The organism is Bradyrhizobium sp. Arg816, assembly GCF_029989365.1.
In the GTDB taxonomy this organism is placed as follows: Bacteria; Pseudomonadota; Alphaproteobacteria; order Rhizobiales; family Xanthobacteraceae; genus Bradyrhizobium.
Genome location: NZ_JAPRAQ010000011.1, coordinates 229249 through 284287 on the forward strand (window position 1 = coordinate 229249; position 55039 = coordinate 284287).

At 62.4% G+C, this 55039-nt stretch carries 55 protein-coding genes and 2 pseudogenes (1 of these 57 cut by a window edge); 25 read left to right on the plus strand and 32 right to left on the minus strand.

The features are described from left to right. The 6 genes from OWC48_RS26455 to OWC48_RS26480 all read right to left on the minus strand — a co-directional run. Nucleotides 1-1049, minus strand: partial view of an acyltransferase family protein gene (locus tag OWC48_RS26455; protein ID WP_282522591.1) — the 5' portion only. The gene continues 967 nt to the left of window position 1, outside the view; only the first 1049 of its 2016 coding nucleotides appear in the window; its start codon is at nucleotides 1047-1049; its stop codon lies off the left edge, out of view. 549 nt (nucleotides 1050-1598) lie between these two features. Continuing rightward, nucleotides 1599-1907 carry a hypothetical protein gene (locus tag OWC48_RS26460; RefSeq protein WP_282522592.1) on the minus strand — a complete coding sequence of 103 codons (309 nt, stop codon included), beginning with the start codon at nucleotides 1905-1907 and terminating at the stop codon, nucleotides 1599-1601. Then, complete coding sequence (locus OWC48_RS26465; protein WP_282522593.1) at nucleotides 1904-3517, minus strand: AAA family ATPase; 1614 nt, start codon at nucleotides 3515-3517, stop codon at nucleotides 1904-1906. Before OWC48_RS26465 ends, OWC48_RS26460 begins: the two co-directional genes overlap by 4 nt. Beyond that, nucleotides 3517-3789: a hypothetical protein gene (locus OWC48_RS26470; protein WP_282522594.1), complete on the minus strand. Its 273-nt coding sequence runs from the start codon at nucleotides 3787-3789 to the stop codon at nucleotides 3517-3519. The genes OWC48_RS26465 and OWC48_RS26470 overlap by 1 nt, the downstream gene beginning before the upstream one ends. Before the next feature lie 277 nt (nucleotides 3790-4066). Next, nucleotides 4067-4324, minus strand: coding sequence for a hypothetical protein (locus OWC48_RS26475; protein WP_282522595.1), 258 nt, complete (start codon nucleotides 4322-4324; stop codon nucleotides 4067-4069). 123 nt (nucleotides 4325-4447) lie between these two features. Further along, nucleotides 4448-5395, minus strand: a complete 948-nt coding sequence (locus OWC48_RS26480) for a hypothetical protein (RefSeq protein ID WP_282522596.1) — start codon at nucleotides 5393-5395, stop codon at nucleotides 4448-4450. A 396-nt stretch (nucleotides 5396-5791) separates the two neighbouring features. Here OWC48_RS26480 and OWC48_RS47090 point away from each other — a divergent pair, with 396 nt between their 5' ends. Continuing rightward, nucleotides 5792-6688, plus strand: a complete 897-nt coding sequence (locus OWC48_RS47090) for a GDSL-type esterase/lipase family protein (RefSeq protein WP_282522597.1) — start codon at nucleotides 5792-5794, stop codon at nucleotides 6686-6688. Between the two features lie 28 nt (nucleotides 6689-6716). Here the strand turns inward: OWC48_RS47090 and OWC48_RS26490 are convergent, their stop codons facing one another. Then, a complete protein-coding gene (locus tag OWC48_RS26490; protein ID WP_282522598.1) occupies nucleotides 6717-7619 on the minus strand; it encodes a helix-turn-helix domain-containing protein in 903 nt (300 codons plus the stop codon). 252 nt (nucleotides 7620-7871) lie between these two features. Between OWC48_RS26490 and OWC48_RS26495 the strand changes: the two genes are divergently transcribed. Further along, nucleotides 7872-9230, plus strand: coding sequence for a hypothetical protein (locus OWC48_RS26495; protein WP_282522599.1), 1359 nt, complete (start codon nucleotides 7872-7874; stop codon nucleotides 9228-9230). A 272-nt stretch (nucleotides 9231-9502) separates the two neighbouring features. Then, entirely contained in the window at nucleotides 9503-10471 is a 969-nt protein-coding gene (locus OWC48_RS26500) for a hypothetical protein (protein WP_282522600.1), read from the plus strand. Here the strand turns inward: OWC48_RS26500 and OWC48_RS26505 are convergent. The 3 genes from OWC48_RS26505 to OWC48_RS26515 all read right to left on the minus strand — a co-directional run bounded on the left by OWC48_RS26505 (nucleotide 10468) and on the right by OWC48_RS26515 (nucleotide 12586). Continuing rightward, nucleotides 10468-10716, minus strand: a complete 249-nt coding sequence (locus OWC48_RS26505) for an HGGxSTG domain-containing protein (RefSeq protein ID WP_306664478.1) — start codon at nucleotides 10714-10716, stop codon at nucleotides 10468-10470. The genes OWC48_RS26500 and OWC48_RS26505 overlap by 4 nt on opposite strands. Beyond that, nucleotides 10628-11248: a hypothetical protein gene (locus OWC48_RS26510; protein WP_282522601.1), complete on the minus strand. Its 621-nt coding sequence runs from the start codon at nucleotides 11246-11248 to the stop codon at nucleotides 10628-10630. Before OWC48_RS26510 ends, OWC48_RS26505 begins: the two co-directional genes overlap by 89 nt. Nucleotides 11249-11314: 66 nt before the next feature. Continuing rightward, complete coding sequence (locus OWC48_RS26515) at nucleotides 11315-12586, minus strand: integrase arm-type DNA-binding domain-containing protein (RefSeq protein WP_282522602.1); 1272 nt, start codon at nucleotides 12584-12586, stop codon at nucleotides 11315-11317. 650 nt (nucleotides 12587-13236) lie between these two features. Between OWC48_RS26515 and OWC48_RS26520 the strand changes: the two genes are divergently transcribed. Beyond that, nucleotides 13237-14169, plus strand: a complete 933-nt coding sequence (locus OWC48_RS26520) for a ferritin-like protein (RefSeq protein WP_282522603.1) — start codon at nucleotides 13237-13239, stop codon at nucleotides 14167-14169. A gap of 25 nt (nucleotides 14170-14194) precedes the next feature. Here OWC48_RS26520 and OWC48_RS26525 read toward each other — a convergent pair whose 3' ends face one another. Beyond that, nucleotides 14195-14404 (minus strand): hypothetical protein, encoded by a 210-nt coding sequence (locus OWC48_RS26525; protein ID WP_014491045.1) that lies wholly within the window; start codon nucleotides 14402-14404, stop codon nucleotides 14195-14197. A 94-nt stretch (nucleotides 14405-14498) separates the two neighbouring features. Next, nucleotides 14499-14942: a TspO/MBR family protein gene (locus tag OWC48_RS26530; protein ID WP_282522604.1), complete on the minus strand. Its 444-nt coding sequence runs from the start codon at nucleotides 14940-14942 to the stop codon at nucleotides 14499-14501. 44 nt (nucleotides 14943-14986) lie between these two features. Here OWC48_RS26530 and dinB point away from each other — a divergent pair, with 44 nt between their 5' ends. Further along, complete coding sequence (dinB, locus tag OWC48_RS26535) at nucleotides 14987-16087, plus strand: DNA polymerase IV (RefSeq protein WP_282522605.1); 1101 nt, start codon at nucleotides 14987-14989, stop codon at nucleotides 16085-16087. A gap of 123 nt (nucleotides 16088-16210) precedes the next feature. Here the strand turns inward: dinB and OWC48_RS26540 are convergent, their stop codons facing one another. The 3 genes from OWC48_RS26540 to OWC48_RS26550 form a co-directional block, all read right to left on the minus strand. After that, complete coding sequence (locus OWC48_RS26540) at nucleotides 16211-16504, minus strand: hypothetical protein (protein ID WP_166066167.1); 294 nt, start codon at nucleotides 16502-16504, stop codon at nucleotides 16211-16213. A 205-nt stretch (nucleotides 16505-16709) separates the two neighbouring features. Beyond that, complete coding sequence (locus OWC48_RS26545; RefSeq protein WP_282522606.1) at nucleotides 16710-17003, minus strand: DUF1330 domain-containing protein; 294 nt, start codon at nucleotides 17001-17003, stop codon at nucleotides 16710-16712. 25 nt (nucleotides 17004-17028) lie between these two features. After that, nucleotides 17029-17718, minus strand: coding sequence for a DNA-3-methyladenine glycosylase I (locus OWC48_RS26550; protein ID WP_282522607.1), 690 nt, complete (start codon nucleotides 17716-17718; stop codon nucleotides 17029-17031). Nucleotides 17719-17927: 209 nt separating this feature from the next. On the opposite strand from OWC48_RS26550, the gene OWC48_RS26555 reads away from it, so the two are divergent. Further along, nucleotides 17928-18755 carry a metallophosphoesterase gene (locus OWC48_RS26555; protein WP_282522608.1) on the plus strand — a complete coding sequence of 276 codons (828 nt, stop codon included), beginning with the start codon at nucleotides 17928-17930 and terminating at the stop codon, nucleotides 18753-18755. Here OWC48_RS26555 and OWC48_RS26560 read toward each other — a convergent pair. The 5 genes from OWC48_RS26560 to OWC48_RS26580 all read right to left on the minus strand — a co-directional run bounded on the left by OWC48_RS26560 (nucleotide 18694) and on the right by OWC48_RS26580 (nucleotide 21663). Further along, nucleotides 18694-19182, minus strand: coding sequence for a Crp/Fnr family transcriptional regulator (locus OWC48_RS26560; RefSeq protein WP_282522609.1), 489 nt, complete (start codon nucleotides 19180-19182; stop codon nucleotides 18694-18696). The two genes, OWC48_RS26555 and OWC48_RS26560, sit on opposite strands and share 62 nt — an antisense overlap. Nucleotides 19183-19258: 76 nt before the next feature. Next, complete coding sequence (locus tag OWC48_RS26565) at nucleotides 19259-19828, minus strand: GNAT family N-acetyltransferase (RefSeq protein ID WP_282522610.1); 570 nt, start codon at nucleotides 19826-19828, stop codon at nucleotides 19259-19261. A gap of 87 nt (nucleotides 19829-19915) precedes the next feature. After that, entirely contained in the window at nucleotides 19916-20656 is a 741-nt protein-coding gene (locus OWC48_RS26570) for a di-trans,poly-cis-decaprenylcistransferase (RefSeq protein WP_282522611.1), read from the minus strand. Between the two features lie 28 nt (nucleotides 20657-20684). Next, nucleotides 20685-21059: a transcriptional regulator gene (locus OWC48_RS26575; protein ID WP_018644262.1), complete on the minus strand. Its 375-nt coding sequence runs from the start codon at nucleotides 21057-21059 to the stop codon at nucleotides 20685-20687. Beyond that, complete coding sequence (locus OWC48_RS26580; protein ID WP_282522612.1) at nucleotides 21046-21663, minus strand: hypothetical protein; 618 nt, start codon at nucleotides 21661-21663, stop codon at nucleotides 21046-21048. Before OWC48_RS26580 ends, OWC48_RS26575 begins: the two co-directional genes overlap by 14 nt. A 201-nt stretch (nucleotides 21664-21864) precedes the next feature. Here OWC48_RS26580 and OWC48_RS26585 point away from each other — a divergent pair, with 201 nt between their 5' ends. After that, complete coding sequence (locus OWC48_RS26585) at nucleotides 21865-23124, plus strand: S1C family serine protease (protein WP_282522613.1); 1260 nt, start codon at nucleotides 21865-21867, stop codon at nucleotides 23122-23124. A 219-nt stretch (nucleotides 23125-23343) separates the two neighbouring features. On the opposite strand, the gene OWC48_RS26590 is transcribed toward OWC48_RS26585, so the two are convergent. The 6 genes and pseudogenes from OWC48_RS26590 to OWC48_RS26615 all read right to left on the minus strand — a co-directional run bounded on the left by OWC48_RS26590 (nucleotide 23344) and on the right by OWC48_RS26615 (nucleotide 26782). Then, nucleotides 23344-24078 (minus strand): thioredoxin family protein, encoded by a 735-nt coding sequence (locus OWC48_RS26590; protein ID WP_282522614.1) that lies wholly within the window; start codon nucleotides 24076-24078, stop codon nucleotides 23344-23346. Nucleotides 24079-24094: 16 nt separating this feature from the next. Beyond that, nucleotides 24095-24427, minus strand: a pseudogene (locus tag OWC48_RS26595) (SRPBCC domain-containing protein); the annotation flags it as partial. Nucleotides 24428-24438: 11 nt separating this feature from the next. Next, nucleotides 24439-24903, minus strand: a complete 465-nt coding sequence (locus tag OWC48_RS26600; RefSeq protein ID WP_282522615.1) for a helix-turn-helix transcriptional regulator — start codon at nucleotides 24901-24903, stop codon at nucleotides 24439-24441. A 100-nt stretch (nucleotides 24904-25003) separates the two neighbouring features. Continuing rightward, nucleotides 25004-25267 carry a DUF3551 domain-containing protein gene (locus tag OWC48_RS26605; RefSeq protein WP_282522616.1) on the minus strand — a complete coding sequence of 88 codons (264 nt, stop codon included), beginning with the start codon at nucleotides 25265-25267 and terminating at the stop codon, nucleotides 25004-25006. Between the two features lie 112 nt (nucleotides 25268-25379). Beyond that, nucleotides 25380-25658, minus strand: a complete 279-nt coding sequence (locus OWC48_RS26610) for a DUF3551 domain-containing protein (RefSeq protein ID WP_282522617.1) — start codon at nucleotides 25656-25658, stop codon at nucleotides 25380-25382. Between the two features lie 149 nt (nucleotides 25659-25807). After that, entirely contained in the window at nucleotides 25808-26782 is a 975-nt protein-coding gene (locus OWC48_RS26615; protein ID WP_028151126.1) for a tripartite tricarboxylate transporter substrate binding protein, read from the minus strand. A 126-nt stretch (nucleotides 26783-26908) separates the two neighbouring features. Here OWC48_RS26615 and OWC48_RS26620 point away from each other — a divergent pair, with 126 nt between their 5' ends. Further along, nucleotides 26909-27319: a VOC family protein gene (locus OWC48_RS26620; RefSeq protein ID WP_282522618.1), complete on the plus strand. Its 411-nt coding sequence runs from the start codon at nucleotides 26909-26911 to the stop codon at nucleotides 27317-27319. A gap of 161 nt (nucleotides 27320-27480) precedes the next feature. Here OWC48_RS26620 and OWC48_RS26625 read toward each other — a convergent pair whose 3' ends face one another. From OWC48_RS26625 to OWC48_RS26635, 3 genes are all read right to left on the minus strand, one after another. Beyond that, on the minus strand, nucleotides 27481-28575 hold the full coding sequence (locus OWC48_RS26625; RefSeq protein WP_282522619.1) for an HD-GYP domain-containing protein: 1095 nt from the start codon (nucleotides 28573-28575) through the stop codon (nucleotides 27481-27483). 478 nt (nucleotides 28576-29053) lie between these two features. After that, complete coding sequence (locus OWC48_RS26630; protein ID WP_282522620.1) at nucleotides 29054-31336, minus strand: molybdopterin cofactor-binding domain-containing protein; 2283 nt, start codon at nucleotides 31334-31336, stop codon at nucleotides 29054-29056. Further along, nucleotides 31333-31824 carry a (2Fe-2S)-binding protein gene (locus tag OWC48_RS26635; protein ID WP_282522621.1) on the minus strand — a complete coding sequence of 164 codons (492 nt, stop codon included), beginning with the start codon at nucleotides 31822-31824 and terminating at the stop codon, nucleotides 31333-31335. Before OWC48_RS26635 ends, OWC48_RS26630 begins: the two co-directional genes overlap by 4 nt. 312 nt (nucleotides 31825-32136) lie before the next feature. Between OWC48_RS26635 and OWC48_RS26640 the strand changes: the two genes are divergently transcribed. The 4 genes from OWC48_RS26640 (at nucleotide 32137) to OWC48_RS26655 (ending at nucleotide 34690) form a co-directional block, all read left to right on the plus strand. After that, the gene (locus OWC48_RS26640) at nucleotides 32137-32901 is read left to right on the plus strand and encodes an alpha/beta fold hydrolase (protein ID WP_282522622.1); all 765 of its coding nucleotides are present in this window, start codon (nucleotides 32137-32139) and stop codon (nucleotides 32899-32901) included. Between the two features lie 24 nt (nucleotides 32902-32925). Continuing rightward, nucleotides 32926-33261 (plus strand): hypothetical protein, encoded by a 336-nt coding sequence (locus OWC48_RS26645; RefSeq protein ID WP_282522623.1) that lies wholly within the window; start codon nucleotides 32926-32928, stop codon nucleotides 33259-33261. Nucleotides 33262-33443: 182 nt separating this feature from the next. Beyond that, complete coding sequence (locus OWC48_RS26650) at nucleotides 33444-34118, plus strand: dienelactone hydrolase family protein (RefSeq protein WP_282522624.1); 675 nt, start codon at nucleotides 33444-33446, stop codon at nucleotides 34116-34118. A gap of 92 nt (nucleotides 34119-34210) precedes the next feature. Next, nucleotides 34211-34690, plus strand: coding sequence for a hypothetical protein (locus OWC48_RS26655; protein WP_282522625.1), 480 nt, complete (start codon nucleotides 34211-34213; stop codon nucleotides 34688-34690). A gap of 1 nt (nucleotide 34691) precedes the next feature. On the opposite strand, the gene OWC48_RS26660 is transcribed toward OWC48_RS26655, so the two are convergent. From OWC48_RS26660 to OWC48_RS26670, 3 genes are all read right to left on the minus strand, one after another. Further along, nucleotides 34692-35438: a polysaccharide biosynthesis/export family protein gene (locus OWC48_RS26660; protein ID WP_282522626.1), complete on the minus strand. Its 747-nt coding sequence runs from the start codon at nucleotides 35436-35438 to the stop codon at nucleotides 34692-34694. 251 nt (nucleotides 35439-35689) lie between these two features. Continuing rightward, nucleotides 35690-36346 (minus strand): peptide-methionine (S)-S-oxide reductase MsrA, encoded by a 657-nt coding sequence (gene msrA / locus OWC48_RS26665; RefSeq protein WP_248880578.1) that lies wholly within the window; start codon nucleotides 36344-36346, stop codon nucleotides 35690-35692. Between the two features lie 168 nt (nucleotides 36347-36514). Then, nucleotides 36515-36832 (minus strand): hypothetical protein, encoded by a 318-nt coding sequence (locus tag OWC48_RS26670; protein ID WP_282522627.1) that lies wholly within the window; start codon nucleotides 36830-36832, stop codon nucleotides 36515-36517. Between the two features lie 397 nt (nucleotides 36833-37229). Between OWC48_RS26670 and rpsT the strand changes: the two genes are divergently transcribed. The 13 genes and pseudogenes from rpsT (at nucleotide 37230) to murA (ending at nucleotide 54790) form a co-directional block, all read left to right on the plus strand. Further along, complete coding sequence (gene rpsT, locus OWC48_RS26675) at nucleotides 37230-37496, plus strand: 30S ribosomal protein S20 (protein ID WP_282522628.1); 267 nt, start codon at nucleotides 37230-37232, stop codon at nucleotides 37494-37496. 1245 nt (nucleotides 37497-38741) lie between these two features. After that, complete coding sequence (gene dnaA / locus OWC48_RS26680; protein ID WP_282522629.1) at nucleotides 38742-40154, plus strand: chromosomal replication initiator protein DnaA; 1413 nt, start codon at nucleotides 38742-38744, stop codon at nucleotides 40152-40154. A gap of 130 nt (nucleotides 40155-40284) precedes the next feature. Beyond that, nucleotides 40285-40431, plus strand: a complete 147-nt coding sequence (locus tag OWC48_RS26685) for a hypothetical protein (RefSeq protein WP_157791208.1) — start codon at nucleotides 40285-40287, stop codon at nucleotides 40429-40431. Between the two features lie 4 nt (nucleotides 40432-40435). Next, on the plus strand, nucleotides 40436-41554 hold the full coding sequence (dnaN, locus tag OWC48_RS26690) for a DNA polymerase III subunit beta (protein WP_282522630.1): 1119 nt from the start codon (nucleotides 40436-40438) through the stop codon (nucleotides 41552-41554). 163 nt (nucleotides 41555-41717) lie between these two features. Beyond that, entirely contained in the window at nucleotides 41718-42854 is a 1137-nt protein-coding gene (gene recF / locus OWC48_RS26695; RefSeq protein ID WP_282522648.1) for a DNA replication/repair protein RecF, read from the plus strand. A gap of 116 nt (nucleotides 42855-42970) precedes the next feature. After that, the gene (locus OWC48_RS26700) at nucleotides 42971-43714 is read left to right on the plus strand and encodes a hypothetical protein (RefSeq protein ID WP_282522631.1); all 744 of its coding nucleotides are present in this window, start codon (nucleotides 42971-42973) and stop codon (nucleotides 43712-43714) included. 106 nt (nucleotides 43715-43820) lie between these two features. Next, nucleotides 43821-45989, plus strand: coding sequence for a hypothetical protein (locus OWC48_RS26705; RefSeq protein WP_282522632.1), 2169 nt, complete (start codon nucleotides 43821-43823; stop codon nucleotides 45987-45989). A 143-nt stretch (nucleotides 45990-46132) separates the two neighbouring features. Next, nucleotides 46133-48673, plus strand: coding sequence for an arylsulfatase (locus OWC48_RS26710; protein ID WP_282522633.1), 2541 nt, complete (start codon nucleotides 46133-46135; stop codon nucleotides 48671-48673). 164 nt (nucleotides 48674-48837) lie between these two features. Then, nucleotides 48838-49023: pseudogene (locus OWC48_RS26715) on the plus strand (hypothetical protein); the annotation flags it as partial. 123 nt (nucleotides 49024-49146) lie between these two features. Further along, nucleotides 49147-49890, plus strand: a complete 744-nt coding sequence (locus OWC48_RS26720; protein WP_282522635.1) for a hypothetical protein — start codon at nucleotides 49147-49149, stop codon at nucleotides 49888-49890. A gap of 282 nt (nucleotides 49891-50172) precedes the next feature. Next, nucleotides 50173-52608, plus strand: a complete 2436-nt coding sequence (gene gyrB / locus OWC48_RS26725) for a DNA topoisomerase (ATP-hydrolyzing) subunit B (RefSeq protein WP_282522636.1) — start codon at nucleotides 50173-50175, stop codon at nucleotides 52606-52608. A gap of 147 nt (nucleotides 52609-52755) precedes the next feature. Then, a complete protein-coding gene (locus OWC48_RS26730; RefSeq protein ID WP_282522637.1) occupies nucleotides 52756-53223 on the plus strand; it encodes a hypothetical protein in 468 nt (155 codons plus the stop codon). A gap of 271 nt (nucleotides 53224-53494) precedes the next feature. After that, entirely contained in the window at nucleotides 53495-54790 is a 1296-nt protein-coding gene (gene murA / locus OWC48_RS26735) for a UDP-N-acetylglucosamine 1-carboxyvinyltransferase (RefSeq protein ID WP_014491005.1), read from the plus strand. Nucleotides 54791-55039 lie beyond the last annotated feature (249 nt).

The following is a 55039-nucleotide window of genomic DNA, read 5'->3' on the forward strand; positions in this document are numbered from 1 at the left end:
CGGTATGTGGCCCAAGCTAACAGCAAGCTCGTGATCACAATTCCGAAGGCCATAAGGGAGGTCGGGGGCTTCCCTCGGATAACATAAGAGAAGGCGATCAGTGGCCAGTGCCAGAGGTATAGGGGATAGCTGATAAGGCCTATGGACACTGCGACGCGGTTTGAAAGTATAAATTTGTTAACAACGGCATTTGATCCGGCTAGAATGATCGCTACCGAACCCACTACGGGCAGCAAAGCGAGCCAGCCGGGAAAGCGCATCTCCGATGCAAACAATCTCGCGGACATCAAAATGGCTGCTATGCCCGCCAATGAAATTACGTTCTTAAGGCCTGCCTTGAGATTGATGTCTGGGCGCCAAGCCAGTGCTGCACCGGCCAGCAGTTCCCAGAAGCGTGAGGCCGGCAGATAGAAATCGCTCGACGTGTCAGTGAGCGAGAGTGCGATATTGATCGCAAAGGAAGCCGCCAGCAGCCCAACTATCAATCGCCCGATCGCAGCCTTTAGTTTGAAGGCGACCCAAAGCACTGCTGGCCAAAGGATATAGAACTGCTCCTCGATGCCCAATGACCAAAGATGCAGTAGCGGTTTTGAAGTAGCAGCACTGTCAAAATATCCGCTCTCGCTCCAGAGTGCGAAGTTAGACAGGAAGCTGGCCCCGAAAAAGACTTGCCTGCCAAGTTGAGCAAGCTGCGATGGCATCAATACGACGAAGCCATATGCCAAGACGACGGCGAGGCAAACAGCGAGAGCGGGAAAGATGCGCCTGACGCGGCGCCCATAAAAGCTCGTTAAGGAGAATCGGTGATGCTCGATTTCGCTGAACAGGATCCTCGAGATCAGATATCCGGAGATGACGAAGAACACGTCTACGCCAACAAAGCCGCCAGGAAGCCACGCTTCATCAGGGAACGCGTGAAAGATCACCACCAAGAGCACAGCCACCGCCCGCAATCCGTCGATATCGGGGCGATAGTTGTGGACGATGGTGGTCGTGCTCGCTGGTGGAGCAATGTCGCGAAGCATCCCCCCAACCACGGTATGGATCATGCCGCTCATTCCACGCCAGGTAGATGGTAGCCTGTTCTTCCTTACGTATCTAATTGTTTCAAAATATGTCCGTCACCCGAAGCCAGCCCTATGCCTGACGAAGCTGAAGCTTTTTTAGCGGCACCTGGAATATTCCGCTCGGGAGAGGGAAACCGTGGTCGTGGGGCGCCTTGGCAAAATCGGACGTTCGCGGGTCGGATTAGCCTTTAGATCGGCGCTTCAGACTTCGGTCACCGCATGCCCTGTCTTTCTCGACATCTGGAGGACTTGGGCGCGAGCAGGCCGAAGCGCTCAAAGTACTGAGCCACTCGGGGACGCGAATAATCCCCGCTATGATATGCCGCGAGCGCAGGCGCGTCGCCATCCAGAAACATAGCCAGAGCGACCTGACTAACAACCCAAACGCCGCCACCGACCCGCCGGCCAAGTCCATGCTGAGGGCACCAGTTCCGGATCGTCGTCTCCGACTTCCCAGCCCTCTTGGCTGCCGTGGCCAGAGTGATCCCTTCCCTAGGATCGTAGGGCGTGAGCACCTTCAGATGAGCATCCTCAGACGCTTTCACGTGCGACCGTCCTGAGCAGCGTCGCCAAGGGGCCCGCCGAAGCGCCCGACCTTGCCAAGGCATGTTGGATTGTCTCGATCGGGCAGCCATGCTGCAGAGCCAAGGACGCGACGATTGCCGCGTCCTGAGCGTTGGTTTCGGCAGCGGTACCGACCTTCGTCCCGTTGATGAATACCTCCGCGATCCGGCCATCCTCGAACCGGCCGATGCCGCCGGTATAGGACTGACCGTCGCATTCGAACCGGAAGAGCCAATGAGCTCGACGGTCCTTCAGGCGGGTTCGAAAGCCCGTCATTGCGGACCTCCAACCTTTCCATGGGCGCCCAAATCATCCTTAGGCGCCCTTGTTTGGGAGGGGGCGCCCATGGGATTTTGGGGCGCCCATGGTGCATCGGACAGCTCCAATACGTAGCGGGAACCGGGACCAAAGCCGTCGCGGGTGGACTTGATGCCAAGCTCATTTCGGGCATCACGGAAGGCCTTGCTCTTGCTCAGCCGCTTGTCGTCCTCGAGGAGCGCCGCCGCTCGAGCTTGGCGTTCGACCTCCAAAACGTCCACCGGACCACCCGACAGGATGTCCTTCAGGAACTGCATGACATCCTCTTTGCTGCCGCCCGACTGGCCCTTTTTCGTCCCGCGGTTCTCGGAGGCGGTCAGCGCTTCGTCGATCGACTCGCTGACGTGGTCACCCTCGAACATGACGTTCGATGACATCACGTCGTCCCCGACCAGGCGCTGCTCGAGCCGGAAGGCCAGCCCCTTGCACTTCTTGCCGAGGTTATTCTTGGCCTGGAGTAAGAACCGACGCTCATCGTCTTCCGGATCTTCGATGACCGCAAAGGCCGCACGAGCTGCAGCCACGAAGGCGATGGACCCGGCGAACCGGTTCAAGGCACTCTGGTTGCCGCCACCTCCACCCTTGTTGAGGTGCGTCACGGCGACCACGGCGATGCGCAGACGGTTAGCCATGTCGGCCAATGGCTCCAGGACTTCGCGGGTTTCCACATTTCCATTGCCGTCGCTGCCGCCCATGTACGCCGAGATGGGATCGACGATGATCAGCCTGACCGTGCCGATTTTCCTCGCCATTTCTTCCAGGAGATCGACGTCCGTCTTCAGGCTGAACGTCTTCCGACCCGTTCCGTCCGGCTTCGTCGCAGCAGAGACGATGTGAACGCGCTCGCGGTCAGCTCCAGCGGCCATGAGCCTCGGGATGATGGTGTCTTGCACACCATCTTCCGCAGACATGAAGATGACGTCGCCCGGGAGCGTCGAGCCCTCGCCACACGGCCAGTGGCCACCGTTCGAGACGGTAGCCGACATGAACGCTGTCAGTTGGCTCTTGCCCAAACCGGGCGGACCACCCAACAGGACGAGCTTGCCCTCCGGGATACGGCCGGGCCAAACCCAGACCAACTTCTCCGGCTCGAGGTCACTGGCGCGATGCGCAATCAGTCGCCGCTTTGCTGGCTTCGAACCAGACGATGCTTGATCCGGCTTCCGCGTCGGGGCGACAGCTCGTTCCGCATACAGGCCGATCAGTTCTTCGATCTCACGTCCATCTCGACCGAAGTGCCCGTGAGCGACGGCGATTTCGGACAGACGGTCGACCATCACGTTTTTGGGCACCCACTGGCTCACCACGGCATCTGCCAGCGTTGCGGCCGCTTCCGTGAAGACGGCAAGCTTGGCATCCTGAGACGCCAATGCCACGCTGCGCTTAACCTCACGCAATATTTTCGCGGCTGTGGGCCCATACTGCCGCTCATCATGGGGGCATGCGTCAGCTGCTTCGTCTTGACGGCCTTCAGGGCGCTCCGGGGCCTGAGCGTTCGCGGACAGAGCGTCGGCGCGGCGCTGTAACTCCGCTGCTGTCAGTGGCGCGCGTGATTGATGAAAATTCATTACGCAGCCTCTGCAACAACGGTGATGAGCGTTTCGAGTCGATAGCGGCCATGCGTTCCCGGAAACGAGTCGCGGTGCGGTTCATACTCGGTGGTGATGGTCAGCCCAGCGCGGCGGAGCTTGAAGATATAATGCGACCAGCGCGGCGCCGGATGGTCGATCGTGGTCACCCCTCGGGATCCTGCCTCGATCAGGCGATGCAACGTCCATGCCTCGCGACCCGTGAAGGTTATCTGCGACCCGCTCGGCATACGGATGGTGATGTTGCTCATTGCTCCACCCCCGATCCGATGCCGGCGAGGCTTGCGATCAGATCAGCGACCGCGGGGTGAACGCGATACCGGCGTGCGACGTAGCTGCCGGCCCTCGTGCTGGGACGCACGACCACGATGCGCCAATTGAACAAGGGCAGATCGGAGACCGATTGTGATTTGGGGTGTCGTTTGCTACAGGTTTTCAAGTTCGAGACTTCTAGAGAGCCCGGTGCGCACGACCAGATCCGCCAAGATGAGGATCGTGCAGCCGGGTTTTCGTTTGAGGTGGTATGGGTTAGGCGACGCGGCGAACTTCAGATGTTGATCTGATCAGCGGGCCGATCTTTTTCTGGGCCCAGGCGTCCAGCCCCGAAACGGGGTACAGGGGGAAGCGCCCCGCAAGTCGAAAAGGCGGCCCTTCCGAACTGACGCAGGCAAGCTTTGCCAGCGTCTTGGGTGAACAGGGAACGTTGTAATTTTCGACGACGTACTTCGCCGCTTGCTCGCGTCGCAGATGACGCTCGCCAAGGGCCTCGCTTCTTTCTTCAGGCATCTGGACCTCACATTCGTCGCGGATCACTCTCCGCCGATGTGAGGTCATAGATCGCGACGCTGGGATAAGTCGCCCGATTGATGGGGAGATTTGCCGAGAGCCGCCGAGAGATATAAAGGCGCGTTATTCACTCGGCGCTTTTTTAGCCTCTTCCTCCCGGAATCGTCGCGCGAGGCGCTCGGCCTTACTATCGACCGTGCCGGCGCCGAAAGCGCGAACCGCCAATTGGCGAGCGGCTTCTTCCGCCGAGGCTGCTCTTCCTTCTGCAAGCAGCCGCTTCATTTCCAGGAGTAACGGCGCATCTAGCGAAGCATAGGATCCCTGCCCAGGCCTTCTGCCCCTAACCTTGGCTTGGTCCTCCGAGCGTATAGCTGAAGTTTGTGGTGGAGCATCTGCGGGGGCAGCGAGACCGTCATCTTGAGCAGCCGGCGTCACCTCCGCGAGCGGCCAAAGGGCCTTCACATCCAATCGCGAAAACCTAACGTCGCGATAGACTCGATCCGGACCGGCTAGCAACGCTTTCCCGGACAGCTCTTTCGCCCGACGTAGCCTCGGCCAAAGATAGTGGGGAATTTCTACGAGCTTGCCATCGAAGTCTCTTGCATTGGCGCACTCAAATCCTGAGGCTTGGATTTTTCCTTCCCCCGCCCCCAACCAGAGGCCGTCGATGGAAACTTCAGGAGCAATACCCTCGCTGCGAACTACCATCTCAAGCCCGTGCCATGACGAGGACCCCCACGGCGTGAGGCGCCACTCGCCTTTTTTCAGACGACGATCCAAGTCCGGATCATTTGGCGCAACCTCGCCATTTTCAAGATTTCTTAGCGCAAGCCTCCCTACCTCAGCCAGCGCGGCTGGGTCAGTGTAAAAACTCCAATCGGCACATTCCTCTCGAAAGTCATTCCATTGTTGGCGGACGTAACCGAGGTCGCCCCAGACAATCCACGCAATCGTCATTGTGATGGACCAATGCGAAAGCTTGTCAGGATCGTATCGCTCCTCCACGGGCCTAACCCGCCGCGCGCGAGCCTCTTCTCCCGAGGTCGGGGGAGCTTCATCTTCGAACAGCATTATTTGTCCCTCCGCAGAGACAGCCCGCAAATTGACGACGCGGCAGCTGGTGCGGAACAGCTTTTCGGGAGCTACCCTAAAAGCACAAAGGCGTGTGGTGCTGCGGGGCGCGTGTTGATGTTGGACTCGGTACGGTAGCTCACCGTTATATTTGCCGCGACCTCCCCGGCAGCGCAACTGCGGCGACAGGATCAAAGGTCTCGGCTTAACGAGCCGCTCGTATTAGAGCTGAAACCTCGCCCCTTCGATCGATTGAACTCGGCGCTGCTCTTCGACGGCTAAAAGACCCTGGCCGATGCAGCGGAAGTTGCTCTAAGTAGCTGCAATTGTCTCAAAGTCCCGTTGTTGCCCAATTTGGCGCCCGTCCCAGTCCTCTTGTCGCGTAGAAACCACGAGGTGGCGCACATCGCGAGGGGCACCGTGGGGTCAAGGGTTCTGGATGCGTTGACGGTTGCTGCATTGATTGTCATCCTCGGCACCTCCGCATGGACCATTCGCGAGGTAGGCAAGAACAACCGCGCCATTTATCAATTGAGCGAGCGCGGCCAAGCTTTCGAAGCGGCGAGACAGCTTGATGCGGCTCGAGCTAGCGAGCGCAGCCAAGCTTTCGAGACTGCGAGGAACGTTGATGTTGCGCGGGCTTTCGACGTGCTTAATGCCAAGGTAGATCGCCTAAAATCAACAACCATTAGTCACGAGCATAGCGACGTGAGGCGATTCATGATTGCGGGGCACCTTGCAAGGGCCGCTAATCCGATTGTCGTGCTAGGGGATAGCATCACAGAAGCCGCCGACTTGCCGGAAATGATCTGCGGTCACGTCGTAGTCAACGCTGGCATAGGGGGGGCGGGTGTAGATGATTTGTTAGCCGTTGCGCCATCGCTACTCGAAGGTAAAGCTCTCGCGCTTGTGGTGATAGCTATCGGCATCAATGACGCATTCGCTGCTGAAGGGCAAGAAACGCGGTTTAGCGCCTCATATGCCACCCTCTTGCAAAGCCTGGCTAGTGTTGCGCCAAAGCTTGCTGTCGCCAACATTCCGCCGGTTGCACCCAACGCGGCTCTTACAAAGGCGGCGCACCTGGACGCGGGGCTGATCGATCGTTTCAATCTCCTGTTGCCTGATCTTGCCAAGACGGCTCGTGCATCGTTCATTGACTTGCACGAGGCCGTTACAGCTAAGGGCCAGCCCGAAACGCTTGATGGCGTACACCTAGCTCCCAGCGCGTATGAGCTATGGGACGCGGCTATGCTCGCAGGCATCAATAAGGCACTGGATTGCACCGGCCGTTAGCTCGGAGTAGTCATCACAGTACCGCTTTTTAAGGGTCTTCAGGCCGCTTTGTGGAAAGCTGACGACGAAACGCGGATGGCGTAATACCGAGCAATCTCCTGAAAGCACGACCTAGTTGTAGGGGGCTTTTGAAGCCCACAGCCCTTGCCACCTGATCGATCGACAGGTCTTGTCGCGACAGCATTTCTTTCGCGCGCTCTACGCGGTGCGTTAGGATAAACTGATATGCGCTTGTTCCGGTCGCTTGCTTGAATGCCCTGGCGAAATGAAATCGACTGAGATCTACGAGAACTGATAGCTCGGACAAAGAAATATTCCGCGCAAAATTCGCATCGATATATTCGTCAACACGATGCATGGCTTTTGGGGAAAGGCCGCCTCGCGTCCGAGGCAATACAGCTCGGGCCCCCATCGCTGCTCTCAATTCATGCAATAACACCATGCCGAGGACTTCTGCGTAAGAAGCTTCTTCAATTGAAGATCGTTCTACGACAGCTTGAATTTTTAGGAGCGTGGCTCTCAGAGGTTCGTTTTCAAAATACAAAGCAGGGCGAAGTTCCGTTAAACGAAAATCGTTTGCCTCTTCGGCAGCGGGATTCAGATGAACCGCGACTACTAAAGACTGCCGTCTTTTAAACTTTACCCATCCTTCAGCCGAGCTTCCACCTGGTAAAAATGTAAGCGTGTTGCGTAAATCTTGGCGCGTGGAGCGAATTGAGCCATCAACTCTATCTTCGCCGTCCGATCGGATAATGTCATGGAAGGCAAGATATACAGCTCGACTTTTTACGCGGTACCCCAATTCTTTAGTGTCGGATACGCGATTTACTTCCGCGGTGTAACCGGGCCACGACTGGCATTTTTGAGCATCGGGACCATCACCAGAATGGTCCCGGGAATCCCAATGGATTCGCCCTGCACCTTTGTCCAACTGAGCCCCCCGACTCGTTTCTTCTTATCACGGAGTGTTTCGCTGATTTCGCGATCTGATCAAGATCAGATGTTGCTGCGTGATACTTCGATTGCTCTTTAGCATCGGAAACGGTGCTGTCCACTTGAGCGGAAATTGCCGTCAGTAGCGGCAATTGCCTCAAAACCTTTTCGTTCGCCAGATTGGCATTTCCTCAACGTTCCTTGTCGCGCTAGGTCGTGCCCTGAGGATTTCGGCAGAATATCAGGCAACATGGTTCGCGAGTCGGGCTCGACAGAGTGGAGGGAACAGCCGTTCGTATCTGGGCAATCCGGTACGATGGTGGATTTAGAAAAACCTTCTCCCGTTCGCCTCAAATTAGGTCCTAACATTATTCTGCTGCTCCACGCAGCGGCGTGCTGTGTCTCGCTTTGGCTCGCTTCAGAGATATACGGAAACTTCGATATCCGGTTCGATGAGCGACTGTTTTCGAACGGGGTGATAGCAGTCATATTCGTTGCTGCCGTGATACCGGTGTTCGCTTGCACTGAATTCAGCTTCGGATACTTCATCAGTTTCTATTTCTACACGGTCGTACTTGGCTTTGCCTGGCTGAGCCATTTCAGCGCTCTAGAGTACGACCATGATGATGCCAGAGTGTCGGCGCTGGCTTCTCTGATTGCCTTCATGCTGCCCGCAATGGCGCTCAGGCGGCCATTCAAGCAATATTATGTGCTCAGTCAAAAATCTCTGGGCCGCCTGTTGTCTGTAATCGTTGCGACTGCAATCTGCACGATCGTTTATTGCGCGACCTATGGTTTCGAATTCGTCGGCATCCGCGATATCTATAAATATCGCCAAACACTGCATTATCCGCCTGCTGTTAGTTACCTGATCGGAAATCTGACCGGAACGCTGATCCCATTCGCGTTTGCCTGCTTTTATCAGCGCAGGCAATGGTGGATGGTCGCGCTCATTCTTGTTGTCGCAGTCTCGTTCTTTCCGATCACCTTCAACAAGCAAACTCTGCTGACCCCGGCATGGCTGATTTTGGTCGCTGCTCTTAGTGCCTTACTAGAGGTTAGAACCGCAGTGGTTGCCTCCGTTCTAGTCCCTATGGCGGCCGGCGGACTGATGTACTTCTGGTTTGACGGAGACATCGTCACCACAATTTTCGGCACCATCAACTTCAGGATGATTGCCATCCCGTCCGTGGCGATGGATGTCTACAATCACTACTTCTCGAATCACCAGCCAACTTATTTTTGCCAACAGTGGATTGTGCAAAGCATCTTTGATTGTGGCTCTCACAGGCCGCTAGATGCCATATTTGCCGATGTATATCACCTCGGCAACTTCAATGCTTCGCTTCTGGCCACCGAAGGCATTGCCTCAGTTGGAACGTATCTGGCGCCACTCTCCACACTTCTATGCGGCTTCGTGGTTGCTGTCGGCAACATGGCCTCGGCTGGATTGCCGCACCGTTTCCTCCTATTATCCAGCGCGCTCGTGGCGCAGACCATTATCAATGTGCCGTTGTCGACCGAGATTTTATCGAACGGGATTGGTCTATTGTTTCTTCTTTGGTACGCGATGCCGCGCGGTTTTGCATCTGCGGACGCGGCGGGCTGATCTTTATCGTTGCCATGCTGATTCCAACCTGATCGATATCAGATCTTGCTGTGCTTTGCTTGGATTGCTTTTTTAGGAGCGCAAAGCGCGCGTCCGATGCAGCGGAACTTGCTGTCAGTAGCTCCAATTGTCTCAAAGTTCTCTTGTACTTCAATTTAGCGCCGCTCCACGGTGCTCTTGTCGCGTAGAAGCCGCAAAAAGGGAGACGCGAAATCGGTGCTCGCGTTCATGCTCCTGGACCTATTGTCGTTTTTCTCCCAGAAAGGTGAGCGATGTTAGCTGTCGAAATGTTACGGGCTTATCGTCGTTCATTTCTCATCGTCTTTTTAATCTGTTTAACGGCAGGCGTCTTCGCCATCAGTTTGATGGAGAAGAGCTTTCTCGTTAAATCATCGATAAGAATGGGCGCAGTGTTATCGGGCGACCAACGGGTCAACCTTCAACCGGCGGCGGACACAGCCAAATTAATTGTCGACCTATACCTTCCCTTCGCTCTCTCTGAACTTCAACAGGAAAAGGTGCCTCTACTGTCGCTACAGAGCGTCGCCAACTTGCGGGCCGATGGCGTTGGGGAACACGTTGTTTTGCATAACCAGGTCAAAGCGCCTTTGGCTACTGTTGCGGTAGCTCTGCACGAAAAAATTCTGCGGAGGGTGATTAACGACAGTGTAGAAGTTGCGGACCTTGCGCGCGGAGGGGCCCAACTACGTTTGGAGTCTGCAGAACGCGCCATTCTAGATTTGTCGCATCAAATCGAGAACCTGATTGCTCTGTCAAACAAAACGTTTGAACGTGAAGAGGCCGCGCTGGCCCAGCTAAAAGACCTCCAACAGGACTATTCTAGAAAGGTGAATGTACAAGGGGTTGGCGCCGGTGGCGCGGAACAGGCCACGAGAGAACTTGTCCAGCGCATAGGCAGCGAAGAAGCAACTAATCGCGATTTAACTCAAGAACGCGCTCGTATCGCCCGTGAAATCTTTGAACTAAGACGTGCGCGCGAAGACCAAATCAAAATTCAATTGGCTAGCCAACGGGAACTAAGCACAATCCGCGAGGCGCGAGTTGTAGAGAGACCAACTCTACTGCCAATACCCATTGGACCGAGCCGTCTTTCGTTTCTCCTAGCGGTAATCGTGATTTCTCTCTTGCTCGCTTTTGGAACGATTGTAACAAGGCAAAAAATCGCAAACTTCAGAGCAGCGCCGAAGGACGAAGCCTCTCTTCTGCTGAAAGCGGCTTAGCGCTCGTGGGTTATAGAAAGTAGCTTACGGCTCGCGCGGATAAGTTCAGCGAAATCTGCTCGACGCCGGATTGCCTCCGCCGAACAACGACCATGCTTAAATGCGTTCCGATTTCCCTTCGGCGCTCCAGGCGAGGGGCCACCATGCATCCGGCATCTACCGTTTGCCATCGCCGGCGACTGGCACGGCTTCCCGCTCCGAGTTCTCGCTCCACAACGTTTGGCCCGGCGCATATCCAAGAGCATGGGGTTGATTCTCCGATTTGGTCCGTACCCCACCCCCCTCGACGTTGCCGACGACGGCCTGCCCGCCGTTGTGGACGTGAACGTGTTCGACCGTGACCTTCTGTTGGCCCTTGCTGCGATGCCGGTTCAATGCTTCGAGCAACGTCGCATGTGTGCGGGACAGCTTGTTAGCCTGACCCAGGTTTTCTTTGCGGCCTTCAAGTGTCTGCTCGGCAATCATCGCCCGCCGATAACATTCCATCGCCGCATTGTGCGAGGCGAGAAGCTGCGCCGCCAGCATACCCTCGAATTCGTCATTCGGCGAAATCCCGGCAAGCAGGCTTAGCGATGCGACCTGCCGTTCGTGAATGCGTTCCGCCTCTGGATTGTGCCCGTGCCAAATGGGGGCGGCGGCTTGGCCTGCAATGGTGTTGTTCCAAGCATCAAAACTCGAGCCACCGATATATTTGAGCTTCGGATTTGAACTATCAAGCTTGTGAACCTTCGGCGGCGGCTCCTTAGCTGGACGTCGGATTGTTTTGGTTTTCGTCAATCGTGGTCCCTCCTGAGCAGCGGCGGCTCGCTCGCTACGGCGCTATTGGGTAGCCGCGCCGATAGGTTATGCGCTTTTGAACTGCAACACCTTCTGTGGCTTCTTTCCTGTCATGGCGTTGTCAATGTGACGGGCAACTCGATCGGCCGCCGCTAAGAGCGCCGAATCGATCTTGTGAATGTAGCCCATGGTCACGTTGCCCTTCTTGGAATGGCCAATGAGGGCCTTGATCGTTGGTATGGTGTAGCCGAGATCCTCGGCGGTGGAGCTGAAGGAATGCCGGAGGCCATGGTTGGTAATGCCAGGCACTTCCTTCGCTGACACTTTCTGGAGCCACCGAGTCAGGCCGGTGTGATGCTTGGCTTCGGTCGTGACAGCTGGAAACACGTATTTTGACTTTGACTTGGCCATTGCAGCCTTCAGGACGGCGATGACAGTTGGCCCAACAGGACGGATGCTCTTGCCTGTCTTGCTATCGCCAAGACGAAGAGCCATCCCGACCGGATCTACCTCGATCTTTAGGAGGCTTTCCAGCTCATCCAGGCGGCATCCCGTCATTGCAGATGTGCGGCTTGCGAGAACACGCTGCCAATGCTCGCCGTTTGCCTCGGCCATCGCGAGGCACTTTCCAAGACGACGATAGCCGGCGTCATCCAGCCGCCATTCCCGGGTCTGATCCTTCGGTCGCCTAATTCCCTTGATCGGATTGTCGGGCCGATAGCCTTCATCGACAGCGTAGCTGAAGATCCCACCCAGCAGCCCCATCGTCCGAGCGGCAGTCCCCTTGCCGCCCGTCACAATCGCCCGCCCTCGAGTTTTGGTCTTGACGTCGGCCGCGGACTTGCCGGCAATAATGTCGCGCTGAAGGCCCTTGGCATCGGTGGGGGTGAAGCCCTTTAAGGTCTTCTTGCCGACGAGCTTGATGATGTGGCGCTCGATGCGCCCCTTGTCGCTATACAGGGTGGTCTCGCTCTTCGTCTCGCCGCGGCGGGTGAGGATCAGACCGCGTTCGGCCTTGTCCAGGTATTCCCTGCAAAGCTCCTCCATCGTCATGGCGCCGCGGGCGAGCTTCTTGCTCTCAACGGGATCTGCGCCCCTAACGACGTCCACGAGGGCCAGCTTGGCGTCTCTGCGGGCTTCTTCTGGAGTCAGGACGCCATTGCGGCCCAAAGTAAGCCGTCGGCTACGCCCATTGGCATTCCGGTACTGGACAACGAAGGACTTGGCGCCGCTCTTCTTTACGCGCAGGCCGAACCCTCGGAGCTCGTCGTCCCAGAGGAAGACATCCTTCCCGGTGGTTTCCGCAGCATCGACGATGCGTTTGGTCAGCTTGGGCAATTTCCCCTCGGGTAAGCACCAGGTAAGCAGGTGCCGGAAAACGGGGGAAATTCGGAGCAACGACCGTAGCCCCCAAATCAGGCCGATCTCAGCCTATATCCGGGGGCCATCAATTCCAAGGGATTTCAGGTAAGCAGGGGAAATCTACCTACCTTTGCCCTCCGAAGGCAAAGGTCACACGTTCGAATCGTGTCGGGTGCGCCAGTCTCCTTACTCTTTACCGAGACCGTGTGCCGGACCGAGACTGTCGGCCGGCTTTTGACGCTGTGACGGTACCATCCATCAAATGTTGCGGCTCGCAATCTGGCCTTCGCAACGTCGCGCGCGCGTCCGGCTAAGCATGTCGAATGGAAAAGCGGTCACAAATCTCTGATCAACGGCGTAATTGATTGCACCCTTAAATTGTACTATTTTGTATGGGTTGCGGAAAATGAGCCTGATCGCGGCATGTTTCTGGTCGCGATCATCGAGGCAGGTCCGATTGTAGGCGCGATGTCGCAGACCGATATCCGGTTATTGTCGGACTGAATCACCCCAAGCGCTCGTCCCGCAAGCAATAAGCCAACACGGAACCTGCTTGACGACGTCGGTCCAGTGGCGGCGCCAGGAACAGGGCTTCGCAATCAACCGGGTCGGGAGGGGTGCTTCAGATGAAAACCATCGCCCAGTTCGTCGAGGATCGCATTACGACGCTTTCCGACCTGAAGGACGCACTCCAGACCGCGATGCAATTGGAGTTCTCCACCATCCCGCCTTATCTTTGCGCGCAATGGTCGATCAACAGCGACGCGGGCGGCGTCGGCGGTATGATTGAGGACATTGTGGTGCAAGAGATGTATCACTTTGCCTTGGCAGGCAACATGCTGACCGCGATCGGCGGCGTACCATCCATTGCCAATGCGGCCTTCATTCCGAGCTATCCGACCAATGTCCTGCCCGGAGGAATTCTGCAAAAATTGGCCGTTGATCTGAAGCCGCTTACGCCAGATCAAGTTCAGGTCTTCATGCAGATCGAGTATCCGGAATTTCCGCCGGTCGCGCTCGTCGCAAGAACGGGACCCGCGACGATCGGTGATTTCTACGATGCGATCGTCGAGGGTTTCACCACAGTCAATCCCGCGATCAATGCCAGCGCTTTCGCGGTCAATTCGGGGGAAGCAACGCCGATCAAGAGCATCGCCGATGCGCAGGCGGCGATCCAGCTGATCAAGGGCGAAGGTGAAGGTACGGAAGGCTCTCCTAACCAACCCCCAACCGGCAATGCAACATTCGCCCACTATTATGTCTTCAAGGAAATCTACACCGAGAAAACGCTGGTGCAGGATGCGGCTGGCCATTGGAGCTTTACGGGAGCACCGATCCCGTTTCCGACCTGGTTCGATTTTCAGCAATCGACCGTCACACCGAGTCCGTCGCTTGCGTTCAATCAGGCCCTGTCGCAGCTCTTGATCGGCCTTCAAACGTGCTGGACAAGCGGTGCAAGACCCAGCATCGGCGCCATGTTCACACTTCAGTCGCTTGGCACGGACCTCATCCAGCAGGGCATTCGTCCTGAGTTCCTATGGGCGCCTCCGTCGGCATGAACTCCGGATCTGCCGCCCGCCTCCCTCACGTCAGCATCGAGATGATCGACTGGATCTGATCGGAAGCGGACGTCACCAGGGCGTCATACGAGGTATGACCGTGCGCGGCAGCCTTCAAAATGCATTCGGCGACAGCGGCTTTCAGACCGAACACCGACTGATCGGCCGGTACGCTCGCCATCACGGTCTCGAGGGCCTGGCGCATGGTCTGAATGAGCTCGGAGCTGTATTGCATTGGCTGTCCTCCGCGCTCCGATATAGGAACGCGTGCCTAGGCTCGCCACTCACAAGCCTGAGATTGCTCTTTGATGAACCGTGGACAGATCGCCTCAATTCAAGCGCCAGATGGCCGCATTGAGCACGCCCGCAAAGGTGACCCAGGCTGCATAAGGCACGAACAGCGCGGCTGCCAGCCTGTCCCGTGACATCTCGAGACTGATGTAGGTCACGATCGCGACGAACAGGCAAATGAGGATGACGAGTGCGGCGCCGATCTGGTGCATCGTGAACATCACCGGGGACCAGATGAAATTGAGCGCCAGCTGCGCGGCCCAGACCTGCATCGCTCGACCCGACGGCTCACGGCGAAAAGTCCGCCAACCCGCAACCGCGATCATGATGTAAAGGATAGTCCACGCCACCGGGAACGCCCAGTTCGGCGGCACGAAACCCGGCTTGGCAAGGGCCGCATACCATTCTCCCGGAAGATTGGTCGCGCCGATCAACCAGCCGATGCCGACCACGGCGACGACGAAGACCAGTAGCTGAAGCATCCATCACCTCGCGCTTCTCCCTGCGCAATTGTATCATCTTATCCATGAGCGAATCCGACACCGTGACTGGCGAATCCCCGCCCGTCCGCAAGATCATCCATATCGACATGGATGCCTTCTATGCGTCCGTGGAGCAGCGCGACAATCCGGAGCTGCGCGGAAAGCCGGTAGCCGTCGGGGGCTCCGCGGAACGCGGCGTCGTTGCGGCCGCCAGCTACGAGGCCCGCAAGTTCGGCGTTCGCTCTGCGATGCCCTCGGTGACGGCGAAACGGCAATGTCCCGACCTGATCTTCGTCAGGCCGCGCTTCGAGGTCTACAAGGCGATCTCCCGGCAGATCCGCGACATTTTCGCCGAGCACACGCCCATCATCGAACCATTGTCGCTCGACGAGGCCTATCTCGACGTGACGGAGAATTTGCAAGGCATCCCGCTGGCGCGGGACGTCGCCTTGCTGATCCGTGAGAAGATCAAGGCCGAGACCGGCCTCAACGCTTCGGCGGGTATTTCCTACAACAAGTTTCTGGCAAAGCTCGCCTCCGATCATCGCAAGCCCAACGGTCAGTTCGTGATCTCGCCGGACATGGGGCCCGCCTTCGTCGAGACGCTGCCCGTCGGCAAATTCCATGGGATCGGTCCGGCGACCAGTGCGAAGATGAATGCGCTCGGCCTGTTCACCGGCCTCGACATCCGCAACCAGACGCTGGAATTCATGAACGCGAATTTCGGCAAGTCGGGCGCCTATTACTACTGGATCTCACGCGGCGTCGACGATCGACCGGTCCGGGCCAACCGCATTCGCAAGTCGATCGGCGCGGAGACGACGTTCTCGACCGACCTCGACGAATACGGCGCGCTGGCCGCCGAGCTCAAGCCGCTCGTCGACAAGGTCTGGCGCCATTGCGAGACGACCGGCAACCGCGGCCGCACCGTCACCCTGAAGATCAAATTCGCCGACTTCGAGATCATCACGCGCAGCAGGTCCGTTACAGCGCCGGTTGCGGGCCGGGACGATCTGGAGCGGCTGGCCTGCGGCCTGCTCGAAGCCGAGATGCCGCTGCCCAAGCGCGTCAGGCTCCTGGGGGTATCGCTGTCTGCCCTCCAGGACGGCGACGATGCGGAGCCGCAGCTGACTTTCGGTATTTGAACCAGACTGGAAAGCCCCGCCGCGAACGCGAGATCCTTGTCCGCGGCGCGGCTCCAAACCAGTCATGGAAGGTGGCGGGATTTTCAGACCCGCCACCGATGAAGGCCGATCCGCTCGGGCCGATCAATGCCTCACATGCTCGAACACGACGATCACGCCCGTCGGCTCCGGCTCGTGGGCCATCAGGCGCGTGAGGTCGGCATCGCTCCAGTCGGCGAGGCTGACGACTTCGCCGGTCTGGCGCTCGGCGCTGACCGACGGGGTCGGCTCGAGCACCTTCAGGCCCGTCTCGTCGACGAAGAAGGTGTGCTCGCCGAACATGCTGTTGAGCTGCGGCATGGCGGGATGCTCGTCGGGCAGCACCTGGGCGCCGAGTTGGTTGACGGTCTGCTTCACCTGTTCGGATGTGAGCTTCATGGGCTGCTCCGTTTCTGTCGTGCCGGGTTTCATTGAGATGAGCCAAAACGGGCGTTCCCTGCGCCTGTGTCGCCTGGCTCAAATTCCCGAACGGATGCTGCGCACGAATGTTCCGGAAAAATGTATTTCGTGATCGCGAGTTTCATCTGCCGCGCTCACGGCACGGGATCGCCACACGATGCACACGATCCGCCTGTCGATGGCGCTATTCGGCGGCTTCGACGATCCGGATGTCGCGGTCGGTGCCGTCGCCGAGCAGGTCATGAGCGGCCTTGTAGGCGGGACTTTCATACGCCGCCTTGGCGCGCTCGACGCTGTCGAACTCGATGAGAACGACGCGTTCCATCAGGCCGTGCTCGTAGGCCGCAACCGGCATCCCGCGCGCGAGCACGCGTCCACCGGCGGCCTCGATGGCCGGACGCGACAGCTTGGCGTAGGCCGCCATGGCGTCTGGGCTCTTGATCGCGCGATAAGTGGCAACCCAATAGGCTTTTGCCATTTCTGTTCTCCTGGTTTCCCGCGACTTAGTGCTCGCCTCGGTTCTCGCCAACCGAGAGCGCGCAGATGCGTGACAAGTATGTGTAGGGCAGACCGGTCTCCTCGGCCCAGGCGTTGAACTGTGCTTGCACCTTTGCGAGATCGCCCTTGGACTTCACCTCTTCGGCGATGTCGAGGCCGGCATCGCGCAGGCAGGCGACGACATCCTTGGAGGTGACAAAACCATCCCAGCCGACGAAGCGCAGCAGCATCTGCCCGGTGTTGCCGCCGAGCCGACTGCCGCGCTTGGTGAGGAGATCGAGCAGGCCGACCTCGTTGGATGGCGGCCATTTCGCCAGAAACTTGCCGAAGCTGCCGTGCTCTTTTGCGATCTCCTGGACGAAGCTGGCGTTGTCGCGCACCGACATGATCTTGGCGCCGTTGCGCACGATGCGCGCGTCGCGCAAGAGGGCCTCCCAATAGTCCTCCGGCTGGAAGGTGAGCTTGGCCGGCTGAAAATGCAGAAACGCCGCTTCAAATCCGTCCCATTTCGAATCGATCACGCTCCAGGCAAAGCCCGCGCAAAACACCCGCCTGGTCATCTCGGCGAGGATGCGATCGTCGCCGAGCTTGGCCAGCCCCTTCAGGTCGGGCTTTTCGGGCATCAGCCTGTCCAGCGCCTTGGGGCCGCCCTTGCGCTTCTCGGCGCGGGCACGAATGGTCTTGAAGGAGGTCATGCGGATACGGGCGTTTGAGGATGCGCCACGACATCAGAATTCGATGACACGGTCCAGCCCTGCGGTGCCCGGCCACCTGCGCACGCCAATGCGCCGCAGCATGCTGCCGGCCATTGGCCTGACGAGAAGAGGCAGCCATTCTGGTCTGCTTCTTGCTTTATAATGTTTTGGAATTCCCAGACATTTTCAAACCCGCCCACGGATTTTCAATGCGCTGCCTGGTCGTGGCCGATTTGCACTACTCGCTGCCGCAGCTCGACTGGCTGGTCAGCGCGGCGCCGCAGTTCGACCTCGTGATCTTCGCCGGCGATGCGCTCGACATCGGCTCGATGGTGGATTTTCGCGCGCAGATCGTGGTGGTGAAGAAGTACCTCGCGCTGCTCGCCGCACAGACCCGCGTGATCCTCTGCTCCGGCAATCACGACCTCGACGAGCGCAATATGGAGGGCGAAAAGATCTCGCGCTGGATCTCGGAGGTGCGGGAGCTCGGAATCAGTTGCGACGGCGACAGCCTCGCCATCGGCGACACGCTGTTCACGGTGTGCCCGTGGTGGGATGGCCCGCTGGTCAAGCAACGCATCGTCGCGCAGCTGCGCGCCGCCGCCGAAAACCGCCCGCAACGCTGGATCTGGGCCCATCATGCGCCGCCGGCGAATTCACCGACCAGCTGGGGCGGCAAGCGCTTCTTCGGCGACGTCGATCTGGTGCAGTGGATCATGCAGTATCAGCCGTCGATGGTGATCTCGGGCCATGTGCACCAGTCACCCTTCATCACCGACGGCTCGTGGTTCGACCGGCTCGGGCAGACCTGGGTGTTCAACGCCGGCCTGCAACCGGGCCGGCCGCCGACGCATATCGTGCTCGATCTCGCTGCGGACAAGGCGTTCTGGCTGGCAGCGGGCCAAGCGCAGTGGATCGACCTCGGCGCACCGCTGAAGCGGCCCGCAAACACCGTCGAGGAGCCACCGGACTGGCTCACATCCTTGGATCGGATTGCCGATCCGAGCCTGGCGAGACCTCGTGCGGCGGCAGGTTGATCATGCTCTGGAGCACCTCGCCGACCATGGCGAGATGCGTGCCGTGGCCGGCATATTGCCGCTTGAGATCGGCGAGATAGGTGTTGGCGACGTTGAGCCGCTGCGCCAGCGTGCGCGCGAGCAGCAGCGCGACCTCGGGCCGCTGGATGAGGAATGACGCCGCGTCCTCGAACTCATAGATGACGGAATCCGAGCTGGCCCGCACGGTCGCGGTATGCGGCAGCCCAAGCAGCACGGACATCTCGCCGAACACGGCGCCCGGCTCGGCGATGGTCGCGACCACCGTGTCGCTCTTGAGCACTTCGAGCTTGCCCTCGACGAGCACGTAGAGGTGGCCGCTGCTGGTGCCGCCCTCGGTGACGACCGACGTGCCAGCCTTGACCTGCCGCTCCGTTCCGCCGGTGCAATGATCCAGAACTGCGCGCATCGCCGAAGCTCCCATCGCTGGGGAAATCCAGCCGATACTAGAGCACGATCCGTGCCAGGCGGCAACGCGCGGACGGCTATCGCGACAAGCGCTTTGCGAGGTGAACCGACTGCCAGTCTCCGAGGTCGGTATCCCGGAAGCCCGCCTTCTTCGCCAGACCACGCATCTCGGCATTTGTCCGAGCAGTCTCGGCCGCGATCATCTCGTGGCCAAGATCGGTCGCACGCGTCTCCATCGCCGTCATCATCTGCAAGCCGAGGCCCAGGCGCTGGAACCCATCGGCGACCGAGATGGCAAACTCGCCATGCCGTGCAGTCGCATCATAGGCGTAGTTCGCTTCGCCGATGATGGTGTGCAGCCCTTCCTGCCTGACTTCGGCGAGCAGGGTGAAATGACCGGGACGGCCCGTCTTCGCCACGCATTCGGCCGCGACCAGAGCGAAGTCGGTACGCGCGCCCATGAAGCGCTTGTTGCGCGACGTCGTGGACAGTCCGGTGAAATAGACCGACAGGTTCTCGACATCGGATACGCCGGCGGCCTGATGCAGACCAAGCCCTTCGCTTCGGCCAGTTTTACCGGCTCGACGACGGCTCCCGGAAACAGCTGTGACATGCGTGATGCTCTCGGCTGGTTGCGTGGACCGCACACCTAACCGAGACCGCGCATCCGCGGCTTGGACACCGCTGCCAATCATGCGGCTGAAAACGAACAGCCCGTTGGCCTGTGCCGTGCATCACACACGGGAGAGTGACGGCACCTCCTCCGGCATGATCGCCTGGAGGCCGCCGAAGCGGCGCTCGCGGCCGTGGAACGACGCCAGCGCCGCGGAGAGATCGCTCGCGTCGAATTCGGGCCACATCCGCTCGGTGAAGTGCAACTCGGCATAGGCACCTTCCCAGAGCAGGAAGTCCGACAGCCGCTTCTCGCCGGAGGTGCGGATGATGAGATCGACGTCGCGTAGGCCGGCCTCGCCGGTGACGAGCTGCGAGAAGGCTTCACGGGTGAGGCTCGTCAGTGCCGCCGCCTTCGCTGCGGCATTGAGGATGGCGTCGCGCGCGGAATAGTCGACCGCGATGCGCAGGTGAAGCGCGCTGCCGTGCGCGGTGGAGTCTTCCGCGCGCGCGATCGCATTGGCGATGCCGTCGGGCAGACGGTCGCGGCGGCCGATCACGGTGAGGCGCACGCCGTTCCTGGCGAGGCTCTGCACCTCGTTGGCGAGATAGAAGCGCAGCAACGTCATCAGCGCGGCGACTTCGGTTTTCGGCCTGCGCCAATTGTCGGTGGAGAAGGCGTAGAGCGTCAGCGTCCCGATGCCCTGCTTGGGCGCGGCCTCGACGATGCGACGGATCGCCTCGACGCCGGCTTCGTGGCCGCGCACGCGCGACAAGCCGCGGCGTGTCGCCCACCGGCCGTTGCCGTCCATGATGATGCCGACGTGAAGCTTCTCGCTGCGCGAGGTCATGTCGCTTTGCATTGCAAAGTCTCCGGTCAAAAAAGGGGGATCAGGTCGAGATGATACCGAGACGGCCAAGCGGCGGCGCCTCGCGGCCAGCGGCCTTGGCGGCGTCGCGTACCAGCCGCTCGAGCACGGCGAGATAGTCGAGGAAGCGGCGGCGGCCGGCCTTGGTCAGGCGGCAGGTGGTGTGCGGGCGGTTGCCCTCATAGCCCTTGGTCACCTCGACGAGGCCGGCCTCCTGGAGCACGGCGAGATGCCGGCTGAGATTGCCGTCGGTGAGACCGCAGAGCTGCTTGAGATCGGCGAACGCCAGGCCCTTCGGATGCGCCATCAGCGAAGTCAGAAGCCCGAGCCTCGCCTTCTCGTGGATGACGCGGTCGAGCCCTTCATAGGAAAAGGGTGCGCTGTCAGTCTTCGACATCATGGTCTCCGGACGCGAAATACAGAATGCCCGCCATCACCGACTGCCCGATCACGAAGGGCAGCCCCATGGTCCATGGCGACAGCGTGTGGGTTTGGCTCGCCAGGACCAGCACCGCGAAGCCCGACACGAAATACCAGGCGCCGGCGAGCGCGACGGTGCGCGGCAGCGAACGAACCGAGGCGAAGATGCCGAGCGAGACCAGGATCTGCCACAGGCCGGGCAGCAGCCACAGCGTCTCGCTCGCGAATTTCCACATCACCACCGCGAGCAATACGCCGGCGACACCCGCGGGCAGGAACTGTTCGACCGCCTGGTGGATCATGGCATCGGCCAGGCCCGAGTGATGGCGGCGCGAGCGCGCGCGCATCTCGATGCCGATCATCAGGCCGGAGAGCACCGCAGCCATGAACCAGCCGAAGAAGAAGCCGAGCGGCTCGCTGGTGGGATCGCCGAGCAGCCAGAATTGGAGGATTGCGGTGAGAAGCGCGACGGCGCCCGTCGCAGCGATCGTCGCCGGACCATAGCCGCGGAACGCCGTGCCCGCCGCGATCTGGTTGCGGATCGCCACGATGTCGGCCAGTGCCTTGTCAAGATCGCGCATTGGCAACGCCAAAACCCCGCTCCGCCCAATTGTCCGGGACGGCCCGCCCCGTCACTTTGTATCGCAAAGTATATCGCACCGCAAAGTAAAGGCAAGCCCGGAAGTCGCCGCGAGGAGGTCCTGCCCGGACAAACAACTGTCGATTGCACTGCGTATTCTCCCGCGGATAGGATGGATCGAAGAGCGTCATCGGGGGATGGTATGTGGCTTAAGTCGTTTGTCGTTGCATCGCTTTTGCAGGCGAGTGTCGTCGGAGCAGCTCATGCGGCGGGGCCGTTCGGCACGATCCACGTCGGCAACTGGAACGGCGGCGCCTATTCCAATGATTCGACCGGCGCATTCTCACACTGCGCTGCAAGCACACCTTACGCCAACGGCGTCACTTTGCTCGTTGGCCAGGATGCAAACAATTCGTGGTTGCTCGGCTTCGCCAATCCGGCATTTCGCTTCAAGAAGGGCGAGAACCTGGCGATCGACGTCACCTTCGACGGCCAGGCCGAGGCGAGACTCTTCGGAACGGCGCTTTCGGAGGTCATGGTCTCGGCAATTCTGCCCACCAGCGTCGCTCGCGCTCTCCAGAAGGCGAGCCTGATGGTGGCGGTGGCGAGAGGCACGCCCTTTCAGTTCAGCCTGACATCAACTGCGCCTTTGGTGGCCGCGGTTACCAATTGTGTGACCAGAGTCAAAGCCGACGGCCTGGACAAGGCCGGCGATTTTACAAAGATTGCCGCCAAGCCGCAGGCCGCGCCGGACAAGCAGGCATCACCGCCGGCCGGCGGCAAAGCGGCAAGAACCAACAGCGGCACCGGCTTTGTCGTGAGCGCCAGCGGACACATCGTCACCAACAACCACGTGATCAATGGCTGCGTCGGCGATATCAAGGGCAACCTCCCCGGCGAGGCAACGATGGTGCTGCGCGTCGTGTCGAACGATGCCAACAACGATCTCGCCTTGTTGCAGGCGCCATCGACCACGACGTTCAGGGACTTTGCACGTATCCGCGACCGCTCGATCCGCTCCGGCGATTCCGTCGTCGCGATCGGCTTTCCTTATCATGGGATGCTGACCTCCGACTTTACCGTGACAACCGGTATCGTGAGCTCGCTCAGCGGCATGCGCAACGACAGTCGTTTCCTGCAAATCAGCGCGCCCGTGCAGCCCGGCAACAGCGGGGGTCCGCTGTTCGACACCACCGGGCAGATCGTGGGCGTGGTCACCGGAAAGGTCGACGCGCTCCGTATCGCCGTGGCCACCGGCAACATTCCCGAAAACATCAACTTCGCCATCAAGACCGGTGCGCTGCGCGACTTCCTCGACAATTCCGTGGTGCCCTACCAGACCGCCGAGCCCAAGGGTGAGATCAAGGGTGAGCTCAAGACCACCGACATCGCCGGCAACGCGCGGCCGTACACGATGCTGATCTCGTGCAACGGCACGGAGCAGGCCGACGCGAAGCGGTAGACTGCGACCGACGGCACACCGCCGCGCCAACCACCGCGGTCATTCCCCGCGACCCGGCTACGCCAAGGCTTCGCCGGGGTTGAGGTCCAGGGGCGCCGAAGCTCTAGCGTAGGCGGCAAGCGGGGAATCCAGTACGCCGCGGCCTCTCGATTCAGGCACTCCCGTCTCGGGGTACTGGATCGCCCGGTCAAGCCGGGCGATGACACCGTCAATGACAACTCACCCGTGGCAGCACGCCCCCTTCGCCTGCGGCTCGTACTGGTCGCGCAGGCGGACCCAGTCCATCGGATAGGGCAGGCCGTCCTCGTGACGACCGAGCGGGGTGAGGTCGAGATATTGATAGGCCGCGTTCATCATGTCGAGACCGCGCGCGAAGCATGAATAGGTATGGAAGATCTCGCCGGCCTCGTTGCGGTAGAACACGCTGATACCGGGCAGCTCCGGACCGTAGAACGGCGTGGTGCCGAAATTGTATTTCGGCACGCCCTTGTCGATCTGCTCGCGCGTGAACGAGACCTCGTAGTCGTGGTTGAAGTCGTTGCTCCCTGACGAGACCCAGTCGAAGGTCCAGCCCATCCGCTTCTTGAAGGCCTCGAGCTTGGCGCTAGGTGCGAGCGAGATCGCAACCGTGGAGGTGTCGCGCGCGGCGAGGTGCGGCACCATGCGATCGAGACCGTCGGCCCAGAACGAGCAGCTCTTGCACGCGGCCTCCCAGTCGGGTGCGAACATCACATGCTGCACCACGAGCTGCGGGCGGCCCCCGAAGAGATCGCCGAGCGTCACCTTGCCGTTCGATCCGTCGAACACATAGTTCTTGTCGACCTTCACCCAGGGCAGCGCGCGGCGCTGCTCGGCGAGGCGTTCGCGGGCCTGGCTGAGCTCCTTCTCATGCGCCAGGTGGGCCTTGCGGGCGGCGATCCATTGCTCGCGCGAGACGATCTGATGTTGCTGCACGGTATCCTCCATGGTGTCAGGCGACGAAGGCGTCGAGCTTGTCGAGGGACGCGCTCCAGCCGCGCTGGTGATTGTCGCGTGCGGTCTCGTCGAAGAACTGGGCGTGATGGAAGATCATCAGCGTGCCGGCGCTATCCGGCTTCAGCGTGATCGTCACCAGCGATTCGCGCTCCGGCGTCGAATGCCAGGCCCAGGTGAATACCAGCCGCTCGTTCGGCACGACCTCGCGATAGATGCCGCCGGCCTCGAAATATTCGCCGTCGTCACCGGTGAAGCTGATGCGGTAGCGGCCGCCGGTACGGACATCGAGCTCGGCGTCCAGCGTCGCCGGCTTCATGTTCGGCGGCCCGAACCACTGGACTAGCTGCGCGGCTTGCGTCCAGGCGGCGTAGACTTTTTCCGGCCTTGCGCGGAGCCGGCGCGTGAGCGTGAGGCTGGGACGCTCGCTTGGATATTCGGCTGTGCGGGGATCGGCGTTGACGGCTGCGTTGGCCATGTCTTGTCCTCCACGAAGGCGGCGAGGCGATCGAACTTCTCGGACCAGAATTGCGCGTAGCGATTGAGCCAGTTCATCGCCTGCTCCATCGGCTGTGCGGTGAGCCGGCAGGACACCGTGCGTCCGGTCTTCTCCCGCACGATCAGGCCCGCATCCGTGAGCACGTCGAGATGCTTCATGATCGCCGGCAGCGAGACCGGAAACGGCGCGGCCAGCTCGCTCACCGACAGGCCGTCCCGCTCGCCGAGCCGCGCGAGAAGGGCACGCCGCGTCGGATCGGACAGCGCCGCAAAGGTCCGGTCGAGCGTCTCGTCTCTATACTTAACCATTTGGTTTAGTATAGACGTGAACGAGAAGGCGTCAAGCAGGAACCCGCGCGTCCGGATCTGCACGACTGCGTGATCAGGCAGTGCTTAGTGTGAGGCGCGACTAGTATGGCGGAACGCGCCGAGCGCGTAGTGACGGCTGAAGCGGCGGCCGTGCGACCATGTAGGCAGGATTTTGTGCGCAATAGCCCTTGCGGCCCGACGCGCTCAGCAGACACTGCTCGCGGGTCTGATAGGAACAGTCGCCGGGATAGCCGTATTCCGAGTTCTGAATGCACCACGCGTAATCATAGTCCGCGCGCGCCGGGCTCCCGCCAGCGAGCCACACAAGGACTATGGTGCCCAGCACAAATTGCGCCTTGCACATGATCGATCTCCCATGTTCGCCGCGCGACATGCGACCTCACAGAGGGAAAGGCTTGCGGAGCCGGTTTATTCCGGAGCGGTCGCGCAAAAATACGCGGCTGCGCAATGCGCGGCTAGTACGGTGCAATGGGACGCGCGCGACGGTGCGGCCGAGGTTGCGGCTGCGGCGCCTGACCATAGGCCACCATTGGATTGGGCCCGCAGTACAGCAAGCGGCCGGAGACGCTGGCCTGGCATTGTTCATAGGTGCTGTAGGCACATTCGCCGGGATAGTCATACTCGCCGCCCTGGGCGCACCAGGGATAGTCGCGGGCCGCCGCGGGCGTGATGGTGACGAAGCCGGCAAGGACCGTCGCGCCCAGCGTCAGCAGCGCCAATTGCGTCTTGCGCATGTTCCAGACTCCTCTCTTCACAGCGCGAGATACGCGCCATGTATCATCAGGTTTCGCCGCGCCATTTTATTCCGGATCAACGGAACGAAGTACGCAAGAAAAAAACCCTGCCAGGCGGCAGGGCTCCAATCTCAGGGATCACAAGATCGCTACTCGACCTTCAGGCCGGCGAACTCGACGACCTTCTTCCACTTCTCGGTCTCGGCCTTGATCTCCTCGCCGAACGCCTCCGGCGTCTGCACCCGCGGCTCGCCGCCGAGTTCGACCAGGCGCTTGGTCATGTCAGGCTCCTTCATGAGCGTATTGATCTCATTGTTGAGCTTGGCGATGATCTCCTTGGGCGTGTTCTTCGGCGCGCCCATGCCGAACAGCGCGCTGGCCTCGTAGTCCTTCACGGTCTCGGCGATCGCCTGCACGTCGGGCAGCTGCGGCGAGCGCTCCGTGGTGGTGACGCCGATCGCGCGAAGCGAGCCGGAGCGGATGTGCTGGATGATCGAGGGCATGTTGTCGAAGATCACCTGCACCTGGCCGCCGAGCATGTCGGTGATCGCCGGCGCCGCGCCGCGATAGGGCACGTGCTGCATCTTGCAGCCGGTCATCGCCATGAACATCTCGCCGGATAGATGCACCGAGGTGCCGTTGCCGGACGAAGCCATGTTCACCTTGCCCGGATTGGCCTTCACGTATTCGATGAATTCGGCGACGTTCTTGGCCGGAACGTCCTTGTTGACGGTCATCACGTTCGGCACCCGCTGGAACGAGGCGACCGGCGCGATGTCGCGCACGAAGTTGAATTTGAGGTTGGCGTAGAGCGAAGCGTTGATGAAGTTGGCCGGATTGACCAGCTGCAGCGTGTAGCCGTCGGGCTCGGCATTGACGACCGATTCGGTGCCGATATTGTTGCCGGCGCCCGGCTTGTTCTCGATCACGAATTGCTGGCCGAGCCGCTCCGACAGCCGCTGACCGATCAGCCGCGCCAGGATGTCGGTGGCGCCGCCCGGCGGATAGCCGACCACCCATTTCACGGGCCGGGCCGGATAGTCGGCGGCAAGGGCCTTCGACAGCGGGGTGGCTGCAAGCGGACTGGCTGCCAGCAGGCCCAGCGCGGTACGGCGAGTGATCATCTCAAGGGTTCTCCCAACGTGTTGTTCTTGAAAGCCAGATGGCTTCAAAGTGGCGTCGACGCGGTTGTAACAAAGCTTGCCGCAGGCGCAAAGTGCGCCCGGCGCATCACGACGAAAGGATAAGGCATGCCGGTCAAGGTCGAAGCCCTCGATCATCTCGTCATCAACGTCGCCGACGTCGCAGTGACCTCCGAGTGGTACCGCAAGATTCTCGGCATGGAAGTCATGGTGTTCGACCCCGGCGGCGGCAAAGCGCCGCGGACTTCGTTGCAATTCGGTAACCAGAAGATCAACGTCCGGCCGCGCGATGCCGACAAGGTGGAGTGGTTCACCGCGGACCATCAGACCGCCGGCAGCGAGGATCTGTGCTTCCTCACCTCTGCCGCGCCCGACGAGGTGGTGGCGCATTTGAAGGCACATGGCGTCGCGATCGAGGAAGGCCCGGTTCCCAAGCAGGGCGCCCGCGGCACGCTGCGCTCGGTCTATTGCCGGGATCCCGATGGCAGCCTGATCGAGATTTCGTCGTACGAGGATTGAGGCTCTCCGGCGCCAACCGATGGCGGGAGGACGCGATCATCCCAAAGCAGCCGCCATCAAGATGCTGGCCTGCACGGGAGAATTCATGCCACTTCAACAAACCGAAGATGGTGGGCACGGCGCGCGAAGGGCGCGCCTTTGCCCACCCTACGGCATCTCGCTCAAAACGATCCCAGCGCCACCGGGCGGAACGCCTGCAGCAGTTGCTGATCCAGCTTGCCGCCCATGCCTTCCATCATCGTGAAGGCGCGCGAGTGGGTGAAGGGCATGCGGTAGGCGCGCTTCTCCACCAGTGCGGCGTAGATGTCGACGATCGTCGTGACCCGCACGATGTCGCTGATCTGGTTCGACGACAGGCCGTTCGGATAGCCAGAGCCGTCGAGGAATTCGTGGTGATGCAGCACGACGTCGAGCATCTCCGGCGGGAAGCCGCCCTGCTCCGCGAGCGCGTCATAGCCGCGGCGCGGATGCTGGCGCACCTCGGCCATCTCCTCGTCGGTGAGCTTGCCCGGCTTGTCGAGCAGCGCGGAAGGAACGAAGGCCTTGCCGACATCGTGCAACAGCGCGGCGCGGGTCAGGCGACGCTGGTCGTCCTCGCGCATGCCGAGATGCTGCGCGAAGGCAACGGCGAAGCCGGTGACGAACAGGCAGTGGCGGTAGCTGCCGACATGATGGCAGCCGACGGTGGTGAGCCATTCGCGCAGCGAGGAGTGCTTGATCGCCTTCAGGATCTTGCTCTCGGCGGCGATGACGTCGTCGAAGGTCAGGGGCACGCCGAGCGGCAGCTTCTCGAACATCTTCGCCAGCACCGCATGCGCCGCCTCGACGCCGCGGTTGAGCGTCTTGCCGCGATCGGTTGCGTCATAGGTGGCGGTGTCGGGGAACGCGGCGCGGATGCGTTGCAGGATGTCCTCGGGCCGGAGCGGCCGTGAGATCGTGTCGGTGGCGCCCAGCGCCCAGGCCTGCATGGTGCCGTGATGCAGGGCATCGGCGAGCACGAACAGCCGCGGCATCGTGCGATAGGCGTCGCCGCGCAGCTTGTTGCGGACCCGCTGCACGCTCTCGGGCGAACGCAGATTGATGTCGACCACGAGACCGGACAGATCGCGCGACGGCTGCTCGGGAATGTCCTGCGTCGTCACCGTCGAAACGTCGCCCACGGCCTTCAGGATGCTGGCAAGCTCGGTGCTCTCGTCGCTCCGGTCGGAAGCGAGCAAGAGCCGGCGTTTGGCGGCGGATTTGGCTGGCGCGTTCATGGCTTCCCCAGAGCACGGGAGTTTATTTGGCGTCAGCCTAAGCCGGATCAGGTTCTCCGGCCCTTAAGAGGCGTGCTCAATGGAACCCTGCGGAATTGCGCGCAATTTTAGGGATTTTGGGTTCCGGCACGATTCCAATCGCAAACAGCGAAAACAACCCCATGCACAGTAGACGGGGCCTTGATGGGAAAGGAGAATTTGGGGCGCTCTCGCCCACTCTCCGCTGTCGTCGCCCGGCTTGCCGTCTTCGCTAAAAGCTACGCCGGCCCAACACCGAGAGCCCGGCAAAGCCATTGGCGGAGCCGGGACCGGGCGACCCAGTACGCCGAGGCGGCGCGGCCGGAGCCGAGAGGCCGCGGCGTACTGGATGCCCCGCTTTCGCGGGGCATGACAGCGAGATTGTGGAGACGCCTACCAAAACAAATCCGCCGGAAGTTGCCTTCCGGCGGATCAGCTTACTTGGCAATTACGCCTCGCCTTACGCCTTCATGCCCGCCTTCACGGCCTCGGCCGTGATCGGCAGGGCCCGAATGCGGGCGCCTGAGGCGTTGAAGATGGCGTTGCCGATTGCCGGGGCGATGACCGTCACCGCGGGCTCGCCGACGCCGGTGGCTTTTTCGCCATTGGCGATCACGGCGATCGCGACCTCGGGCATCTGGCTCATGCGCAAGGGCGTGTAGCTGTCGAAGTTGGTCTGTTCGATGCCACCGTCCTTGAGCGTCGCCTTCTCATACATCGCCAGCGACAGTCCCCACAGCGCCGCACCCTCGACCTGGGCACGGATGTTGTCGGGATGCACCTGCGTGCCGACGTCGGTTGCGACCGTGAGCTTCTTCACGGTCACCTCGCCCGACGGCGCCACCGCGACATGGGCGACGCACGCCGTCCAGCTCGCGGTCGCGCGTTCCTGCGAGGAGACGCAGGCCACGCCCATGCCCTCGCCTTTCGGCAATTGCTTGGTGCCGTAGCCGGACAGCCCCATCGCGGCGAGCAGCGTGTTGCGCAGCCGCTGCGCGCCGCCGTCGTTCTTGCCCTTGCCGTCGAGCAGCGCGATGCGGAATTGCGCCGGATCCTTGCCGGTCGCAGCCGCGATCTCGTCGATCATGCTTTCGACCGCCCAGAAGGTCCAGCCGGGCGCCACCGAGCGAAGCTGCCCGGACGGCGTCGCATTGTGAGCGAGCTCGTTCTTGATCGCGCGCACATAATGGTTGGGCACGGTGTAGAAGAAGTCGGCCCCGTTCACCGTGAAGGAATCGAGCGGGCCCTTCTTGTCGACCGAGGGCGTCAGGAAGTCGGGGATGCCCCAGCGCGCGGTCGGCCAGGCCGAGACGACGTCGTGGCTGAGCGCGACGAGCTTGCCGTCGCCATCCACGCCGGCCTTGACCTTCTGGTAGGTGAGCGGACGCGAGAAATCCATCGTCATGTCGTTCTCGCGCGTGTAGATCACCTTCACCGGCTTGCCGATGGCCTTCGCCGCCTGCACCGCCGGCACCATCATGTCGGCATCGAGCCTGCGGCCAAAACCGCCGCCGAGCCACATCTGGTGCATCACCACGAACTTCGGATCGATCCCGGCGGCGCCTGCCGCAATCGCGCCGGAGCGCGTCGCGAACTGGTTGCCGGAATAGATGTGCAGTATGTCGCCCTTGAACTCCGCGGTAGCGTTCATCGGCTCCATCGGCGCGTGGATGTTGATACTGGTGGTGTACTCCGCCTCCAGCACTTTTGCGGCCGAACCGAACGCCGCGTTGGGATCGCCGTCCTTGACGAAGAACTGGCCGGAATCCTCGAGCTTCTGAAGCCGCTTGGCTTCGTCGAGCAGCGACTCGCTCGAGACCTTCGCGTTCGGACCGCCGTCATAGGCGATCTTCAGCGCCGCGGCCGCCTTCTTGGCATTGGCATAGGTGCTGGCGACCGCGACGACCCAGCCGGTTGTCGTGCCGGTCTTGTCGTCGAGGGTGACGGCCTTGATGAAGCCCGGCACCTTCTTCGCAGCCGAGTCGTCGACCGACTTCACCGTGGCGCCGAAGCGCACCGGCGGCGTCACCACCGCGCCATAGACCATGCCCGGCAGCATCACGTCGATGCCGTACTTGGCCGTGCCATTGGTCTTGGAGGGGATGTCGAGCTGCGGCACCGACACGCCGATCATGGTGTATTGGTCCGGCGTCTTCAGCTTGATCGCCTTCAGCTCGTCCGGCGTGAAGGTCTTGGTCGCCTTGCCGCTCTTCACGACGTCGGCGAACGACATCTGCTTCTTCGACTTCGGATGCGAGATCACGGAATCGCGCACCACGAGCTCCGACGCCGGCACGCCCATCGCGGCCGCCGCGCCTTCCGTCAATGCCGTCCGTCCGGCTGCGCCGGCCCGGCTCATCGCGTCGAAGTTCATCATGGTCGACCAGCTACCGCCGGTGATCTGCGCACCCAGCACGGGGTCGTTGAACTTCGGATCGTTGGAGGCGAGCGCGACGCGCATGTCGCTCCACTTCGCGCCCAATTCCTCGCAGACGATCTGGGCCATGGTGGAGGCGATGTGCTGGCCCATGTCGGCCTTGCCGCAGGTCACGGTGACCAGGCCATCGGGTGCGATCGCGTACCAGACGCTCGGCTCGAAGTTTGAAGGCGCAGCAAGCGCCTCACCGATGCCGGGCACGCCGGCATAGCCGAGCACGAGGCCGGTCGCTGCCGTGCCGACCAGGAAGGAGCGGCGGCTGAGATCGGCCGTCTCGGCTGTGATGGTGTTCACGTGCTTATTCATGTGGGCCTCCGTTCGTTGCCGGAGACGGATGCGGTGCGCATCTCGGTAGCGGCGCGCATGATCGCCTTCTGGATCCGCGAATAGGTCATGCAACGGCAGAGATTGCCGTCCATATGCGCCACGACCTCCTCCTTGGTCGGATTGGCATTCTTGCCCAGCAGCGAGGCCGCCTGCATGATCTGCCCGGACTGGCAGTAGCCGCATTGCGGCACCTGCTCGGCGATCCACGCCTTCTGCAGCGGATGATCGCCCTTGGCGGAGAGGCCTTCGATGGTGGTGATCTTCTTGCCGGCGACATCGCCGACCATGGTCTGGCACGAGCGCACGGCTTCGCCGTTGACGTGCACGGTACAGGCACCGCACAGCCCGGCACCGCAGCCGAACTTGGTGCCGGTCATCTGCAATTGCTCGCGGATCGCCCAGAGGAGCGGCGTGTCGTTCGCCGCATCCACGGACAGACTCCGCCCGTTGATGGTGAGAGTTGGCATAGGCGTCTTCCCCTGCCGGTGCATGAAGCCGCTTACGGCGGCAACTTGAACAGTGGACGCCCACCGGACTGGCGCCCACCTTGATCGCGAGAATGATCGGGTTCGCAGCCAGAGGCAAATGCAATTTGGAATCGATCGAAACTATCGCGGCACTCGCTCGTTGTGCGCTGCGACAGCGGCGTTGATGCAGCGACTGGACGCAACAGACAGCGCGTCGCACACGCGTGCCATCGCGTTCAGACAGTTTCTTCCAGGTAACCCGTCGGGCTAGGATCGACGCGAAAACAACAAACAGTATAAAGAGGGGGAGACATGCCAAGGATCGATCGGGACGGCGTCGGGATCTACTACGAAGTTCATGGCGAGGGTCCGCCGCTGTTGCTCACCCACGGCTATTCCTCGACCTCGGCGATGTGGCATGGCCAGGTCGACGCGCTCGCGAAGGACCACAAGCTCATCCTGTGGGACATGCGCGGCCACGGCCAGTCCGACTATCCCGACGATCCCCATGCCTATGGCGAAGCGCTCACCGTCGGAGACATGGCCGCGATCCTCGATGCGGTCGGCGCCGAGCGCGCCATCATCGGCGGGCTCTCGCTTGGGGGCTACATGTCGCTCGCGTTCTATCGCGCTTACCCGCAACGCGCCCGTGCCCTGCTGATCATCGACACCGGCCCCGGCTTCAAGAAGGACGACGCGCGCGAGGCCTGGAATGCGCGGGCGCTTGCGACCGCCGACAAGCTCGACCATGAAGGTCTCGACATGCTGAAGTCGGCGACACGCGAGCGCGCCACCGCGAGCCATCGCAACGCCAGGGGATTGGCGCTCGCCGCACGCGGCATGCTGACCCAGCGCGACGCCCGCGTGATCGAGCTGCTCCCCGACATCAAGGTGCCCTGCCTGATCGTGGTGGGTGCCGACGACGCGCCGTTCCTCGCCGCGTCCGACTACATGGCCGCAAAGATCCCCGGCGCACAAAAGGTCGTGATTCCCGCCGCCGGTCACGCCGTCAACATCGATCAGCCCAAGGCTTTTATTGACGCGGTGATGCCTTTCCTGAAGAACTTGCCGGGATAGGACGGTCGGACAGGGACACTGGCAATGAAGCAAGCGATACTGGCTGCGAGCGCGGTGCTGCTATCGATGTCTGCGCAGGCCGAGCCGTTCGGCGGCACGCCGCCGCGCCGGCCCTTCGTTGCGACCTTGTCGAACAACACGCCGCTCGCCTTCGGCATGGATGCCGGGCAGACCGCGCGGGCACTGGGGCAGCCGCTGCAATATGTGCGCGGGCGGCCCGGCAACGAGATCTATCTCGCGCTTCGCAACCTCGGCGGCAGCGGACTGATCCCCTACCGCCACCGCCTGTTCCTGCAGTTCCGTCACGGACGGCTGGCGGGATGGAAGGAAGACTACGGCGAGAACTGGATGTGGGAGTGAGTGCGGCCGCACAACCGCTTCCCCTCATCCTGAGGAGCTTGCAAAGCAAGCGTCTCGAAGGATGAAGGCCCCGCTGATGCGTCACGGGCCTCTATCCTTCGAGACGCGCTCGGTTGGAGCGCTCCTCAGGATGAGGGCAGAGAGCTGAAATTTCGGATCGACAACCAAGAAGGACAACCCGCGTGGGACAAGACATCAAGCTGACGGCTTCCGACAATTTCCAGCTCGGCGCCTATCGCGCTGATCCCTCAGGCGCCCCGAAGGGCGCGGTGGTGGTGATCCAGGAGATCTTCGGGGTCAATCACCACATCCGTTCGGTCTGCGACCGCCTCGCCAAGGAAGGCTATGTCGCGATCGCGCCGTCGATCTTCGACCGGACCTCGCCGAACTTCCAGTCGGGCTATACGCCCGATGAGATCGCCGAGGCGCGCAAGTTCGTCGCCAGTCCCGACTGGGACGCGATGCTGCGCGACACCCAGGCCGCGATCGACGCGGTGAAGAGCGTCGGGCCGGTCGGCATCATCGGCTTTTGCCTGGGCGGCAGCGTCGCCTTTGTCGCGGCGACGCGGCTGTCGGGCCTGAAGGCCGCGATTGGCTATTACGGCGGCGCCGTGGTGCGCTTCGCCGACGAGAAACCGAAGGCGCCGACGCAACTGCATTTCGGCGAGAAGGATGCCGGCATTCCCCTGACCGACGTCGAGACCGTCAAGGTGAAGCGGCCGGATGTGGAGGTCTTCATCTATCCAGGCGCCCAGCACGGCTTCCATTGCGACGAGCGGCCGAGCTACGACAAGGCGAGCTCGGATGTCGCCTGGCCGCGCAGCCTGGCGTTTTTCGCGAAGCATCTGACGAAGTAGCGCGCGCCAATCAAAGCAGGAATCGGGTGGCTGCATCACGGCACCCGGCGATAGAGCTGGCCGATCAAGCCAACGCACGCCGGGAGATCGCCATGCAGCAAGCCATCACGCACCTCGTCATCCGCAATCCGTTCGGAACCATGGACGTCCCGGGCCCGGACGATTCTGAAGTCATGGACTACGCCGCGACCGCCACGCTGGCGGGCGATGCGGCCGACATCAACGCGGCGGCATGGACATCCATTGCCGCCCTCTCCGATCCGCTCGAAGGCATCTGGGCTAGCCGCTGGAATGGCGGCGCCGATCCGACCATCGCGGGCGATACGCCGGACAGATGGAAAGACGGGTGCGCGGAAATCCGCGCCACGGGGAGCCGGATCTATCTGCGTTTCGACTGGGACCATGGCCGTCGCCACGGCCTGATCGATGCTGCGCGCGAGGGCGCGCGTCTGGTCGGAAAGTACATCAACCTGACCACGCCTGCGATCACGCGGCCATGGGTCGGGCTCGTGGTCGATGGCGCGCGCATCGACGGATGCTTTCCGAACGGACGGCTGGATTTCAGGCGGTGAGCTAGAACCAGCGCTCGCCGACGAACACGGTGTCGCCGGGGCTCAAGGGGGTGCCGAGCGGGACGATGGCGCGCATCGCGCCGCCGGCTTCGGTGTGCGTGACGGTGACCACGTCGCGCTTGGCGCGGGGCGAGAAGCCGCCGGCGATCGCGACCGCGCTTTCGACGGTCATGTTCGGCACATAGGGATATTGGCCGGGCGCGGTGACTTCGCCGAGGATGAAGAACGGGCGGTAGGCTTCGATCTCGACCGCGACCGAGGGCTCGCGGATGTAACCGTTGCGCAGGCGCGCGGCGATTTCACCGGCGAGACCCGCCGGGGTGCGGCCGCGGGCCGGCACCCCGCCGATCAGCGGCATGGTGATCGAACCGCCGGCATCGATGGCGTAGCTGTTGGTGAGGCCTTCCTGGCCGTAGACCACGACGCGCAGCCTGTCGCCGGCATCGAGATGATAGGAGGAGTCGTAGCGCACCGGCGCCGCCATCGGCGCGGCGTAGCCGACCGGCATGGGCGCAGGCGACGCGGCAAAGGAATTGCGCAACGCGCCGATGGCGCCGCCACCGTCGGCGACGACGACCGGCTGCGGTGCGCCATAGGGCTGGCCATAGGCCATGGAGTCGAGATCGGCACGTGGCTGCATGACCGCGACGGGACCGGCGGTCTGCATGCAGCCGCCGAGGGCAAGCGCGGCGGACGCTGCCAAGGAGGCTGTCAGGATCGACCATCGAAACGCGCGTGCAACCGGCACCGGACCTATCCCTCGAAACGAGACGGCTCCAGTGATGCACCGGTTATGGTTAACAAAGCGTTGAGGGGGGTAGGACGGTCGCACCCTCCCCTGGAGGGGGAGGGTCGATCGCGCGAAGCGCGAGCGGGGTGGGGAGATCTCTCCGCTCGGGCAGTGTGGACGTGGAGAGACCTTCACCCCACCCCGTCTCACATTTTCGCTGCGCTCAATGTGAGCCGACCCTCCCCCTCCAGGGGAGGGTAAGCACTAGCTTACGCGCTCACACCCACGCCGATCGGGCAGGACACGCCGGTGCCACCGAGGCCGCAATAGCCGGCGGGGTTCTTCGCCAGATATTGCTGATGGTAGTCCTCGGCGAAATAGAACGCGCCGGCAGGCGCGATCTCGGTGGTGATGGCACCGAGACCTTTTGCAGCAAGCGCCTTCTGATAGAGCGCCTTCGATTCATCGGCCGCTTTCTTCTGCGCATCTGAATAAGTGTAGATCGCGCTTCGGTACTGCGTGCCGACGTCGTTGCCCTGGCGCATGCCCTGCGTCGGGTTGTGGCTCTCCCAGAACGTCTTCAGGAGCTTCTCGTAAGAGATCTTCTTCGGATCGAACACGACCAGCACCACTTCGGTGTGGCCGGTGCGCCCCGAACAGGTCTCTTCATAGGTCGGGTTCGGCGTGTGGCCGCCGGCATAGCCGACAGCGGTCGCGTAAACACCGTCGCCGAGCTCCCAGAATTTGCGCTCGGCGCCCCAGAAGCATCCGAGCCCGAACACGGCCTGCTCGAGGCCCGCGGGATAAGGCGGCTGCAACTTCGCGCCGTTGACGAAATGGGTGGTCGCGGTGGGAATGGCTTGCGCACGGCCCGGCAGCGCTTCCGTGGCGCTCGGCAGTGCGGTGGTCTTGCGCATGAACAGCATGATTGGCTCTCCGAGACGAGCTGTCCGTCGCTTGAGCCAATGCAACAAGCCAAGGGCTCAGGCGGCGTGCTCGCGATCAAGGTGGGAATATAGGTATCTACGCAGGAGGGGGCAGCCCTGTTACGGCTGCCGTCAACGCGAGGTTCAGTCTCGGCGGGAATTGAAAGATCAATCCCGGGAATATCCGATCAAGGGTTTCCGCGGGCGGAACAGGATCATCAGCAGGATGCCCACAATGCCGAGCACGGCGAAAACCGGCTGATCCAGCACCAGGCGGATCACCGAGGTCCAGAGCCAGGGCGCCTTGGCCTCGACCCAGGTCCGGAACGCGGTCTGGCTGGCCTGGTTGATGTCGTTCCAGAACTGGCCGAACCGGGTGAACCGCAGGGTCTGGTCGGCCACCCAGCGGGCGCCGTCATAGACCATGAAGATGAACCCGCCGGCCAGCAGCAACAGCCCAATCAGTCGGAAAAAGCCGCGGATCATGCCTCACCTATATGGTCGTCCGACCGGACGACCTCTGCAATGCCGCCAGCCAATAGCCGGGCGACGGGAGAAATTCAACCTCATCAGGGCGTTACGGCGCGCGCTGGAGCTCCCAGGGCCTGTTTTCCAGCCCCGGAAAGCGTTGACGGTGCCGCAGACCCCCTCTATAAGGGCGCCAACTGGCGGTGGGCGCAATCCTGCCGCCGCTGTTCTTTGAGCAGTTGCAGGCTCCCTGAGCTTAAAGGCTTGGAGCCTCAGAGACGACCGCAAGGCCGTCGCTCATGTTCCGGGAACAGCCCAGCAACCGAACACCCTAAATCCGAGCGTCGATTAAGCGGTCAAGCAGCCGGCGCTACCCGACCAAGACGCGACCGGTACCGCAAAGGATATTGAGACCATGGCCAATACCACTTCCGCCAAGAAAGCGACGCGCAAGATCGCCCGCCGCACCGCCGTCAACAAGTCGCGCCGCACCCAGATGCGCGGTGCCGTGCGTACCGTCGAAGAAGCCATCGCGACCGGCGATCGCGCCGCCGCGCTGAAGGCGATGGCGAACGCCGAGCCCGCGCTGATGCAGGCCGCGCAGCGCAACATCGTTCACAAGAACAACGCGAGCCGCAAAGTCTCCCGGCTCACCGCGCAGATCGCCAAGCTCGCGAAGTAAGTTCGTCGAGTCATCCGATCGACTGATCGGAGCGGCATCGCGCTCGTCAATCAGCCCGGCTTCCGCCGGGCTCTTTGTTGCCTGTCACAATTCGCGCTCGCGGTCGTTGGGCGACGACGCTTCCGTTGGAAGAGTAGCGACGCCTTCGCTATGCTGCGCCCGTAATTTTACCAGCCGATGTTTTTGCAACAGCGGAAACTTTCACTGCGCTGCGAAAAACCCCTGCGGGGCGGGCTTAAGTTGAATCCGCGCGTGCGAGCGTTCTGCACACCGTAGTTTTCCCGGAACAGGTTGCGCGTGGAGTTACCCTGCGAAACGAGACTCAAAAAGCGGTGTCTCAATAATCACTTATCGACATAGCGCCGACAAGCATTTGGAAAAATTGCCCGCAAGGCGTGCGCGTGACGCTTTTGTAAAAAATTTTTGGCGGTGACGGAGATTTGTCACATGACGCGCGGCGCCTTCGAATCTGTGCACGGATTCAAACTCTTGCTCGCAAGCCTGTGCACAACTCCCGCGCGGCGTTAACGCTGGTCAAGTTTTTAGTCGCCTCAAGTGTGAATCAATTTCGTTGCGAGTCTTTCCGCATAGTGTATTCCTTAAGTCGTCCGCAGCGCCCACGATCTAAAGACCAGCGCGGTTTTAGAAACGGGGCGAGCGTGCAAATCGGCGGCGGTGTGCACGTTGGCGACGCTTCAACAAGCGATTGTCGGTTTAAAACCCATAGCAATATGGGAACGGTAGCTCTTTGTCTGAATGTCTCCAAGCGGGATCTTCGATCCCGCTCGCGCCAGACGCAAACGAGAGATGTCATGAAACTACCGCGACACACGTGATGGCGTAGCCGAGCGGACGAACAGTGCAGACGGGCAGGACATCGGCGACTTCAGTCGCAGTTGTCTTCAGGACACGCAGGACCTTGCCGTGAGCAATCACGGCAGGACGGGGAGGGTATCATGTCTTACGGACTCAACGCGGTATTGAAACAAGTCGCCTATTCCAACGATGCCGGTTTAGATCAGCCCAATCTCCAGCCTCCCGCGTGTGACGGAGCGCCGAGTACGCGCTGACCTCGCGACCCCTCCATCTCTGACATCGCCAGTCCGACCCGCGGCGTTCGCGCCGAACGGCGGAGCTGTGTCCGACGATGGAATCGCTTGAGGTCGTGCCCTTTGAGGGATCCTGGCAGGACCCCTTCATGGCATTCACAACGCAACTTTATCTCTCAATAGAAGTTTTTTGACGATGAACACATCGGAACAGGATCGCTGGTCACGCGTGAAGAGCCGACTGCGCTCGAACGTAGGCGAAGACGTCTATACGAGCTGGTTCGCCCGCATGGATCTGGAAGGCGTGCAGGAGGAGAGCGTGCGGCTCTCGGTGCCGACCCGCTTCCTGAAGAGCTGGATTCAGGCGCATTATGCCGAGCGCGTGCTGTCGTGCTGGCAGGCCGAGGCGCCGGAAGTTCATCGCATCGATCTCACCGTTCGCTCCGCGGTGCGCCCGGTCGTGCAGCAGAAGGAAGCGCCTGCGCCGGTCGAAACACGCCGCGTACCCGCACCGGAACTGCGCTCGACCGCGACTGCGCCGGTCTCCGCAAACCACGACGCGCTCGGTGGCTCGCCGCTCGATCCGCGCCTGACCTTTGCAAGCTTCGTCGTCGGCCGCTCCAACACGCTGGCGCATGCGGCGGCTCGTCAGGTCGCCGAAGGGCGTCGCGGCGATCCCGTCATGTTCAACCCGCTCTACATCCATGCGGGCGTTGGCCTCGGCAAGACGCATCTGCTCCAGGCCGTGACCTGGGCCGGCAATTCCGGCAACGAGCGCAAGGTGCTGTATCTCACGGCCGAAAAATTCATGTACGGCTTCGTCGCTGCGCTGAAGACGCAGACGGCGCTCGCCTTCAAGGAAGCGCTGCGCGGCATCGACGTGCTCGTGATCGACGACCTCCAGTTCCTGCAGGGCAAGTCGACCCAGGCCGAGTTCTGTCACACGCTGAACGCGCTGATCGATGCCGGCCGCCAGGTCGTGATCGCGGCCGACCGTCCGCCGTCGGACCTCGAAAGCCTCGATGATCGCGTGCGCTCGCGCCTCGCCGGCGGTCTCGTGGTCGAGATGGGCTCGCTCGGCGAAGAGCTGCGGCATGGCATCCTGAAGTCGCGCGTCGCGGCGGCCCGCGCCCATCACGCCACCTTCGACGTGCCGGAGGAGGTGCTGCTCTATCTGGCGCGCACCATCACCCATAACGGCCGCGACCTCGAAGGCGCGATCAACCGGCTTCTCGCGCACTCGAAGCTGAACAACCAGCCGGTGACGCTGGAGATGGCCGAGCGCGAGGTGCGCGATCTGGTCCGGCCGCAGGAGCCGAAGCGGATCAAGATCGAGGACATCCAGCGCGTGGTGGCGCGGCAGTATAATGTCAGCCGCTCCGACCTCCTGTCCTCGCGCCGCACCGCCAACGTGGTCCGTCCGCGCCAGGTGGCGATGTATCTCGCCAAGACGCTGACCCTGCGCTCGCTGCCCGAGATCGGCCGCCGCTTCGGCGGGCGCGACCACACCACGGTGCTGCACGCCGTGCGCAAGATCGAGGCGCTGGTCAACAAGGACACGGCGCTGTCCGAGGAAGTCGAGTCGCTGAAGCGCCAGCTTCAGGAATAAACGCCTAAGGCTCCTGCCATTCTCCCGCCGCCCCGGCCCATGCCTGGGCGGCGGCGTTCGTTTGCCGGGACGGCCGCCCTCCTTTTGCGCTGTAAATCGTGGGGAACCACCCCCCAATCCCTTGAAACGGATGGCTTTCCGCGCCACCTTGCGCGACCCTGACGGCTTTGGTCATATCGGCTGGATGATCCGGCTTTTCGGGGTCTTCGATGCCGTGGCGCGCGTCCCGCCGCCCGGCTTTTCCAACGTTGTGTTTCCTTGGGGATCGGGCGAGTAGTGCAATGAAGGTTACGGTCGAACGCGCGCAACTCCTGAAATCGCTGGGTCATGTCCACCGCGTGGTCGAGCGCCGCAACACCATTCCGATCCTCGGCAACGTGCTGGTGCGCGCCGAGAACGGGAAATTGTCGCTGAAGGCGACCGACCTCGACCTCGAGGTGACGGAGACGCTCCCGGCCGAAACCGCGACCGCGGGCTCCACCACCGTGCCGGCGCACATGTTCTACGACATCGTGCGCAAGCTGCCTGATGGCTCGCAGATCGTGCTGGAGGCCGACGGCGACCGCGCCGTGCTGGCGATCCGCGCCGGCCGCTCGCGCTTCACGCTGCAGACCCTGCCGGAGAATGATTTCCCGGATCTCGCCGCCGGCGACATGTCGCATTCGTTCTCGCTCGCCGCCAAGGACGTCAAGCGGCTGATCGACCGCACCCAGTTCGCGATCTCGACCGAAGAGACGCGCTATTACCTCAACGGCATCTATCTGCACGCCGCGGGCACGGCCACGGCCGCCACCCTGCGCGGCGTAGCCACCGACGGCCACCGGCTCGCCCAGCTCGACCTGGTCCAGCCCAAGGGCGCCGACGGCATGCCCGGCGTGATCGTGCCGCGGAAAACCGTCGGCGAGGTGCAGCGCCTGATCGAGGACAACGAGGCCGAAGTCACGATCGAGCTGTCGCAGGCAAAGATCCGCTTCACCATCGGCAATGTGGTGCTGACCTCGAAGCTGATCGACGGCACCTTCCCCGACTATGGCCGCGTGATCCCGCAGGGCAACGACAAGGAACTCGTCGTCGACAAGAAGGATTTCGAGAACGCGGTCGACCGCGTCTCCACCATCTCCAGTGAGCGCGGCCGCGCCGTGAAGCTCTCGCTGTCGCCGGGCAAGCTGGTGCTATCGGTCACCAACCCGGATTCCGGCAGCGCGACCGAAGAGCTCGAAGTCGAATACGCCTCCGACGCCCTCGATATCGGCTTCAACTCGCGCTACCTCCTCGACATCGCCGCCCAGATCGAAGGCGACGTCGCCACGCTGAAGCTCGCCGACCCCGGCTCGCCGACGCTGGTGCAGGACAAGGACGACAAGAGCGCGCTCTACGTGCTGATGCCGATGCGGGTGTGAGGGCTACCGGCACTCCCTCGTATCGACTACATCCGTCATGGCCGGGCGTAGCCGTCCGAAGGACGGCGTCGCTTTGCTCGCCTATGTCCCGGCCATCCACGTCTTTGGAGCCAAGAACGTGGATGCCCGGCGCAAGGCCGGGCATGACGAAAAGCGGATTTCCATGACCCCCTCCCGCATTCAACGCCTGACGCTGACGCATTTTCGCAATTACCGGGCGGCGGGGCTCGAGACGGCGGCTGACATGGTGGCGCTGGTCGGGCCGAACGGGGCCGGCAAGACCAATTGCATCGAGGCGATCTCGTTCCTGTCGCCGGGCCGCGGCTTGCGGCGCGCGACGCTGGAAGATGTCGCCGACAACCAGGGCGACGGCTCCTGGGCCGTGTCCGCGCAGGTCGAGGGCGCGCTGGGGCTCGCCACGCTCGGCACCGGCATCGACGCGCCGCGCGCGGACGCCGCAGTCAGCCGGCGCTGCCGCATCGACCGCGAGCCGGTGAATTCGGCCACCGCCTTCGGCGACCACATCCGCATGGTATGGCTGACGCCGGCGATGGACGGGCTGTTCATGGGCGCGGCCTCCGAACGGCGGCGCTTCTTCGACCGCCTGGTGCTGGCGATCGACAGCGAGCATTCGAGCCGCATCTCCGCGCTCGAACGCTCCCTGCGCTCGCGCAACCGCCTGCTCGAGACGCGCAATTACGACGACCATTGGTGTGATGCGATCGAGCGCGAGACCGCGGAGCTTGCGGTCGCGGTCGCCGCAACGCGCGGCCAGACCGCAGCGCGGCTCACCGGCATGCTCAACGCCCGCGCGCAGGAATCCGCGTTTCCGTCCGCGCAAATCGCACTGGACGGCTGGATGGAGAACGCGCTGCTCCAGGAGACCGCGACGTCAGTCGAGGACCGCTACCGCCAGATCCTGCGCGACAACCGCCCGCGCGACGCCATCGCCGGCCGCACCACCGACGGCCCGCACCTCACCGATCTCCAGGTGATCTATGCGCCGAAGAGCATGCCGGCGCGCGATGCCTCGACCGGCGAGCAGAAGGCGCTGCTGATTGGCCTCGTGCTGGCGCATGCGAGCCTGGTCGCCGAGATGACCGGCATCGTACCGCTGCTGCTGCTCGACGAGGTCGTAGCCCATCTCGATCCGAACCGGCGCGCGGCGCTGTTCGAGGAGCTGCGCAAGCTCGGCGCACAGGTGTGGCTGACCGGCGCCGATCCCGCCGCCTTCTCCGAGATCGGCGCTGGAGGCGAGGTCTTTGACGTCGAGAGCGGACGTGTCTCCGCCCGGCGATAGACCCCGCCGTTGAACCCGACCGTTTCCCTTCGCGACTAGCTTTTTGAGGCCGCGGCGATGCGCGTCGCAGCCTCAGCCATCGCGCAATGACACGCGCGACTTCCCTGGAGAATGAGATGCGGACGGTAAGGACCGGGGCGCGAGTCCCGGCTCGATGGCTGGCGTTTGCGTGCGGCCTCCTCTTGCTCGCGGTCTGCATGCTCGCGGCAAGCGCCAGCGCCTGGGTGCCGCATCTGTCGCCGCTGTTCGCGTCGGGGCTCACGCCGGACCCCGCTGCCAAGCTGCCCGCGCCGACCCGTTACAGCTACCGAGGAACGCACACCACCGTCGTCAAGGGCGTTGAAACGCCGCTCCGTACCAGGCTGGAGGCCACCGTGCCCGCCGAGCTCGGCGACGTCCTCGCCTTCTACCGCACCGAGCTCAGCAAGCTCGGCTGGCAGGAGCAGCGCGATGGCGCGGTGGTCTCCGCCGATCACGTCAAGCTCGCCTTCGCCTCCCCGCTCGGACCCGGCATGCTGGCGCTCGACCGCAAGGACGCCGGCACCGCAGTCAATCTCGTGCAGAAGAATGCATCTGTCGCGGCCAATGCGAACGTGATGCCCGAGCCCGGCCAGGCGAAGCTGGTGTTCTCCAATATCAGCGAAACGGAAGCCACGCTCACGATCAACGACCGGACCATCAAGCACGCCGCCGGCGCCTACGCGGTTTCGCTGGATCTGCAGCCCGGCAGATATTCCTACGAGGTGAGCGTCCCGGGTCATCCGGCCACGACGAACATCCTCAACTTCGCTGCCGGCGATACCTGGGAGCTTACGGTCGGGCGTGACGGAGAGGCATGGTCGCCGCTCCTGCTGTATTGAACCTCCCGGGTTTCTGCCGCGACTTCTGGTCTGAGGCCGCGCCGACGGTGTCGCAGCCCGCAAATGCGCGCGCCCGAGCCGCGCGCGATATCCTGGAGACGTGACGATGTCGATGACCCCGCGCGGGATGCAAGTCCCGGCACGCTGGCGGCTGCTTGCCTGCGGCCTTGTCCTGATGGCGAGTTGCTCGATCGCGGCCGCTGCTGACGGGGGTATCGTCGACGTCTACGCGTTGCCGAGGCTCGAGGGCGTGGTGGAAGACATGTCCCGCCCCAATTCCGACCGCGTCGAATATCGCATGCCGACGCCGGAAGCGGTGACAACGCCGGCGGTGAAGAAGCTCCTCGGCGCCGACGGCTGGGTACCCTACGTGCGGCCGCTGGAAGAGAAGAGCTCCACGCTGAATTTCAAGAAGGGACGGCAGGGCCTTTCGGTCTACCTCACGCAAGCTCTCGGCCGGCCCGACCAATCCGTGGTCCATTACGCGACCGACCGGATCTACGGCAACGTGCCGTTTCCTGATGGCGCGAGCGACATCATGTTTGACGGGACGAGGCCCTATCTCGGCTGCGTCGCGCCTGAAACGCTCGATGCGACGTCGGATTTCTTTGGCCGAGAGATGGCGGCGATCGGCTGGCAGAAACTCACGCCGGAAACCGCCGCGCGCTGGACAACCAGCCTGGATGAAATCCTGCCCGACGGCCTGCGTGCCTTCTACGCGCACCCTGACAGCAAGGAAGGCGGCTTCTACCAGCAGAAGCCGGTCATGCTGACGCTGACGCGCCGCGACGACGGCCGCACCAATGTGGACATCCGCGTCGCGCCCTTCGCATTGCCGGGTGAGCTCAAGGCCGATAGCGATCTTGCCGGCCTGCCGCGGCCGAATCCAACCAAATCGGCCAGGGGCCTCGGCAGCGCAAGCTCCAACAAGCGCGAGATGTCGGCCGCCGTGATGGCCGAGCTGCCGGCCGTGCTGGCGTTCTATCACCGCGAGCTCGCCGGGCGCGGCTGGCAGGAGGATGGCAGCGCGCCGCTCGCGCCCGGCGACGAGGTCGCGATCAAGATCTCCAACACTGATGAAACCGGCGTGCTGCGGCTCGGCCGCAAATATGATTTCACCATGGTCAGCGTGACTGCGCAGGTGAAGGAATCCGCGCTCGCCGCCCGCGCCAAGGCGAAGAAGGAAGCCGACGAGAAGTTCCTTGGAGATGCGCTAGGTGCGGCCAAGCAGCTCATCGCTGCCGACGAGGCGCGGCGCAAGGTGCAGGCGGCAGCACTCTCCGACGCACCGCTCAATGCGCTCGCCGACAGCAAGACGCCGGTGCCGCTGCCCGAGACAGCCGAAGGCGTGACGTTCGAAGGCGGCGACGGCCGGCTCGAATTCTCTTCGACCTCGAGCGTGAAGGCGCTCGGCAGCTTCTACCGCGCAGCGCTGAAGAACGCGGGCTGGAAAGAGCAGCCTTCCGTCATCAACCAGCCCAACATGGCGGTGATGGAATTCTCCAAGGCCGGCAAGTCGATCTCGATGACCGTGATGCAGATGGGCCCGAAGGTGAATGTCAGCGCCAACGGCACCGGCCTGATCGTGGCTGCGGCGAAGCCGGTTGAGGCCAAATCGGCAGACGCAAAGCCGATCCAAGCCAAATCGACCGAGTCGCTGAAGCCCGATCCCGATTCCGCACTGCCCGTACCGACGCAGCGCAGCTCGAGCGGGATCAGCTCGACGAAATTCCCCGGCAGCGACCAGTCGTTCCGCAAGGAGCTCGAAGCCAGCATTCCGGCCGAGCTCTCGGATGTCCTCGCCTTCTATCGCGCAGAGCTCGCCAAGCGCGGCTGGCAGGAAAAGACTGACGGCGCGCCGGTTACCGCCGAGCGGGCGGAGCTGGCGTTCACCTCGCCGGAGGGGCCGGCCATGCTGAAGCTCGGCCGCGCCAGGGAGGAGACAACGGTCAGCCTGGTGCAGCGGAATCCGCAGGCAGCGGCCAAGGCCGACATCATGCCCAAGGCGGGACAGGCGAGGCTGATGCTCGGCAATATCGGGCCGAAGGAGGCGTCGCTGACGATCAACAAGCAGACCATCAAGATCGCGGCCGGCGCCGGCGGCCCGCAATCGCCGAAAGGCCCGATGCTCGACCTGCCGCCCGGCAAGTACCAGTACGCGCTGCGCCTGCCCGGGCAGCCCACTCGCAACGAGACCCTGACCGTAGCCGCCGGCGACGCCTGGGGCCTCCTGGTGGGGCCAAGCGGCGACGTGCTTCCGCTGCAGATGTATTGAGGTGCGACGAAGCAGGTGCGCCCACGCGCAGCCGGCGTTTCGGACCCGTGGGCGGAAATTTGATCTAGATCAACAGAGCGTTGCGGCGTTGCCTCCCGAATAGGCGTCAACAGGGTTCTGACGTCTCCAAGAGGGAGCTTGCAATGACCCGTGCCCGTCACGTTGACGATAGCTCAAAGCCAGAAAGCCGCTTACTAAACCACCGCAACTTGCTGCTTTGCGGCACCGCACTGACCGTCGGTTTTTTGCTGTGCGCGCTGGAGACGACCAGCCTCGCGCAGCAAACCACCGGCACGCCGGGTTCGCCGAGCGCCACGACAACCATCGATGGCAAGCAGCTTCCGCCTGAACCTCCGAAGTTCGAAGGCGTGATCAAGGAAGATGCCACGGACTCCAAGCCATACTGGCCACCGTCCGTTGTGCCGCCCAAAGGCGCGCCGAACGTGCTGCTGATCATGACCGACGACCAGGGTTATGGCGTGACCGGCACCTTCGGTGGGGTGATCCCGACCCCGAACATGGATCGCATCGCCGAGACGGGTCTGCGCTATACGCAGTTTCACTCGACAGCGTTGTGCTCGCCGACGCGCGCAGCGCTGATCACCGGCCGCAACCACCATTCGGTCGGCTTTGGTGTGATCGGGGAAATGTCCACCGGCTATCCGGGCTACGATTCCGTCATCGGCCCGGAGAGTGCGACGATCGGCACTATCCTCCGGGACAACGGCTTTGCCACCTCATGGTTCGGCAAGAACCATAACACCCCAACCTATCTTTACAGCGCGGCTGGTCCATTCGACCAGTGGCCAGTCGGAATGGGATTTCAATACTTCTACGGGTTCATGGGCGGCGAGACCGACCAGTGGACGCCTTATCTTTATAAAAACACGACCCAGATTTTTCCGTGGATCGGCAAGTCCGGCTACAACCTCACTACCGATATGGCGGACGAAGCCATCAACTACATGAACAGCCTGAACGCGGCCGCACCCGACAAGCCGTTCTTCCTCTACTATGTGCCCGGCGGCACCCATTCGCCGCATCAGCCGAAAAAGGAATGGATCGACAAGTTCAAGGGCAAGTTCGACATGGGCTGGGAGAAGCTGCGCGAGCAGATCTTCGCCAACCAGAAGCGACTCGGGGTCATCCCGGTGAATACCCAACTCACCGCCTGGCCTGATACCTTGCCGAAGTGGGACTCGCTCTCATTGATCCAAAAGAAGCTGTACGCGCGGGAGGCCGAGGTGTTTGCCGCTTACGCAGCCTATACCGACAATGAAATCGGCCGCGTCATCAAAGCGGTCGAAGACATGGGCAAGCTCGACAACACCCTGATCATCTACATCAGCGGCGACAACGGCACCAGCGCCGAAGGCACGCTCGAGGGCACCCCGAACCAGATGACCGCCTACAACGGCGTTCTGAAGCTGCCTGAAGTCGAGCTGATGCTGCATTACGAGGATTGGGGCTCCGACAAAACCTACCCGCATATGTCGGTGGCGTGGTCGTGGGCCTTCGACACCCCGTTCAAATGGACCAAGCAGGTGGCATCGCATTTCGGCGGCACCCGGCAAGGCATGGCCATCTCATGGCCCGGTCACATCAAGGACGTTGGCGGCATCCGCAGCCAATTCCATCACATCATCGACATCGTGCCGACGATTCTTGAAGCCACAGGCATTCAGGCTCCCGACACTGTCAATGGCATCAAGCAAAAGCCCATCGAGGGAGTGAGCATGGCCTATACGTTTGACCAGGCCAACGCCAATGCACCCTCAAAGCGCGACACGCAATATTTCGAGATGTTCGCGAACCGCGGCATCTATCACGATGGTTGGTATGCATGCACAACGCCGCCGGCGCCGCCGTGGCTTCTGGGCACAGCCAAGCTGCCGGAGATCAATGAATACAAGTGGGAGCTTTACAACATCGCCGAGGATTACTCGCAGGCCAATGACCTCGCAGCCAAGAATCCCGACAAGCTCAAGGAGTTGCAAGCGTTGTTCCTGTCGGAGGCGGCAAAATACCAGGTCTTGCCGCTGGACAATTCTGTCCTCCCGCGCATCACCACGCCGCGGCCGAGCGCGACCGCCGGACGAACTGAGTTCACATACAAGGGCGCGAACCCCGGCATCCCTGCCGAAAACGCACCCAGCATCATGAACAAGGACTACAAGATCACCGCCGACATAACCGTCCCGCAGGGCGGCGCCGAAGGGATGATCGCGACTCTCGGCGGCCGATTCAGCGGCTACGGCCTCTATTTGCTGAAAGGCAAACCGGTCTTTGTCTACAACATGCTGGACTTGAAACGATACCGCTGGGAAGCGGGCGTAGGCGCGCGCGACTGGCTGGGCTCCGCGCTCAAGCCGGGCAAGCATACCCTTGTGTTTGATTTCAAATATAACGGGCCCGGCTTCGGCAAGGGCGGCACCGGCGTGCTGTCGGTGGACGGCAAGGAGGTTTCCCGCCAGTCGATGCCGCACTCGATTGCGTTCCTGATGGCCATCGACGAGACCTTCGACGTCGGCGTGGATAGCCGCACGGGCGTGGATGACAGCTACAAGCTGCCGTTCCAGTTCAACGGCAAGATCGACAAGCTGACGTTCAAGCTCGGACCGACGCAGCTCTCCAGCGACGACCAAAAGCTCATGCGGCACGCACTCGAAAGAGCGAGGGACTGAGCGCGACAAGTCGTGGCGATTCATGTCGGCCCCAACGCCACGTCTCATCCTTCTTCGCTAAGAAATCGTTCGGCGGGATCCGCTTCGAAAGCCTGCGCGAAATATCATCGCGCATAGAAGGGTGTGCCGGCAGTGGATTCTTCATTTGGCGCGCTGGATGCGTTGCCGGCGCCGGCGGCCCGCAATCGCCGAAAGGCCCGATGCTGGATATACCGCGCGGCAAGTATCGGTACGCGCTGCGCCTGCCCGGGCAGCCCGCTCGCAGCGAGACCCTGACCGTTGCCGCCGGCGACGCCTGGGGCCTCCTGGTGGGGCCGACCGGCGAGGTGCTCCCGCTCCAGATGTATTGATCCCGCCGTCTGTGCCTGTAACGGCCAGGTTGAACCTGTCCGGTTGGTGGGGCGACTAGTCGTCCGGAGGCGGCGGCGACTGTGTCGCACCCGCTGCAACGCGCGACATCCCTGGAGAGTGGCATGACGACGGTGAGGCGCAGAACGAAGGTCCCGGCACGATGGCGGCTGTTCGCGTGCGGCCTCGCTCTTCTCGCGGGCGGCCTGGTCGCCGCAGGCGCCGGCGGATGGCTGCCGCACCCGTCACCGCAAACTTCGGCCGCACTCACACCGGCGGATCCAGACGCCGAGATGCCGGTGCCGAAGCAACACAACTTCTCCAGCTCCAACACCACCCATATGACCGGCATCGAAATCCCGCTGCGGGTCGGGCTCGAAGCCCATGTGCCGGCCCAGCTCAGCGATGTGCTCGCCTTCTACCGCACGGAGCTCGCAAAGCGTGGCTGGGCGGAAAAGCCTGAGGGTACTTTGGTTGCCGCCAATCACGCTCAGCTCGCCTTTGTCTCCCCGAAGGGCCCGGCCACCCTGAAGCTCGGCCGCGCGACGGACGAGACCACAGTCGACCTGGTGCAACGGAATACGGAGGCCGTGGCCAAGGCCAATTTCCTGCCGATGCCCGGACAGGCGCGGCTGATATTCGGCTATCTCGTGCCGGACGTGGCCTCGCTCACGATCAACGATCAGACCATCAAGATCGCGGGTGGCGAAAATCACCCACAAACGCTGGATCTGCCGCCCGGCAAATATTCCTACAAGCTGGTCGTGTCGGGCTATCCGTTGCGCACCGATACCATCACCGTGGCCTCAGGCGAGGCCTGGTCCCTCAGCTTGGGCGACGACGACAAGAAGCCGGATCAGATCTACTGAACCCAGTGACCTGCTCAGAGGCGCCACGGCGCCTGGGAACGCGCTTCTCCGCCCCACAAAATCCACGCCTTCAAGAGCCAAAAACAGGGCCTCGAATCGCCCTTTTCGCAAGCCCCAGAATCGGCCTTCGATAGCCTTGAAAACCGGCAAAAAATCCCTATTTCGTCAAAGGGTTGCCGGAGGATACTTTGCGCTAGGCGCAAGCGGTCTTTCATGGCACAAATAGCCTGCAAATCAGCGCCTTTTGCGCGGCTGATTCGGGCGACATCTCGAAGGCCTCTCATGACAGAACCTGCTCGGCAGACGCCTGCCGAAAACGAGCCCTCAAATCCAAGCGATTACGGGGCGGAATCGATCCGCGTGCTCAAGGGTCTCGATGCCGTCCGCAAGCGTCCGGGCATGTATATCGGCGACACCGATGACGGCTCGGGCCTGCACCACATGGTTTACGAAGTCGTCGACAACGCGATCGACGAGGCGCTGGCGGGTCACGCCACGCGCGTCGACGTCGTGCTCAATGCCGACAATTCCGTCACGGTGCGCGACGACGGCCGCGGCATTCCTGTCGACATCCACAAGGGCGAAGGCATCTCCGCGGCCGAGGTCATCATGACCCAGCTCCATGCCGGCGGAAAGTTCGACCAGAATTCCTACAAGGTCTCCGGCGGCCTGCACGGCGTCGGCGTCTCCGTCGTCAACGCGCTGTCGAGCAAGCTCGGCTTGCGTATCTGGCGCGACGACAAGGAGCACTACATCGAATTCGCCCACGGCGATGCCGTCGCACCGCTGAAAGTGGTCGGCGACGCGCCGGGCCGGCGTGGCACCGAGGTGACGTTCCTCGCCTCGCCCGAGACCTTCAAGAACATCGAATATGATTTCGCGACGCTGGAGCACCGGCTGCGCGAGCTCGCCTTCCTCAATTCCGGCGTCAACATCACCCTCTCCGACATGCGTCACGCGGTCGAGAAGCGCGAGGAGATGCACTATTCCGGCGGCGTCGAGGAATTCGTCAAATATCTCGACCGCAACAAGAAGGCGATCGTGCCGGCGCCGATCATGGTGCGCGCGGACGCCAACGGCATCGGCGTCGAGGCCGCATTGTGGTGGAACGACAGCTACCACGAGAACGTGCTGTGCTTCACCAACAACATCCCGCAGCGTGACGGCGGTACCCATCTGGCCGGTTTCCGCGGCGCGCTGACGCGCCAGGTCAACGGCTATGCCGAGGCCAATGCGAAGAAGGAAAAGATCGCGCTGACCGGCGACGATTGCCGCGAAGGCCTCACCGCCGTTCTCTCGGTGAAGGTGCCCGATCCGAAATTCTCGTCGCAGACCAAGGACAAGCTGGTGTCCTCGGAAGTGCGTCCCGTGGTCGAGAACGTCCTCAACGAGGCGCTCCAGGCCTGGTTCGAGGAGCACCCTAGCGAAGCCAAGATGATCGTCGGCAAGGTGATCCAGGCCGCCGCCGCGCGTGAAGCCGCGCGAAAGGCGCGCGAGCTGACGCGCAAGAGCCCGCTCTCGGTCTCCTCGCTGCCCGGCAAGCTCGCCGACTGCCAGGAAAAGGATCCGGCGAAATCCGAACTCTTCATCGTCGAGGGCGACTCGGCAGGCGGCAGCGCCAAGCAGGGCCGCAACCGCGAATTCCAGGCGGTGCTGCCGCTGCGCGGCAAGATCCTCAACGTCGAGCGCGTCCGCCCCGACAAGATGCTGGGAAGCGAGCAGATCGGCACGCTGATCACCGCGCTCGGCACCGGCATCAGCGACGAGTTCTCGATCGAAAAGCTGCGCTATCACAAGATCATCGTGATGACGGACGCCGACGTCGACGGCGCCCACATCCGCACGCTGCTGCTGACCTTCTTCTACCGGCAGATGCGCGACATCATCGACGGCGGCTACCTCTATATCGCGCAGCCGCCGCTCTATAAGGTCAGCCGCGGCAAGTCCGAGCAATATCTGAAGGACGAGCGGGCGCTCGAAGATTATCTGATCGACACCGGGCTCGACGACTGCGTCTTCATTCCCGGATCTGGCGGCGATCGGACCGGCCGCGACCTGCGCTCACTGGTCGATGACGCTCGAACCGTCCGCAGCATCCTGCGCAATCTGCACAGCCGCTACAATCGCAGGGTGATCGAGCAGGGCGCCGTCATAGGCTTGTTCGGCAAGGAGATTTATTCCGATCCTACGAATGCCAGCGCTGCAGCAGAATACATGGCCAAGCGGTTAGACAGGCAAGCCGAAGAGGTCGAACGCGGCTGGGTCGGCCAATTCGTCGAAGGACAAGGTTTCTTGTTCGAGCGCACGGTGCGCGGCGTCAAGGAGGCTGCTGTCATCGACGATGCATTCCTGGGCTCGGCCGAGGCGCGCAAGCTTCACGAGTACCGAACCAAGCTGCAAGATGTCTACGAGCGCCCCGGCAAGCTGCGGCGCAAGGACACCGAGCATGCCGTCCACGGCCCGGTCGACCTGTTTGAAGCGGTCACCGACGCCGGCCGCAAGGGCATCACGCTCCAGCGCTACAAAGGCCTGGGCGAGATGAACCCGGAGCAGCTCTGGGAGACGACGCTCGACACCGACGTGCGCTCGCTCTTGCAAGTGAAGGTCAAGGAAGTCGACGAGGCCGACGATATCTTCACCAAGTTGATGGGCGACGTGGTCGAGCCGCGCCGCGACTTCATCCAGGAACACTCGCTGAGCGCAACGATCGATATCTGAGGGCTCGCTGCTTCCACAACGTCATGCCCGGGCTTGTCCCGGGCATGACGGCTAGACCAATCCCTGCATCGCTGAACCTCACCACCCGCCATCGCGACGAAGTGGCATGAACCCGCAAGGCCAATTCCGGCCGGGATGCGTCACGCCATGACCAGCTCTGCAACTACCGGTTCCGCCCTCCCCTCCCGCCGTCTCGGCATCATCGGCAGCATTGTCGGCGTGCTGGCGCTGATGGCGGCCGTGTTGCCGCACTGGGTCGTGCCGATGGTGTTCCCGCCGCCCCCGGCGGACCAGGTCATCGTCGACACCGGCCATCGCATCAAGGACCGCGTGATCGCGCGCATGAAGGGCGTGGAGTATCAGGCGCCGAAGGTCGAGAAATCGGCTGGACGCAGCTGGAGTGAAACCGCTTCAGCCGCCGCGATCTCGCTCGGCCTGCTGGCCATCCTGCTCTCGGTCCTCGCGCTGATCTTTCGGGAGGAGAGGCTTCTTGCGGGCGTGGCCGCCATCCTCGGCACCGGCGCCATCGCGATCGAGATTTCCTTCGTCATGATCGGCGCACTGATCCTGATCGCGATCCTCTATGTGGTCGCGAATATCATCGGGCTGTTCTGATGGGCGGCCGCCGCGCTAAAAGCTCCGGACCTCATCCTGAGGAGCCCGCGATAGCGGGCGTCTCGAAGGATGGCTGCGGGCGAGAGCCGGGCCTCCATGGTTCGCCCGCCGATGCGAGCATCGTCCGGAGACGCGCGTTCCGCGCTCCTCACCATGAGGAGTTAGCAGCCTCCTCGGGGCCACCAACTGTGGCCGCCGCAATTGCTCCCGCGCTCAATTCTCTGTAGTTTCCGCCCGAAACAGCCCCACCCAACAGGACAGCGAGAACCCCGTGGCGCCCATCCAGTACATCGTCGAGGGCGGTCACCGGCTCTCGGGCTCGATCGAGCCGTCCGGCAACAAGAATTCGGCGCTGCCGATCATCGCGGCCGCCCTGCTCACCGAGCATCCGGTGACGCTGGAGAACGTGCCGCGGATCCGCGACACCGAGACGCTGGTCGAGCTGATCCGCTCGGTCGGCGCGGCGGCGGAATGGACCGCCCGCAACACGCTGCACATCCACGCCAAGAGCATCCGCGCCGCGGACCTCGACCCCGAGCTCTGCGTCCGCATCCGCGCCTCGATCCTGCTCGCGGGCCCGCTGCTCGCCCGCTGCGGCGAAGTGATGCTGCCGCCGCCCGGCGGCGACGTCATCGGCCGCCGCCGCCTGGACACCCATGTGCTCGCGCTCGAACAACTGGGCGCCAAGGTCACCGCCACCGACCGGCTCGAATTCCGCGCGGCAAAGCTCGCCGGTGCTGACGTGTTCCTGGACGAGCCGAGCGTCACCGCAACCGAGAACGCGCTGGTCGCGGCGGTCGCTGCCGACGGCGTCACCCATTTGCGCAACGCGGCCTCCGAGCCGCATGTGCAGGACCTCGCCAATTTCCTGGTCGCGCTCGGCGCGCGAATCGAGGGCATCGGCACCAACACCATGATCGTGCATGGGCCGGCGACGCTGGGCGCCACGACCTACCGGATCCAGCCCGACCATATCGAGGTCGGCTCGCTGATCGGGCTTGCGGCCGTCACGCGCTCCCCGCTTCGCATCGTCCGCGCCGGCGTCGAGCATCTGCGTTCGATCCGCATGGGGTTCGAGCGGCTCGGCATCGTCTGCCGCATCGAGGGTGACGATCTCATCGTGCCCTCGAACCAGACGCTGAAGATCCAGGACGATTTCGGCGGCCACGTGCCGAAGCTGGAAGACCAGCCCTGGCCGGCCTTCCCGGCCGATCTGATGTCGATCGCGATCGTCACCGCCACGCAATGCGACGGCGTGATCCTGATGTTCGAGAAGATGTTCGAATCGCGGATGTTCTTCGTCGACAAGCTGATCGCCATGGGCGCGCGCATTGTTCTCTGTGATCCTCACCGCGCCATCATCGCCGGCCCCAGCCGCCTGCGTGGCGCATCGATGATCTCGCCCGACATCCGCGCCGGCATGGCGATGCTGCTCGCCGCGGTCTGCGCCGAGGGCACCTCCACGATCAACAACGCCGACCAGATCGAGCGCGGCTACGAGCGCATCGACGAACGCCTGAACGCGCTCGGCGCGAAGATCAGGCGCGTGCCTGAAAGGAAGGGCTGAGGGCTCCTCTTCCCTTCTCCCCTTGTGGGAGAAGGTGGCGCGAAGCGCCGGATGAGGGGTATGTCTCCGCGAATCCAAATCAGATTTGAATTCGCGGAGAGAACCCCTCATCCGTCGCGCTGCGCGCGCCACCTTCTCCCACAAGGGGCCTGTTGCGTTATCGGCTCTTGAGGCTGAAGACGTCAGGAGAGAAGGCCTTGGTCCCGGTAATTTCCTGCCAAGATCTGTAGTTGTCGCCCTCGGCGGGCG

What these genes read in the sequence shown, in the direction of transcription:
- OWC48_RS26460 (WP_282522592.1), bottom strand. Translation starts at nt 1,907, where the DNA reads ATGACGGGCTTTCGAACCCGCCTGAAGGACCGTCGAGCTCATTGGCTC.
- OWC48_RS26465 (WP_282522593.1), bottom strand. Translation starts at nt 3,517, where the DNA reads ATGAATTTTCATCAATCACGCGCGCCACTGACAGCAGCGGAGTTACAG.
- OWC48_RS26470 (WP_282522594.1), bottom strand. Translation starts at nt 3,789, where the DNA reads ATGAGCAACATCACCATCCGTATGCCGAGCGGGTCGCAGATAACCTTC.
- OWC48_RS26475 (WP_282522595.1), bottom strand. Translation starts at nt 4,324, where the DNA reads ATGCCTGAAGAAAGAAGCGAGGCCCTTGGCGAGCGTCATCTGCGACGC.
- OWC48_RS26480 (WP_282522596.1), bottom strand. Translation starts at nt 5,395, where the DNA reads ATGCTGTTCGAAGATGAAGCTCCCCCGACCTCGGGAGAAGAGGCTCGC.
- OWC48_RS26495 (WP_282522599.1), top strand. Translation starts at nt 7,872, where the DNA reads ATGGTTCGCGAGTCGGGCTCGACAGAGTGGAGGGAACAGCCGTTCGTA.
- OWC48_RS26500 (WP_282522600.1), top strand. Translation starts at nt 9,503, where the DNA reads ATGTTAGCTGTCGAAATGTTACGGGCTTATCGTCGTTCATTTCTCATC.
- OWC48_RS26505 (WP_306664478.1), bottom strand. Translation starts at nt 10,716, where the DNA reads ATGCTCTTGGATATGCGCCGGGCCAAACGTTGTGGAGCGAGAACTCGG.
- OWC48_RS26520 (WP_282522603.1), top strand. Translation starts at nt 13,237, where the DNA reads ATGAAAACCATCGCCCAGTTCGTCGAGGATCGCATTACGACGCTTTCC.
- OWC48_RS26525 (WP_014491045.1), bottom strand. Translation starts at nt 14,404, where the DNA reads ATGCAATACAGCTCCGAGCTCATTCAGACCATGCGCCAGGCCCTCGAG.
- OWC48_RS26530 (WP_282522604.1), bottom strand. Translation starts at nt 14,942, where the DNA reads ATGCTTCAGCTACTGGTCTTCGTCGTCGCCGTGGTCGGCATCGGCTGG.
- dinB (WP_282522605.1), top strand. Translation starts at nt 14,987, where the DNA reads ATGAGCGAATCCGACACCGTGACTGGCGAATCCCCGCCCGTCCGCAAG.
- OWC48_RS26540 (WP_166066167.1), bottom strand. Translation starts at nt 16,504, where the DNA reads ATGAAGCTCACATCCGAACAGGTGAAGCAGACCGTCAACCAACTCGGC.
- OWC48_RS26545 (WP_282522606.1), bottom strand. Translation starts at nt 17,003, where the DNA reads ATGGCAAAAGCCTATTGGGTTGCCACTTATCGCGCGATCAAGAGCCCA.
- OWC48_RS26550 (WP_282522607.1), bottom strand. Translation starts at nt 17,718, where the DNA reads ATGACCTCCTTCAAGACCATTCGTGCCCGCGCCGAGAAGCGCAAGGGC.
- OWC48_RS26555 (WP_282522608.1), top strand. Translation starts at nt 17,928, where the DNA reads ATGCGCTGCCTGGTCGTGGCCGATTTGCACTACTCGCTGCCGCAGCTC.
- OWC48_RS26560 (WP_282522609.1), bottom strand. Translation starts at nt 19,182, where the DNA reads ATGCGCGCAGTTCTGGATCATTGCACCGGCGGAACGGAGCGGCAGGTC.
- OWC48_RS26570 (WP_282522611.1), bottom strand. Translation starts at nt 20,656, where the DNA reads ATGCAAAGCGACATGACCTCGCGCAGCGAGAAGCTTCACGTCGGCATC.
- OWC48_RS26575 (WP_018644262.1), bottom strand. Translation starts at nt 21,059, where the DNA reads ATGTCGAAGACTGACAGCGCACCCTTTTCCTATGAAGGGCTCGACCGC.
- OWC48_RS26580 (WP_282522612.1), bottom strand. Translation starts at nt 21,663, where the DNA reads ATGCGCGATCTTGACAAGGCACTGGCCGACATCGTGGCGATCCGCAAC.
- OWC48_RS26585 (WP_282522613.1), top strand. Translation starts at nt 21,865, where the DNA reads ATGTGGCTTAAGTCGTTTGTCGTTGCATCGCTTTTGCAGGCGAGTGTC.
- OWC48_RS26600 (WP_282522615.1), bottom strand. Translation starts at nt 24,903, where the DNA reads ATGGTTAAGTATAGAGACGAGACGCTCGACCGGACCTTTGCGGCGCTG.
- OWC48_RS26605 (WP_282522616.1), bottom strand. Translation starts at nt 25,267, where the DNA reads ATGTGCAAGGCGCAATTTGTGCTGGGCACCATAGTCCTTGTGTGGCTC.
- OWC48_RS26610 (WP_282522617.1), bottom strand. Translation starts at nt 25,658, where the DNA reads ATGCGCAAGACGCAATTGGCGCTGCTGACGCTGGGCGCGACGGTCCTT.
- OWC48_RS26615 (WP_028151126.1), bottom strand. Translation starts at nt 26,782, where the DNA reads ATGATCACTCGCCGTACCGCGCTGGGCCTGCTGGCAGCCAGTCCGCTT.
- OWC48_RS26620 (WP_282522618.1), top strand. Translation starts at nt 26,909, where the DNA reads ATGCCGGTCAAGGTCGAAGCCCTCGATCATCTCGTCATCAACGTCGCC.
- OWC48_RS26625 (WP_282522619.1), bottom strand. Translation starts at nt 28,575, where the DNA reads ATGAACGCGCCAGCCAAATCCGCCGCCAAACGCCGGCTCTTGCTCGCT.
- OWC48_RS26630 (WP_282522620.1), bottom strand. Translation starts at nt 31,336, where the DNA reads ATGAATAAGCACGTGAACACCATCACAGCCGAGACGGCCGATCTCAGC.
- OWC48_RS26635 (WP_282522621.1), bottom strand. Translation starts at nt 31,824, where the DNA reads ATGCCAACTCTCACCATCAACGGGCGGAGTCTGTCCGTGGATGCGGCG.
- OWC48_RS26640 (WP_282522622.1), top strand. Translation starts at nt 32,137, where the DNA reads ATGCCAAGGATCGATCGGGACGGCGTCGGGATCTACTACGAAGTTCAT.
- OWC48_RS26645 (WP_282522623.1), top strand. Translation starts at nt 32,926, where the DNA reads ATGAAGCAAGCGATACTGGCTGCGAGCGCGGTGCTGCTATCGATGTCT.
- OWC48_RS26655 (WP_282522625.1), top strand. Translation starts at nt 34,211, where the DNA reads ATGCAGCAAGCCATCACGCACCTCGTCATCCGCAATCCGTTCGGAACC.
- msrA (WP_248880578.1), bottom strand. Translation starts at nt 36,346, where the DNA reads ATGCTGTTCATGCGCAAGACCACCGCACTGCCGAGCGCCACGGAAGCG.
- OWC48_RS26670 (WP_282522627.1), bottom strand. Translation starts at nt 36,832, where the DNA reads ATGATCCGCGGCTTTTTCCGACTGATTGGGCTGTTGCTGCTGGCCGGC.
- rpsT (WP_282522628.1), top strand. Translation starts at nt 37,230, where the DNA reads ATGGCCAATACCACTTCCGCCAAGAAAGCGACGCGCAAGATCGCCCGC.
- dnaA (WP_282522629.1), top strand. Translation starts at nt 38,742, where the DNA reads ATGAACACATCGGAACAGGATCGCTGGTCACGCGTGAAGAGCCGACTG.
- OWC48_RS26685 (WP_157791208.1), top strand. Translation starts at nt 40,285, where the DNA reads ATGGCTTTCCGCGCCACCTTGCGCGACCCTGACGGCTTTGGTCATATC.
- dnaN (WP_282522630.1), top strand. Translation starts at nt 40,436, where the DNA reads ATGAAGGTTACGGTCGAACGCGCGCAACTCCTGAAATCGCTGGGTCAT.
- recF (WP_282522648.1), top strand. Translation starts at nt 41,718, where the DNA reads ATGACCCCCTCCCGCATTCAACGCCTGACGCTGACGCATTTTCGCAAT.
- OWC48_RS26700 (WP_282522631.1), top strand. Translation starts at nt 42,971, where the DNA reads ATGCGGACGGTAAGGACCGGGGCGCGAGTCCCGGCTCGATGGCTGGCG.
- OWC48_RS26705 (WP_282522632.1), top strand. Translation starts at nt 43,821, where the DNA reads ATGTCGATGACCCCGCGCGGGATGCAAGTCCCGGCACGCTGGCGGCTG.
- OWC48_RS26710 (WP_282522633.1), top strand. Translation starts at nt 46,133, where the DNA reads ATGACCCGTGCCCGTCACGTTGACGATAGCTCAAAGCCAGAAAGCCGC.
- OWC48_RS26720 (WP_282522635.1), top strand. Translation starts at nt 49,147, where the DNA reads ATGACGACGGTGAGGCGCAGAACGAAGGTCCCGGCACGATGGCGGCTG.
- gyrB (WP_282522636.1), top strand. Translation starts at nt 50,173, where the DNA reads ATGACAGAACCTGCTCGGCAGACGCCTGCCGAAAACGAGCCCTCAAAT.
- OWC48_RS26730 (WP_282522637.1), top strand. Translation starts at nt 52,756, where the DNA reads ATGACCAGCTCTGCAACTACCGGTTCCGCCCTCCCCTCCCGCCGTCTC.